The 41,426-nt window shown below is 56.5% G+C and carries 37 protein-coding genes; 27 read left to right on the top strand and 10 right to left on the bottom strand.

The window, feature by feature from the left end; all coding sequences use genetic code 11:
- The 4 genes from F8N44_RS31565 to F8N44_RS02430 form a co-directional block, all read left to right on the top strand.
- Positions 1-587 (top strand): glycine--tRNA ligase subunit alpha (locus F8N44_RS31565; protein WP_224794719.1); only part of this gene is annotated, 587 nt, incomplete at its 5' end.
- Positions 584-2,638: a glycine--tRNA ligase subunit beta gene (gene glyS, locus F8N44_RS02440; RefSeq protein WP_150649159.1), complete on the top strand. Its 2,055-nt coding sequence runs from the start codon at positions 584-586 to the stop codon at positions 2,636-2,638. The genes F8N44_RS31565 and glyS, both read left to right, overlap by 4 nt.
- 4 nt (positions 2,639-2,642) lie before the next feature.
- Positions 2,643-3,182 carry a D-glycero-beta-D-manno-heptose 1,7-bisphosphate 7-phosphatase gene (gene gmhB / locus F8N44_RS02435; protein WP_191630841.1) on the top strand — a complete coding sequence of 180 codons (540 nt, stop codon included), beginning with the start codon at positions 2,643-2,645 and terminating at the stop codon, positions 3,180-3,182.
- A gap of 83 nt (positions 3,183-3,265) precedes the next feature.
- On the top strand, positions 3,266-4,045 hold the full coding sequence (locus F8N44_RS02430) for a lysophospholipid acyltransferase family protein (RefSeq protein ID WP_150649157.1): 780 nt from the start codon (positions 3,266-3,268) through the stop codon (positions 4,043-4,045).
- 168 nt (positions 4,046-4,213) lie between these two features.
- Here F8N44_RS02430 and F8N44_RS02425 read toward each other — a convergent pair whose 3' ends face one another.
- Positions 4,214-5,746, bottom strand: coding sequence for a sensor histidine kinase (locus F8N44_RS02425; protein ID WP_150649222.1), 1,533 nt, complete (start codon positions 5,744-5,746; stop codon positions 4,214-4,216).
- Positions 5,747-5,915: 169 nt separating this feature from the next.
- Here F8N44_RS02425 and F8N44_RS02420 point away from each other — a divergent pair, with 169 nt between their 5' ends.
- The gene (locus F8N44_RS02420; RefSeq protein ID WP_150649156.1) at positions 5,916-6,650 is read left to right on the top strand and encodes a response regulator transcription factor; all 735 of its coding nucleotides are present in this window, start codon (positions 5,916-5,918) and stop codon (positions 6,648-6,650) included.
- Positions 6,651-6,699: 49 nt separating this feature from the next.
- On the opposite strand, the gene F8N44_RS02415 is transcribed toward F8N44_RS02420, so the two are convergent.
- From F8N44_RS02415 to dnaA, 5 genes are all read right to left on the bottom strand, one after another.
- Positions 6,700-7,218: an Hcp family type VI secretion system effector gene (locus tag F8N44_RS02415; RefSeq protein ID WP_150649155.1), complete on the bottom strand. Its 519-nt coding sequence runs from the start codon at positions 7,216-7,218 to the stop codon at positions 6,700-6,702.
- A gap of 235 nt (positions 7,219-7,453) precedes the next feature.
- Positions 7,454-9,871, bottom strand: a complete 2,418-nt coding sequence (gyrB, locus tag F8N44_RS02410; protein WP_007911885.1) for a DNA topoisomerase (ATP-hydrolyzing) subunit B — start codon at positions 9,869-9,871, stop codon at positions 7,454-7,456.
- Positions 9,872-9,876: 5 nt separating this feature from the next.
- Positions 9,877-10,980, bottom strand: coding sequence for a DNA replication/repair protein RecF (recF, locus tag F8N44_RS02405; RefSeq protein ID WP_150649154.1), 1,104 nt, complete (start codon positions 10,978-10,980; stop codon positions 9,877-9,879).
- A 14-nt stretch (positions 10,981-10,994) separates the two neighbouring features.
- Positions 10,995-12,098 (bottom strand): DNA polymerase III subunit beta, encoded by a 1,104-nt coding sequence (dnaN, locus tag F8N44_RS02400; protein WP_150649153.1) that lies wholly within the window; start codon positions 12,096-12,098, stop codon positions 10,995-10,997.
- Between the two features lie 39 nt (positions 12,099-12,137).
- Positions 12,138-13,664: a chromosomal replication initiator protein DnaA gene (gene dnaA / locus F8N44_RS02395; RefSeq protein WP_150649152.1), complete on the bottom strand. Its 1,527-nt coding sequence runs from the start codon at positions 13,662-13,664 to the stop codon at positions 12,138-12,140.
- Between the two features lie 566 nt (positions 13,665-14,230).
- On the opposite strand from dnaA, the gene rpmH reads away from it, so the two are divergent.
- The 5 genes from rpmH (at position 14,231) to mnmE (ending at position 18,158) form a co-directional block, all read left to right on the top strand.
- Complete coding sequence (rpmH, locus tag F8N44_RS02390) at positions 14,231-14,365, top strand: 50S ribosomal protein L34 (RefSeq protein ID WP_003213577.1); 135 nt, start codon at positions 14,231-14,233, stop codon at positions 14,363-14,365.
- A 16-nt stretch (positions 14,366-14,381) separates the two neighbouring features.
- The gene (gene rnpA / locus F8N44_RS02385; protein WP_042704971.1) at positions 14,382-14,783 is read left to right on the top strand and encodes a ribonuclease P protein component; all 402 of its coding nucleotides are present in this window, start codon (positions 14,382-14,384) and stop codon (positions 14,781-14,783) included.
- On the top strand, positions 14,776-15,021 hold the full coding sequence (gene yidD / locus F8N44_RS02380; RefSeq protein ID WP_077430980.1) for a membrane protein insertion efficiency factor YidD: 246 nt from the start codon (positions 14,776-14,778) through the stop codon (positions 15,019-15,021). Before rnpA ends, yidD begins: the two co-directional genes overlap by 8 nt.
- A 2-nt stretch (positions 15,022-15,023) precedes the next feature.
- Positions 15,024-16,706 carry a membrane protein insertase YidC gene (yidC, locus tag F8N44_RS02375; RefSeq protein WP_095119693.1) on the top strand — a complete coding sequence of 561 codons (1,683 nt, stop codon included), beginning with the start codon at positions 15,024-15,026 and terminating at the stop codon, positions 16,704-16,706.
- Positions 16,707-16,787: 81 nt separating this feature from the next.
- The gene (gene mnmE, locus F8N44_RS02370) at positions 16,788-18,158 is read left to right on the top strand and encodes a tRNA uridine-5-carboxymethylaminomethyl(34) synthesis GTPase MnmE (RefSeq protein ID WP_150649151.1); all 1,371 of its coding nucleotides are present in this window, start codon (positions 16,788-16,790) and stop codon (positions 18,156-18,158) included.
- A 43-nt stretch (positions 18,159-18,201) separates the two neighbouring features.
- On the opposite strand, the gene F8N44_RS02365 is transcribed toward mnmE, so the two are convergent.
- The 3 genes from F8N44_RS02365 to F8N44_RS02355 form a co-directional block, all read right to left on the bottom strand.
- Positions 18,202-20,637, bottom strand: coding sequence for a TonB-dependent siderophore receptor (locus F8N44_RS02365; RefSeq protein ID WP_150649150.1), 2,436 nt, complete (start codon positions 20,635-20,637; stop codon positions 18,202-18,204).
- Positions 20,638-20,757: 120 nt separating this feature from the next.
- On the bottom strand, positions 20,758-21,705 hold the full coding sequence (locus F8N44_RS02360; protein WP_150649149.1) for a FecR domain-containing protein: 948 nt from the start codon (positions 21,703-21,705) through the stop codon (positions 20,758-20,760).
- Positions 21,705-22,211 (bottom strand): sigma-70 family RNA polymerase sigma factor, encoded by a 507-nt coding sequence (locus F8N44_RS02355; protein WP_150649148.1) that lies wholly within the window; start codon positions 22,209-22,211, stop codon positions 21,705-21,707. Before F8N44_RS02355 ends, F8N44_RS02360 begins: the two co-directional genes overlap by 1 nt.
- Positions 22,212-22,782: 571 nt before the next feature.
- Here F8N44_RS02355 and mnmG point away from each other — a divergent pair.
- From mnmG to F8N44_RS32135, 17 genes are all read left to right on the top strand, one after another.
- Positions 22,783-24,681, top strand: a complete 1,899-nt coding sequence (gene mnmG / locus F8N44_RS02350) for a tRNA uridine-5-carboxymethylaminomethyl(34) synthesis enzyme MnmG (protein WP_110718203.1) — start codon at positions 22,783-22,785, stop codon at positions 24,679-24,681.
- Positions 24,678-25,322, top strand: a complete 645-nt coding sequence (gene rsmG, locus F8N44_RS02345; protein WP_150649147.1) for a 16S rRNA (guanine(527)-N(7))-methyltransferase RsmG — start codon at positions 24,678-24,680, stop codon at positions 25,320-25,322. The genes mnmG and rsmG overlap by 4 nt, the downstream gene beginning before the upstream one ends.
- An 18-nt stretch (positions 25,323-25,340) precedes the next feature.
- Complete coding sequence (locus F8N44_RS02340) at positions 25,341-26,138, top strand: ParA family protein (protein ID WP_008084406.1); 798 nt, start codon at positions 25,341-25,343, stop codon at positions 26,136-26,138.
- Positions 26,139-26,147: 9 nt separating this feature from the next.
- Positions 26,148-27,020: a ParB/RepB/Spo0J family partition protein gene (locus F8N44_RS02335; protein ID WP_034152184.1), complete on the top strand. Its 873-nt coding sequence runs from the start codon at positions 26,148-26,150 to the stop codon at positions 27,018-27,020.
- 148 nt (positions 27,021-27,168) lie between these two features.
- The gene (locus F8N44_RS02330; protein WP_003229783.1) at positions 27,169-27,576 is read left to right on the top strand and encodes a F0F1 ATP synthase subunit I; all 408 of its coding nucleotides are present in this window, start codon (positions 27,169-27,171) and stop codon (positions 27,574-27,576) included.
- 16 nt (positions 27,577-27,592) lie between these two features.
- Positions 27,593-28,462, top strand: a complete 870-nt coding sequence (gene atpB / locus F8N44_RS02325) for a F0F1 ATP synthase subunit A (protein WP_007911917.1) — start codon at positions 27,593-27,595, stop codon at positions 28,460-28,462.
- A gap of 133 nt (positions 28,463-28,595) precedes the next feature.
- Positions 28,596-28,853 (top strand): F0F1 ATP synthase subunit C, encoded by a 258-nt coding sequence (atpE, locus tag F8N44_RS02320; protein WP_003097235.1) that lies wholly within the window; start codon positions 28,596-28,598, stop codon positions 28,851-28,853.
- Positions 28,854-28,912: 59 nt separating this feature from the next.
- On the top strand, positions 28,913-29,383 hold the full coding sequence (locus F8N44_RS02315; protein WP_003229781.1) for a F0F1 ATP synthase subunit B: 471 nt from the start codon (positions 28,913-28,915) through the stop codon (positions 29,381-29,383).
- A 12-nt stretch (positions 29,384-29,395) separates the two neighbouring features.
- On the top strand, positions 29,396-29,932 hold the full coding sequence (locus F8N44_RS02310) for a F0F1 ATP synthase subunit delta (protein WP_007911956.1): 537 nt from the start codon (positions 29,396-29,398) through the stop codon (positions 29,930-29,932).
- A gap of 21 nt (positions 29,933-29,953) precedes the next feature.
- A complete protein-coding gene (gene atpA / locus F8N44_RS02305; protein ID WP_016984064.1) occupies positions 29,954-31,498 on the top strand; it encodes a F0F1 ATP synthase subunit alpha in 1,545 nt (514 codons plus the stop codon).
- A 50-nt stretch (positions 31,499-31,548) separates the two neighbouring features.
- Positions 31,549-32,409 carry a F0F1 ATP synthase subunit gamma gene (atpG, locus tag F8N44_RS02300; protein WP_007911960.1) on the top strand — a complete coding sequence of 287 codons (861 nt, stop codon included), beginning with the start codon at positions 31,549-31,551 and terminating at the stop codon, positions 32,407-32,409.
- A 27-nt stretch (positions 32,410-32,436) separates the two neighbouring features.
- Complete coding sequence (gene atpD, locus F8N44_RS02295) at positions 32,437-33,816, top strand: F0F1 ATP synthase subunit beta (RefSeq protein WP_007911961.1); 1,380 nt, start codon at positions 32,437-32,439, stop codon at positions 33,814-33,816.
- A gap of 45 nt (positions 33,817-33,861) precedes the next feature.
- On the top strand, positions 33,862-34,287 hold the full coding sequence (locus F8N44_RS02290) for a F0F1 ATP synthase subunit epsilon (protein WP_007954164.1): 426 nt from the start codon (positions 33,862-33,864) through the stop codon (positions 34,285-34,287).
- Positions 34,288-34,403: 116 nt separating this feature from the next.
- Positions 34,404-35,771 carry a bifunctional UDP-N-acetylglucosamine diphosphorylase/glucosamine-1-phosphate N-acetyltransferase GlmU gene (gene glmU / locus F8N44_RS02285; RefSeq protein ID WP_150649146.1) on the top strand — a complete coding sequence of 456 codons (1,368 nt, stop codon included), beginning with the start codon at positions 34,404-34,406 and terminating at the stop codon, positions 35,769-35,771.
- A 231-nt stretch (positions 35,772-36,002) separates the two neighbouring features.
- The gene (locus F8N44_RS02275; RefSeq protein ID WP_007911964.1) at positions 36,003-36,779 is read left to right on the top strand and encodes a DeoR/GlpR family DNA-binding transcription regulator; all 777 of its coding nucleotides are present in this window, start codon (positions 36,003-36,005) and stop codon (positions 36,777-36,779) included.
- 2 nt (positions 36,780-36,781) lie between these two features.
- A complete protein-coding gene (gene glmS / locus F8N44_RS02270) occupies positions 36,782-38,614 on the top strand; it encodes a glutamine--fructose-6-phosphate transaminase (isomerizing) (RefSeq protein WP_150649145.1) in 1,833 nt (610 codons plus the stop codon).
- A 234-nt stretch (positions 38,615-38,848) separates the two neighbouring features.
- A complete protein-coding gene (locus F8N44_RS32135; RefSeq protein WP_150649144.1) occupies positions 38,849-39,991 on the top strand; it encodes a TniQ family protein in 1,143 nt (380 codons plus the stop codon).
- A gap of 510 nt (positions 39,992-40,501) precedes the next feature.
- On the opposite strand, the gene F8N44_RS02260 is transcribed toward F8N44_RS32135, so the two are convergent.
- A partial coding sequence (locus tag F8N44_RS02260; protein ID WP_191630840.1) for a hypothetical protein occupies positions 40,502-41,426 on the bottom strand: 925 nt, incomplete at its 5' end.

The following is a 41,426-nucleotide window of genomic DNA, read 5'->3' as shown; positions in this document are numbered from 1 at the left end:
GGGAATCGCCGACCCTCGGCGCTTGGGGTCTGGGCTGGGAAGTCTGGCTGAACGGCATGGAAGTGACTCAGTTCACTTACTTCCAGCAGGCGGGCGGCATCGAGTGCTACCCGGTGACCGGCGAGATCACTTACGGTCTCGAGCGTCTGGCCATGTATCTGCAAGGCGTGGATTCGGTCTACGACCTGGTCTGGGCTGACGGCCCGATGGGCAAAGTCACCTACGGCGACGTGTTCCACCAGAACGAAGTGGAGCAGTCGACTTACAACTTCGAACACGCCAACGTCGACAAACTGTTCGAACTGTTCGACTTCTATGAAAGCGAAGCCAAGCGCCTGATCGAACTCGACCAGCCGCTGCCGTTGCCGAGCTACGAAATGGTGTTGAAGGCTTCGCACACCTTCAACCTGCTGGATGCGCGCCGGGCGATCTCGGTGACCGCGCGTCAGCAATACATTCTGCGCGTACGCACCCTGGCGCGTTCCGTTGCGCAAGCCTACCTGCTGGCACGCGCCAAGCTGGGCTTCCCGATGGCGACCCCGGACCTGCGTGACGAAGTACTGGCCAAGCTGGAGGCTGCACAATGAGTGCGCAAGATTTTCTGGTTGAACTGGGCACCGAAGAACTGCCACCGAAAGCCCTGAACACCTTGGCTGAAGCGTTCCTCGCCGGTATCGACAAGGGCCTGCAAGCCGCTGGCCTGAACTACGAGACTAAAACCGTCTACGCTGCGCCGCGTCGTTTGGCCGTGCTGATCACCGCGCTGGCCACTCAACAGCCGGATCGCAGCATCAACCTCGACGGCCCGCCACGTCAGGCGGCGTTCGACGCTGAAGGCAATCCGACGCAAGCAGCCTTGGGTTTTGCCAAGAAGTGCGGCGTCGATCTGAGCGAAATCGATCAGAGCGGCCCGAAACTGCGTTACAGCCAAAGCATCGCCGGCAAGCCGACCGCGAGCCTGCTGCCGACCATCGTCGAAGATTCGCTGAACGACCTGCCGATTCCGAAACGCATGCGTTGGGGAGCGCGCAAAGAAGAGTTCGTGCGTCCGACCCAATGGCTGGTGATGCTGCTCGGTGACCAGGTCATCGACTGCACCATCCTCGCGCAGAAGGCTGGCCGTGATTCCCGTGGCCACCGTTTCCATCACCCGCAAAGCGTGCGCATCGGTTCGCCGTCGAGCTACCTCGCCGACCTGCGTGCCGCTTACGTGCTGGCCGACGCCAACGAGCGTCGCGAGATCATCAGCAAGCGCACCGAAGAGCTGGCCACCCGTCAGGAAGGCACGGCAATCGTTCCGCCGGCACTGCTCGACGAAGTGACCGCGCTGGTTGAATGGCCGGTGCCGCTGGTGTGCTCGTTCGAGGAACGCTTCCTCGACGTGCCGCAAGAAGCGCTGATCACCACCATGCAGGACAACCAGAAGTACTTCTGCCTGCTGGATGCCGACGGCAAGTTGCTGCCACGTTTCATCACAGTGGCCAACATCGAAAGCAAAGACCCGCAGCAGATCATCGCCGGTAACGAGAAAGTGGTTCGCCCACGTCTGACCGACGCCGAGTTCTTCTTCAAGCAAGACAAGAAACAGAAACTCGAAGCTTTCAACGATCGCCTGAAGAACGTGGTGTTCCAGGAAAAACTCGGCAGCGTCTACGACAAGGCCGAGCGCGTTTCCAAGCTGGCCGCGTACATCGCCGCTCGCATCGGCGGCAACGCTTCGTGGGCTGCCCGCGCTGGCCTGCTGTCGAAGTGCGACCTGGCCACCGAGATGGTCGGCGAGTTCCCGGAGATGCAAGGCGTCGCCGGTTACTACTACGCCCTCAATGATGGCGAGCCGGAAGACGTCGCGCTGGCGCTCAACGAGCAGTACATGCCACGCGGTGCCGGTGCAGAACTGCCAGCGACCCTGACCGGTGCAGCCGTTGCCATCGCCGACAAGCTCGACACCCTGGTCGGTATCTTCGGTATCGGCATGCTGCCAACCGGCAGCAAAGACCCGTATGCGCTGCGCCGTGCGGCACTCGGCGTGCTGCGGATCCTCATCGAGAAAAAACTCGATCTGGATCTGAACGACGCCGTGGCTTTCGCGGTGAATGCGTTCGGTGCCAAGGTCAAGGCTGCCGGCCTCAACGAGTCCGTGCTGGAATTCATCTTCGACCGCCTGCGTGCGCGTTACGAAGACGAAGGCGTCGAAGTGGCCACTTACCTGTCGGTACGTGCCCTGAAACCGGGTTCGGCGCTGGACTTCGACCAGCGTGTGCAAGCGGTGCAGGCCTTCCGCAAACTGCCGGAAGCGGCAGCACTGGCGGCGGTGAACAAGCGTGTATCGAACCTGTTGAGCAAACTCGAAGGCGCGGTACCGACCGAGGTGCAAGCCAAGTACTTCGACAACGCCAACGAGTTCTCGCTGTACTCGGCGATCCAGCAAGCGGATCAAGCGGTGCAGCCGATGGCTGCGGCGCGCCAGTACAACGAATCGCTGGCACGCCTGGCGGCATTGCGTGAGCCGGTGGATGCGTTCTTCGACGCGGTGATGGTCAATGCCGACGACGCCAATGTGCGGGCCAACCGTTACGCGCTGCTAGCGCGTCTGCGTGGTCTGTTTCTCGGTGTTGCCGACATTTCGCTGCTAGGTTGAGGGATTGCTGTTGAAACTGCTGATTCTCGATCGGGACGGAGTGATCAATTACGACTCCGACGCTTACATCAAGTCAGTGGCGGAGTGGATTCCGTTGCCCGGCTCGATCGAAGCGATTGCGCAGTTGAGCAAGGCCGGCTGGACGGTGGCGGTGGCCACCAACCAGTCGGGCATTGCTCGCGGCTATTACGACCTCGCCACCCTGGATGCCATGCACGCGCGGTTGCGCGAGCTGGTGGCGGAGCAGGGCGGTGAAGTCGGGCTGATCGTGTATTGCCCGCACGGGCCGGACGAAGGCTGCGATTGCCGCAAGCCGAAACCGGGGATGTTGAAAACCATCGCGGCGCATTACGACGTGGCGTTGACGAATGTCTGGTTCGTCGGCGACAGCCTTGGTGACCTGGAGGCCGCCAAAGCCGTCGATTCACAGCCAGTTTTGGTAAAGACCGGAAAAGGCGCAAACACTCAGGGCAAAACCCTGCCGGTTGGCACTCTGATTTTTGACGATCTGGCGGCGATTGCCGCAGAACTTATCCACAACTAGAGTACTTCTGAAGTTCCTGACCAGGGATTGATCGGGAGTGCGCTTGAACACTCGGGCATTGCCCCGTCACGGTAAACGTCACTATGTCGATACTGCGGGCCATCAGGATTTTTCTCTTTTACCTGCTGCTGGGCACCACCTCCCTGCTGTGGTGCAGTTTGAGTTTTTTCATCGCGCCGTTTTTGCCATTCAAGGCGCGTTATCGTTTTATCAACGTGTACTGGTGCCGTTGCGCCTTGTGGCTGACCAAGGTATTTCTCGGTATCCGTTACGAAATCAAAGGTGCGGAAAACGTGCCTGACCGGCCCTGCGTGATTCAGTCGAACCACCAGAGCACTTGGGAGACTTTCTTTCTCTCTGCCTATTTCTCGCCGTTGAGCCAGGTGCTCAAGCGCGAATTGCTCTACGTGCCGTTTTTCGGCTGGGCCATGGCCATGCTGCGGCCGATCGCGATTGATCGCGACAACCCGAAAGCGGCCCTGAAACAAGTCGCTGCCAAAGGTGACGAGCTGCTCAAAGACAACGTTTGGGTGCTGATTTTCCCGGAAGGTACACGCGTTCCTTACGGCACTGTCGGCAAGTTCTCCCGCAGTGGTAGTGCTTTAGCGGTGAATGCGGCGCTTCCGGTGCTGCCGATTGCACACAATGCCGGCAAGTTCTGGCCGAAAATCGGTTGGGGCAAGAAGTCCGGGGTCATCACTGTGATCATCGGCGAACCGATGTATGCCGAAGGAACGGGCCCGCGCGCCATCGCCGAACTGAACGACCGGGTACAAGCCTGGAACGAGAAGACTCAGCGGGAAATGGGTTCGCTGCCACCCATCCCGCAGGCACCGGCGGCAAGCGATCAGATCGCTGTCTGAGATTTTGTGGATAACCTGTGTACGGTTTTGTTGAAAACGCTTGAATATTGAAATTAAGTGATTGATTTACTTATATATTTCTCAAGCTCATAAAACACCGTAAAAGGTGCATAAGTTTTTTTCGGAAGTAAAAAAACCGGCTGATATAGCCGGTTTTTTTGTGCCTGATCATTCGGGGATCAACGGTAACTCAAGCAGGAACGTGGTGCCTTGATCGACCGTGCTGCGGCATTCGATTCTGCCGCCATGGTGATCGACCACCGCTTTGACCATCGACAAGCCGAGGCCCACCCCGTCGATGCCCTGCGCGGAGGAAAAACGTCGGTATTGACTGAACAGCTCGGGCAATTCATTGGCGGCGATACCCTTGCCTTGATCCGACAGTTCGCATCGTAACCATTCTTCCTGACAGCTCACACGCAGCTGAATAGTAGTATCTGGCGGACTGTACTTGATGGCGTTTTCCAGCAAATTGAATAGTGCACGGGTCAGCAAGCCCTGGTCAGCCGAAATCAGCCGCTCTTGGGATTCATCATCCATGGTGTTGAGCAGTTCGATACGTTTCTGCTGGGCGATGGGCAGCGCCTGGTCCAGCACGTCCATCACCAACATCGCGAACAGGCTTGGCTGGAATTGATACGCCTCGGATTCGGCCCTCGCCAGTAAAACGAAACCATCGGTGAGATCCAGGGCCCGGCGCACTTGGCGTTCGATTTGTTCGAACAGCGGCGTATCGGTGCCAGCCTGATGTCGGTGCACGTCGAGCAAAGCAAGAATTGCCGAATGCGGGGCACGCAGATCGTGCGAGAGGAATCGCAGCAAAACTCCGCGTTGCTCCTCGGCCGCGCGTTCCGCGCTGAGGTCGGTCAGGCTGAGCAGCCATCCGATCGGGGTGTCGCCATCGACCGGCAGCAGCGCGGCACGCTCGAGCCGCAGGCTGCGTTCCTTGCTATCGCGAAACTCCAACAGCGGCAGGGCAGACAATGTCGGTCGCGCCTCTGTGGATAATTCCGGATAACCCAGGCGCGCCAGCTGATCAAGCACGTCATCCCCCACCAGAACATGATCAAACAGTGCACGGGCCTTGCGGTTACCCAGCAGGATCTGCCCTTTGGGATCACTGATCAGCGTGGCGACGGGCAGGTATTCCAGGCCATCGGCAATGAACCGTCGGGTATCGCGGGTACGGCTCATGGCCTGCTCAAGCGCCATGATCTGACCCTGCAAGCGATCAGCACCGGTGAATTGCGAGCGACGACGTTCGGGAAAAACCTTCGGTTCACTGTCCAGTCGTGCCAGCTCCCAGCCGAAGTACGTCAGCACCACGCTCAGGCGCCGCCAGTTCCAGATCAGATAACCGAACAACATCCCCAACACCGCTGGCGTCGGTGACCACCAGCGGTGAATTTCCGCTAAACCTGCACTGACCACCAGCGCGCACGCCATGCCGATCAATGTGACCCAGAGCGCCCAGCGCGGACGCCATAACAGCAAGCCAAGACTGCCGGCCACCAAGGCGACCGACAACAAGGCGCCCATGGTAGGAGGCGCATCGTGCAAGTTGACCTGCGCGCGATAAGACAGCAGCGCAGTCAGCGGCAACAGCACTAGACTTATCCACAACCATTCGCGCACCAACCGACGAAACAGTCGCTGCACCTGGCTCGGTTCACGGCTTTCACGCCGACGCTGATTGTTCATAGGGAAAAAGGGCAGGGCAGTGTGAATGGTTTCATAGGCCACAGGTCTGAGACGTAGACCCGAAGAATCATAGCGGACGTCGACCAACGGCGGGCCGCTTACTTTCAAGGTGATGACCAAGCGACTATGGTTGACGCCCAACTGCCCCAGCAACAAGGAACCATCGCGTATGCGCGTTGCGATACTGGACGACGAACCCGCTGAACTGCGCCGGGTCGAGCAAACCCTGCAGCAAATGGCCGATGCCGGCGAGCAGCCGTGGTCACTGCATAGCTTCGAACGCGGTGAAGACCTGCTGCGGCAATTACGCCGGGAAACCTTCGACCTGCTGATCCTCGACTGGCAACTCCCAGACCTCACTGGACTGGCGCTGCTGCGTTGGACTCGCGAGCATATGGAAGCACCACCGGCGGCAATCATGCTGACCAGTCGCGATGGCGAAAGCGATATCGTCCAGGCATTGAATGCCGGGGCTGATGATTACGTCAGCAAGCCATTTCGGCCGAATGAGCTAAAGGCGCGGGTTACCGCAGTACTGCGTCGACACAGCCAGCAACGGGCGGCTGCGACGGAAGTGCTGAGCTTCAATGATTTGACGTTTGATGACGCTGAACTGACCGTCACTCGCGAGGGCAAACCCATTGTCATGACCGAGCGAGAGTATCGATTGGCCCGTTGCCTGTTCAGCAATCTCGGGCGGCCATTGTCGCGGGATTATCTGTACGAGCGGTTCTGGCCGCATGAGGAGATGGCGTCATCGCGACCGTTGGATACGCATGTCTATAGGTTGAGGAATAAGCTGGGGCTGACGGCGGATCGGGGTTGGCAGTTGCTGACGATTTATGGGTATGGGTATCGGTTGGAGTGTGTGACCGCGATGTCTGGTGATACAACGGATCATTAGCTGAATCGACCAGTCACACTGGTCGATCTTCCAGCCAACTCAGGGGATGTCACGCCACGATCGGCGCACGCCAGTCATCTGAACCTGTCGTGCCACAAATTTCGTGGGTCCAGATGATTTTACGATAAGTGAAATATACATCTTCTAACTGCGTGAAATGCGCCATATCCAGATCTTGGCAGTTCGGCATTCTGGAGTGCACCTCTACTATTACGGCATCCACCAGTTCAATACTGAAATAGTGTTCTTGTGTACCTACAGCGGAAGTTCGATACCAGGCAATATGGCAGTTATCCAAGACTTCCCCACTGGTCAACGCATTGAAGATCAGAGGAGATGCTTTATCGAAAACCTTGGTAATGACAAGAGGCTTATGGACCCGCTGACCCGTTGGCTGGCCAGATTGAGGGTCGCGTGGAATGATGACCTGATGGCTGAAGGCTTGAACCAATATCTGGTCATCATGCCCTTCTTGGTAAGTATTACCGACTGAATCCGCTGTAAAAGCTCCAGCGCTGATCAAGTTTTGTCGATTACCACTAATCGTTAAATAGGCTGGTGTTGGCATAACAAAATCCCCCATTTTATTCTAGATATTCATTACGCTTCACCCTTGTCGTAAGACAATTGCGAAGCGCATGTAAGATAAATAGAACCGGTGTAAATATATGTAGGAATAATCTCGTCAGCGCGAAGGGATAGTCTTCTTATTTGAGAGTTTCATTCAACACAAAATGGTCGGGAATTAAAAAGCCAGCGCATTGCGCTGGCTTTTTTTCATGCGTTTGCGATAGGACAGAGGATCAGAAATCCAGGTTCGAAACCGCCAGCGCATTGCTCTCGATGAAGTCACGGCGAGGTTCGACCGCATCACCCATCAGGGTGTTGAAGATCTGGTCCGCGCCAATGGCGTCTTCGATGGTGACTTTCAGCATGCGGCGCACGCTTGGGTCCATGGTGGTTTCCCACAGCTGATCCGGGTTCATTTCGCCCAGACCTTTGTATCGCTGGATGGTGTGACGCTTGGTGCTTTCAGCCATCAGCCAGTCCAAAGCTTCCTTGAACTCGGTGACCGCTTTCTTGCGCTCGCCACGCTGGATGTACGCGCCTTCGTCGAGCAGGGTGCTCAGTTGAGCGCCGAGGGTGACGACGGTTTTGTAGTCGTTGCTGCCGAAGAAGTCGCGGTTGAAGGTGACATAGTTCGACAGGCCGTGGGAGATCAGTTCGACCTCTGGCAGCCACACGCCACGCTCACGGTCTTCACGCAGGCTGGCCTTGTAGACCAGACCGGATTTTTCCACGGTGCGCAGACGCGCTTCGTACTGGGCCAGCCACTCTTGCATTGCTGCGTGGTCGCCGAGCTTTTCCAGGCTCACGGCCGGCAGGTAGATGAAGTGCTCGGTCAGCTCCTGCGGGTACAGGCGCGACAGACGCTTGAGGGTCTTCATCACCATGCGGAAGTCGTTCACCAGACGCTCGAGCGCCTCACCGGAAATGCCCGGGGCTTCTTCGTTCAGGTGCAGGCTCGCGTCTTCCAGGGCCGACTGCGTCATGTACTCTTCCATGGCGTCGTCGTCTTTGATGTATTGCTCTTGCTTGCCTTTCTTGACCTTGTACAGCGGCGGCTGGGCGATGTAGATATAGCCGCGCTCGATCAGCTCCGGCAACTGACGGAAGAAGAAGGTCAGCAGCAGGGTACGGATGTGCGAACCGTCGACGTCAGCATCGGTCATGATGATGATGTTGTGATAACGCAGCTTGTCGATGTTGTATTCGTCGCGACCGATACCGCAGCCCAGTGCGGTGATCAAGGTGCCCACTTCCTGAGAAGAGATCATCTTGTCGAAACGGGCTTTCTCGACGTTGAGGATCTTGCCCTTCAACGGGAGGATGGCCTGGGTCTTGCGGTTACGTCCCTGCTTGGCAGAGCCGCCCGCGGAGTCACCTTCCACCAGGTACAGTTCGGACAGCGCCGGGTCTTTTTCCTGGCAGTCAGCGAGCTTGCCCGGCAGGCCGGCGATGTCCAGCGCGCCTTTGCGGCGGGTCATCTCACGGGCTTTACGCGCCGCTTCACGGGCACGCGCCGCGTCGATCATCTTGCCGACGACCAGCTTGGCTTCGTTCGGGTTTTCCAGGAGGAAGTCGGAGAAGTACTTGCCCATTTCCTGTTCGACCGCGGTCTTCACTTCGGAGGAGACCAGCTTGTCTTTGGTCTGCGAGCTGAACTTCGGATCCGGCACTTTCACCGAGATGATCGCAGTCAGGCCTTCACGGGCATCGTCACCGGTAGTGGCGACTTTGTGCTTCTTCGCCAGACCTTCCTGCTCGATGTAGTTGTTCAGGTTACGCGTCAGTGCCGAACGGAAGCCAACCAGGTGGGTTCCGCCGTCGCGCTGCGGAATGTTGTTGGTGAAGCACAACAGGTTCTCGTTGAAGCTGTCGTTCCACTGCAGAGCGATTTCCACGCCGATGCCGTCTTCACGCTGGATGTTGAAGTGGAACACCTGGTTGACCGCAGTCTTGTTGGTGTTCAGGTATTCAACGAACGCACGCAGGCCGCCTTCGTACTTGAACAGTTCTTCCTTGCCGCTGCGCTCATCCTTGAGGACGATGCCGACGCCGGAGTTGAGGAAGGACAGTTCACGAATGCGCTTGGCCAGGATGTCCCAGCTGAAGTGAATGTTCTTGAAGGTTTCGCTGGAAGCCTTGAAGTGGATCTGGGTACCGGTGGTTTCGCTGTCGCCAACGATGGCCATCGGTGCCTGAGGTACGCCGTGGACGTAGGTCTGTTCCCAGATCTTGCCGCTGCGGCGAACGGTCAGTACCAGTTCTTCGGACAGCGCGTTCACTACCGACACACCTACACCGTGCAGACCGCCGGATACTTTGTAGGAGTTGTCGTCGAACTTACCGCCAGCGTGGAGGACGGTCATGATGACCTCGGCGGCGGAAACGCCTTCCTCTTTGTGCACGTCTACCGGGATGCCACGGCCGTTGTCTTTAACGGTGATGGACTCATCCGGGTGGATGATGATGCTGATGTCGTCGCAGTGGCCGGCGAGGGCTTCGTCGATCGAGTTGTCGACCACCTCGAACACCATGTGGTGCAGACCGCTGCCATCGTCGGTGTCACCAATGTACATACCGGGACGTTTGCGTACGGCATCCAGGCCTTTCAGCACTTTAATGCTCGTTGAGTCGTACGTATTTTCTTCGCTCAATGCCTTCACTCCCGATGGTCGTGGGTCTGGGTGATACGGCCCTGTTCCACGTGGAACAGAGCGACTGGCGTTTCCGTCTGCCAGCCTTCCCTCAATAATTCGTGATCTACACAGGTAATGAACACCTGGCAGCGTAAGTCTTCCAGCAAGCGGCACAGCGCGCGACGGTGGCTCTCGTCCAGTTCGGACGGCAAGTCATCCACCAGATAAATACACTGACCGCGTCGGGCCTGGCTGACCAGATGCCCCTGGGCAATCCGCAATGCACAGACCACTAACTTCTGCTGACCCCGGGACAAAATGTCCGCGGCATTGTGTGCGCCCAATCTAAGACGCAAATCAGCTCGTTGCGGCCCGGCCTGGGTATGACCCATTTGCTGGTCCCGTTGCACGGAACCGGCCAGTACGGCGCTCAATTCCCGGTCTTTGTCCCAGCCTCGGTAATAGCTGAGCGTCAAACCTTCGAGCTCAACCAGTTCGCTCAAGGTTTGTTCAAAGACTGGTTTCAAGGCTTTGATGTAAGCGCGGCGGTATTCATCGATTTCAGCGCTGGCCTGGCACAGTTCTCTGTCCCAAACCGCTTGCGAAACGGCGTCAAGTGTACCATGTCGCAGCCAGGAGTTTCTCTGGCGCAAGGCCTTCTGCAAACGCTGCCAAGTGGTCATGAATCGTGGTTCGACGTGGAACACGCCCCAGTCGAGAAACTGCCGGCGAATCTTCGGCGCGCCTTCGAGCAGGCGGAAGCTGTCGGGGTTGATCAACTGCAGTGGCAGGATCTCCGCCAGTTGCGCTGCGCTGCGGGCGTTCTGTCCGTCGATACGGATCTGAAACTCTCCCTGACGATCACGCGATATCCCCAGCGCACTGTGGCCACCCTCGGCCAATTCAACCTGACCGAACACGGTACAGGCGAGCTGCTCATACTGGATGACCGGCAACAGCCGCGTGCTACGAAACGAACGGGCAAGCCCCAGAAGATGAATGGCTTCCAGAACACTGGTTTTGCCGCTGCCGTTGGCGCCGTAAAGGATGTTGATGCGGGGAGAGGGGGAGAAGGTCACCGGGTGCAGATTGCGCACCGCGGTGACCGAAACACGACTTAAGGACATCCAGAGTCAGCTGATTACAGACGCATCGGCATGACAACGTAAGCCGAATCGTCGTTGTCGGACTCCTGCACCAGCGCACTGCTGTTGGAGTCGGACAGGATCAGGCGAACCTGCTCGGTGGTCATCACGCCCAGCACGTCAAGCAAGTAGCTTACGTTGAAGCCGATTTCCAGCGAACCGCCGTTGTATTCAACGCCCACTTCTTCTTCCGCTTCTTCCTGCTCCGGGTTGTTGGCCTGGATCTTCAACTGACCGCTGGCCAGTTGCAGACGGATACCACGGTACTTCTCGTTGGACAGAATCGCGGTACGGCTGAACGCTTCACGCAGCGCCTGACGATCACCGAGTACGAGTTTGTCACCACCTTTCGGCAGTACGCGTTCGTAATCCGGGAATTTACCGTCGACCAGTTTCGAGGTGAAGGTGAATTCGCCGGTGGTGGCGCGGATGTGATGTTGACCCAACACGATGCTGACATTGCCGTCCGGCTCGGTGAGCAGACGCGCCAGTTCGAGAATACCTTTGCGCGGCACGATCACCTGATGGCGATCCGGCTGGCCGATATCGGCTTTCATCGAGCACATGGCCAGACGGTGACCGTCGGTGGCCACGGCGCGGATGATGTCTTCGGACACTTCCAGCAGCATGCCGTTGAGGTAGTAACGCACGTCCTGCTGGGCCATGGCGAAGCTGGTGCGTTCGATCAGACGACGCAGTTTGCTTTGCTCAAGGCTGCAAGTCAGCGAGCCAGGACCTTCTTCAACGGTCGGGAAATCGTTGGCTGGCAGAGTCGACAGGGTGAAACGGCTACGGCCGGCTTTCACCACCAGCTTCTGCTCGTCGACCTTGATGTCGATCAGCGCATCGTTGGGCAGGCTTTTGCAGATATCCATCAGCTTGCGCGCCGGCACGGTGATGGAACCTGTTTCAGCCGGCTCCTCGAGTTGCACACGACCGACCAGCTCGACTTCCAGATCGGTACCGGTCAGCGACAGTTGCTGGCCTTCGACTACCAACAGCACGTTGGACAGTACCGGCAAGGTCTGTCGACGCTCGACGACGCCTGCGACCAGTTGCAGGGGTTTCAACAGGGCTTCGCGTTGAATGGTGAAATGCATGGTCTAGTCCCTTGCCTTAATAAGCTGCGCTGGTGTTCATCAAGTGGTCAGTGTACGCAGCAGGTTCTTGTAGTCCTCGCGGATGTCCGCGTCGGATTCCTTAAGTTCGTTGATCTTGCGGCAGGCGTGCAACACGGTGGTGTGATCGCGGCCGCCAAACACATCGCCGATTTCCGGCAGGCTGTGGTTGGTCAGTTCCTTGGACAACGCCATGGCTACCTGACGCGGACGAGCGACCGAGCGCGAACGACGCTTGGACAGCAAGTCGGAAATCTTTATCTTGTAGTACTCGGCGACAGTGCGCTGAATGTTATCCACAGAGACCAATTTATCCTGCAACGCCAACAGGTCTTTCAGGGATTCGCGAATCAACTCGATGGTGATATCGCGGCCCATGAAGTGCGAGTGAGCGATCACACGCTTCAGCGCGCCTTCCAGCTCACGGACGTTGGAACGAATACGCTGGGCAATGAAGAACGCTGCATCGTGCGGTAACTCGACTTTGGCCTGGTCGGCCTTCTTCATCAAGATCGCCACGCGGGTTTCCAGTTCCGGCGGCTCGACGGCAACCGTCAGGCCCCAGCCGAAGCGGGATTTGAGGCGCTCTTCAAGGCCTTCGATTTCTTTCGGGTAGCGGTCACTGGTGAGAATGACCTGCTGGCCACCTTCAAGCAGAGCGTTGAAGGTGTGGAAAAACTCTTCCTGCGAACGTTCTTTACGGGCGAAGAACTGAATATCGTCGATCAGCAAGGCATCCACCGAACGATAGAAACGCTTGAACTCGTTGATTGCGTTCAGTTGCAGCGCCTTGACCATGTCGGCCACGAAACGCTCGGAATGCAAGTACACGACCTTGGCATTCGGGTTCTTCTTTAATAGATGGTTACCGACCGCGTGCATCAAGTGGGTTTTACCCAGGCCGACACCACCATAAAGGAACAGTGGGTTGTAGCCGTGCTTGGGATTGTCCGCCACTTGCCAGGCTGCCGCACGGGCGAGCTGGTTGGATTTACCTTCGACGAAGTTTTCGAAGGTAAAGGTGCGGTTCAGGTAACTGGTGTGCTTGAGCGCACCTTCTACCTGCACGGTGCGCTGTTCGGCGCGAACCGGGGCCTGTTGCGAGGCCGCACCGGACATCGGGTCGAAACTGTCGCGAGACGGCTCATCGCTGACTTCGGGGCTTTTTTGCGTCGAGCGCTTGGCTGCCGGTGCTGGCGCTTGCGTAGGTGCCGGCGCGTTCACAGGCGCGGCATTTGCCTGGGCCTGGGAAACCTGCGCGGCGGCCAGCGGTGCATTCGGTGCCGCACGCGGTGCCGAACTGCGTTTGCTGCCTATTAACAAGGAAAGCGCCGGCGCCATGCCGTTGCCATGCTCATCCAGCAGTTCAAGGACGCGGCCCAGGTACTTTTCGTTGACCCAGTCCAGCACAAAGCGGTTCGGTGCGTAGACGCGCAACTCGTCGCCTTCGGCTTCGACCTGTAGTGGACGGATCCAGGTGTTGAATTGTTGGGCAGGCAGCTCCTCGCGCAAAAGCTCCACGCACTGCTGCCAAAGTTCCACTGACACGGATATCCCCTAAGTTGAAAGCCGGTGAGGCAAAAACAAGCGGCCATTGTAGCGGCGAGCCGTCCACTTATCCACATGCAGGTTGCCCGGTGACCATGATTTATCAATGCGTTAAATCAGAAAAAGGCGACCAACGGTGTGTGAATAAGCTCTGTGGATAACCGCCTCTAAGGGCACTGGACAACTGGGGGTTGAACTCGGTGGATAACCCGCCTGTGGATAACAGCCCATTCCACGCACAGGTTATCCGACAGCGCAGCACAGGCTGAACACGGTTTTCCACTGTAGTTGTCATTCTCTGTACAGCAGGTAACACATGGGCTGCTGTTACTTATCCACAGAAGAAGGCGTGCCTAGCTTTTATAAGCTTTACAGAAAAGCTTTAAATAATTCCCTTCTTTATTTTTATGTTTGGCAGACAAGCTTTCAGGCAGAGAGAGCCCCGAGATCTATTTATAAGGAAACGTTGGTTGGAAATTGACCTGAAGGCTTGCTTTCTCTAGAATCCCCGGTCTCTTAAAACGGGGGCCATTCCGGCCCGTTGTGGACGAACCAGGTAACACGACATGAAACGTACTTTCCAACCAAGCACTATCAAACGCGCCCGTACCCACGGTTTCCGTGCTCGCATGGCTACCAAGAACGGCCGTGCTGTCCTGTCGCGTCGCCGCGCCAAAGGTCGTGCGCGTCTGGCAGTTTGATAATCCGGTACTGGAGGTGAGTCAGGACTTCAGTCGGGAAAAGCGTCTGCTTACCCCCCGGCATTTCAAGGCAGTCTTTGACTCCCCTACCGGCAAGGTTCCGGGGAAAAATCTCCTGCTCCTTGCACGCAACAACGATCTTGATCACCCCCGTCTCGGGCTGGTTATCGGGAAAAAGAGCGTAAAGCTCTCCGTTGAGCGCAATCGCCTCAAACGTTTGATGCGCGAATCATTCCGTCTGCACCAGGATTCACTGGTCGGCTGGGATATCGTTATCGTCGCGCGCAAAGGTCTGGGCGATGTAGAAAACCCCGAATTGATTCAGCATTTCGGCAAACTCTGGAAGCGTCTTGCACGCAGCAAGCCCGTTCCAGAAGTCAAAACCGAAACTGTAGGGGTAGACAGTCCAGATGCGTAAACTGGCCCTCGTTCCGATCCAGTTTTATCGCTATGCCATTAGTCCTTTAATGGCCAACCACTGTCGTTTCTACCCCAGTTGTTCCTGCTACGCGTTAGAAGCCATCGAAAATCATGGCCTTCTGCGCGGTGGCTGGCTGGCCTTTCGTCGTTTAGGTCGCTGTCATCCGTGGAATCCCGGTGGTTATGACCCGGTTCCACCTATCCCTACCTCCCGTTCTTCTTCGATGGCCGAGTAATCATGGATATCAAACGCACGATCCTGATCGTCGCCCTGGCAATCGTGTCCTACGTTATGGTTCTTAAATGGAACCAGGACTATGGCCAGGCTGCCCTGCCGACTCAGAATGTTGCTTCCAGTACGACTACATCCGGTTTGCCGGACACCGCCACTGGCAATAATGCTGCCGCCAGTGACGATATTCCGCGCGCCGCTAGCGATACCAGCGCACCTGCCGAAACTCCGGTAGCCGCCAGCAAGGATCTGATCCAGATCAAAACCGATGTGCTCGATCTCGCGATCGATCCACAGGGTGGCGATGTTGCTCAACTGACCTTGCCTTTGTATCCACGTCGTCAGGATCGTCCTGATGTGCCGTTCCAGCTGTTCGATAACGGTGGCGAACGTGTTTATCTGGCACAAAGCGGTCTGATCGGCACCAATGGCCCGGATGCAAATCCAGCCGGTCGTCCGGTTTACTCCTCGGAGAAGAAGACTTATCAACTGGCTGACGGTCAGGACCAACTGGTCGTAGACCTGAAGTTCAGCAAGGATGGCGTCAATTACATCAAGCGTTTCACTTTGAAACGCGGCCTGTATGACGTAGCCGTTTCCTACATTGTGGATAACCAGAGCGCTCAGCCCTGGAACGGCGCAATGTTCGCTCAGTTGAAGCGCGATGCAAGCGCTGATCCTTCGTCCACAACCGCTACTGGCACCGCGACTTACCTGGGCGCAGCCCTGTGGACAAGTTCGGAGCCGTACAAGAAAGTGTCCATGAAGGACATGGACAAGGCACAGCTGAAAGAAACCGTCACCGGTGGTTGGGTAGCCTGGCTGCAACACTACTTCGTGACTGCGTGGATTCCGGCCAAGGGCGAAAACAACATCGTCCAGACCCGTAAAGACAGCAAAGGCAACTACATCATCGGTTACACCGGTCCTACACTGACCGCTGCTCCGGGTGCCAAAGTTGAAACCAGCGCTGTGCTGTACGCCGGTCCGAAAAGCCAGGCTGTATTGAAAGAGTTGTCCCCAGGTCTGGAACTGACCGTCGACTACGGCATTCTGTGGTTCATTGCCCAGCCAATCTTCTGGCTGCTGCAACATATCCACGCCATTGTCGGTAACTGGGGCTGGTCGATCATCTTCCTGACAATGCTGATCAAGGGTATTTTCTTCCCTCTGTCGGCTGCCAGCTACAAATCGATGGCGCGTATGCGTGCTGTCGCGCCGAAACTGGCTGCTCTGAAAGAGCAACATGGCGATGACCGGCAGAAAATGTCGCAAGCCATGATGGAGCTGTACAAGAAAGAGAAGATCAATCCGCTGGGCGGCTGCTTGCCGATCCTCGTACAGATGCCGGTTTTCCTTTCGCTGTACTGGGTTCTGCTGGAAAGCGTGGAAATGCGCCAGGCGCCGTTCATGCTGTGGATCACTGACCTGTCGATCAAGGATCCGTTCTTCATTCTGCCGATCATCATGGGCGCAACCATGTTCATCCAGCAGCAGCTGAACCCGACTCCGCCGGATCCGATGCAGGCGAAGGTCATGAAAATGATGCCAATCATCTTCACCTTCTTCTTCCTGTGGTTCCCGGCAGGTCTGGTGCTGTACTGGGTTGTGAACAACTGCCTGTCGATTGCACAACAGTGGTACATCACGCGTAAGATCGAAGCGGCGACGAAAAAAGCCGAGGCGTAACTTGCACTGTGGATAACACCACTCAAAACGCCCCCTAGTGGGGCGTTTTGCTATCTGCCACTTTTGTCTGGATTCCGGTTTATGAGCACACCGCGTGAAACCATCGCCGCTGTCGCCACCGCTCAAGGTCGTGGCGGTGTGGGCATCGTCCGTATTTCCGGGCCGCTGGCCAGCGTTGCCGCGAAAGCTATTAGCGGCCGTGAACTGAAACCGCGTTACGCCCATTACGGGCCGTTTTTCAGTGACGACCAGCAAGTGCTCGATGAAGGTCTGGCACTGTATTTCCCGGGACCGAACTCGTTCACTGGCGAAGACGTGCTGGAATTGCAGGGTCACGGCGGCCCGATCGTTCTGGACATGTTGCTCAAACGTTGTCTGGAATTGGGTTGCCGTTTGGCCCGTCCGGGAGAGTTCAGTGAACGTGCTTTCCTCAATGACAAACTCGACCTGGCCCAGGCCGAGGCGATTGCCGATTTGATCGAAGCCAGTTCGGCACAGGCTGCACGCAATGCGCTGCGTTCTTTGCAGGGGGCGTTTTCCCAGCGTGTGCATAACTTGACCGAACAACTGATAGGTCTGCGCATCTACGTCGAAGCCGCCATCGACTTTCCCGAAGAGGAAATCGACTTCCTCGCCGATGGCCATGTGCTGAGCATGCTCGACAAAGTCCGTGATGAGTTATCCACAGTACTGCGTGAAGCCGGGCAGGGCGCGTTGTTGCGCGATGGCATGACCGTGGTGATTGCCGGTCGTCCGAATGCCGGCAAGTCCAGCCTGTTGAATGCGTTAGCCGGCCGGGAAGCGGCGATCGTCACCGAGATTGCCGGCACCACCCGCGATATTCTGCGTGAACATATCCACATCGATGGCATGCCGTTGCACGTTGTCGATACTGCAGGTCTGCGTGATACCGATGATCATGTGGAAAAGATCGGCGTTGAACGGGCGTTGAAAGCCATTGGCGAGGCAGATCGAGTGTTGCTGGTGGTCGATGCGACCGCTCCGGAAGCACTGGATCCGTTTGCCCTGTGGCCTGAATTCCTCGAAACCCGCCCGGATCCGGCGAAAGTTACCCTGATTCGCAACAAAGCGGATCTGACCGGCGAAGCGATTGTCCTGGAAACCAGTGAAGACGGCCATGTCACGATCAGTCTCAGCGCCAAGTCGGCCGGTGAAGGTCTGGATCTGCTGCGCGACCATCTCAAGGCGTGTATGGGTTACGAGCAAACCTCGGAAAGTAGCTTCAGCGCACGTCGTCGACATCTGGAGGCATTACGTCATGCCAGTGCTGCGTTGGAACACGGCCGAGCCCAGCTGACATTGGCTGGCGCTGGGGAGTTGCTCGCCGAAGATTTGCGTCAGGCCCAGCATTCTCTCGGCGAAATCACCGGAGCCTTCAGCTCTGATGATCTGCTGGGACGAATATTTTCCAGTTTCTGTATCGGCAAATGACAAAAAGGGGCTGTGGACAATTTATCCACAGCCCCTTTTTCATTTACCAGTTGTAGGAAACCGTACCGAGCAAGGTGCGGTCTTCACCCCAATAGCAGCGGCCAGCATCGTTGCAACCCGACACATATTCTTTGTCGAACAGGTTCTTCGCATTCAGGTCGATGCTCCAGTGGGTATCGATCTGATAACCGATGGCCGCATCCACCAAGGTGACATCGCCGGCATCCAGCTTCCCGTATAGAGAAGGCGAGGTGTAAGCGAAGGCACTGTCGAAGTAACGCACACCACCGCCGACGTACAGACCTTTCAAGTCGCCATCGAGGAATCGATATTTCGCCCAGACCGAAGCCTGATTACGCGGCACGCCGGTCATTTGATGGCCTTTGACCAATGACGTCGCGGCATCCTTGGTGATTCGCGCGTCGGTGTAGGTATAAGCCGCAGTGACGTTGAGGTTCTGGGTCAGGTTGCTGTTGAGTTCCAGTTCCACACCTTTGGAACGGCTTTCACCCACTTGGCGATAGCTCGACGTGGTGGCGTCGAAGTAGGTGTCGTCTTTTTTACGCAGGTCATACACCGATGCAGTGAAGGCGGTGTCCCAACCGATCGGTTCGTACTTCAGGCCCACTTCGTATTGGCTGCTGGTGATCGGATCGAGCGGTGCGCCGGCATTGGAAATCTGCTGCACCGGCACGAACGAGGTGGAATAGCTGACATACGGCGTCATGCCGTTGTCGAACTGGTACATCACGCCGCCCTGATAGGTGAATTTCTTATCCTCGGAGCTGATGTCGCTCGACTGGGCCACCTTGTCGCGGAAGTCGCTGTCGACCCAATCCTGCCGGCCACCGAGCAGGAATAACCAATGGTCATATTTGCTTTGGATCTGTGCATAAACGCCTCTCATCTGCTGCTCAAGCAAGGTGTTTTGCACTGCGATCGGGGTGGTTGGATCACGCAGGTAAACCGGATTGTAGATATCGATCGGCCCGACGATGCCGGCATTCCAGTCCTGATTGAACGAAGTGCGGTCGTAGCTGGCACCGAACAACACAGTGTTTTCCAGACCGCCGACCTGAAATTTGCCCTCCAGTTGGTTATCCAGCGAGTACACCATCGACTTGTTGAAGCGATCGTACGCGGTCATGTTCAGACGCGTACCGAATCCAGCGTTGTTGAGGTTGCCTGGCCAGGTTTCGTGGCGGGTGATGCGCGACTGCATGTAGCGGGAGTTCTGCCGGAACTGCCAATCGTCGTTGAACGAGTGACTGAATTCGTAGCCGGTGCTCCAGGTTTCCCGCTCGAAGGTGTTCCAGTCCGGATCGCCGAGCATGGTGCCTTTGGATAACTTGCCGTTGGGGTTGGTCAGCAAAGTCCCGGCGGCCGGTAGGCCAAGTTCCATGTTGGTGTGATCCTTCTGGTAGTTGGCCAGCAGGGTCAGCGTGTTGAAATCATCGAAATTCAGGGTCAGCGAAGGGGCGATGTAGATGCGATCATCTGGTACGTGGTCGGTCTGAGTGTCGGATTTTCTCCCAAGCATCACCACCCGTCCGAGCACGTTGCCGCTGTCATTGAGCGGGCCGGAGACATCAACGCCAATCTGCCGGCGATTGTTCGAGCCATAACCCAACTGCACTTCACCTTGCGGTGCAGCGGTCGGTCGTTTGCTCACCAGATTGACCAGCCCGCCCGGAGCGTTTTCCCCATACAGTAGAGAAGACGGGCCACGGAAAATCTCGACGCGCTCCAGTCCGTAGGGCTCGGTGCTGGTGTCGTAGCGATTGCCTTGTACGCGTAATCCATCGCGCAACAGACCGTAGCCATAATCGGTGGCGTTGAAACCGCGAATATAGAAGAGGTCTCCGGCCAGACTGTCGCCAGCGGCAAACGGTGGCGCAAAGATCCCCGGCACGTAGCCTAGCACCTCGGTGAGTGTCTGAGATTTCTGATCTTTCATGCGTTGTGCGGTGACGACTGACACGGAACGTGGCGTTTCCGATAACGGCGTACTGGTTTTCGTACCGATTCGACTGTTCTGCGCCTTGTATCCGACGTCCGCCGCGTAATCCAGATTCATCGGGTTGGCCAACTGACCATTGATGTTGGTCGGGGCCAGCTCCAGCGAATCATCGTTCGGCAGCGCCTGCAGAATGTAACTGCCCGGCGCCTGCGGTGCGGCTTGCAAACCCGAGCCTTGCAGCAGTTGGGCGAAACCCTGGTCGACGGTGAAGTTGCCGTTCAACCCGGCGCTACGCAAGCGGCTGGTCTGTTGCGGCGAGAACGACAGAATCACGTTGGCGGCCGAGGCGAACTGGCTCAGTGCATTGTCCAGCGGGCCCGCTGCAATCGCATAACGCTGGGTGACCGATGCAGCGACGGCGTTATGGCTAATCACCAGACCGGACGCGGCGCTGGTCATCAGTAGGCTGTAAGTAATGCAGTGGTAGGAAAAACGCTGACGGAACGTGGGAAGACGCATGTGTGGATAAGCCCTGAAGGTGGCGAAGAGCCGCGTTTATCGCGATTACCTGTAGGGCCGGGTCAGGGCAAAAAAAGATAACCCTGTTTTCGATTTATTTTCCCCAAGGCGAAATTTCGATCAAGTGTTGTGGCTGATCGAGACCCAGTATCGAGTGAAATAGCGCACGTTGATCGGCAGCGACGCCTGAAGATTCGCCAGGACAGCGTCGGTTGAATTGAGGCGGAATGTCCCGGAAACCCGCAGCTCCCGGGCACGCCCGTCGCAATGCAAAATCCCGCTGCGATAACGGCCCAATTCTTCAATAACATCACCCAAGCGTGCATCGAGGACGATCAATTGGCCGTTGATCCACGCCACTTCCGAGGTTCTGAAGGGATGAATGAGCCCTATGTGCTGACGATCAAAATCAGCGCCTTCGCCTGCCTGCAAGATTTTTGCGGCCGTTGAAGTATCACCGGGCTGAACACTGACCCGGTCTTCCAGCACTCCAACACGGGTTGATCTCGATAACTGGTGAACGGAGAAACGAGTGCCGAGTGCTTGAATCCGGCCATCCCGGGTTTCGACGAAAAAGGGCCGTTGATCACCCAGCTTTCCGGTTTGAATGAGAATCTCGCCGGAGCGCAGGTAAATCAGCCGCTGTGCCGGGTCGAAAGACACATCAATGGCAGTGTCGGTATTGAGTTGAATCTGGCTGCCATCCGCCAATGTGATATTGCGACGCTGGCCAACGCCGGTTTTATAGTCGGCCCAGACATTTCCCAAGGAAGTGTGTTGCTGAACATTCCATCCTACAAACCCCGTCCCCGCTGCGAGCATCAACAATTTCAGCACTTGGCGACGTTGCTGACCGGTATTTAGCGCACGACGTTTCAGATCCTGCGGCAGGGTGCCTAGGTGGCGCTGCAATTGTTCCATCTGGTTCCACGCCGCCAGATGCGCCGGGTCGCTATCTATCCACATCTGCCAGGCCTTTTGTTCAGCGAGCGTTGGTGGATCCGCCTGAAACTGCACATACCAGCTGGCGGCTGCTTCGAAGATCTGGCGATTGGGAGTGATGGCCATCAACGTTGCGCCATGATCAGGGCACATTCAGTCAGGGCGCGGATCATGTGCTTCTTTACGGTGGTCAGTGAAACCTTTAACTGCAGGGCGATCTGTTGATAAGTCAGGCCATCGATCTGCGACAGCATGAAGATCTGTTGGCTTCTCGCGCCGAGCCCGGCCAAGGCTTTATCCACAGCGACCAGGGTTTCGATGATCAGCGCCTTGTCTTCTTCGCTGATGGCGGTCGCTTCTGGTCGAGCCGCCAAGCTCTGCAAGTAGGCGACTTCGATGGCCTGTCTTCTATAGCGATCAATGACGAGGCCGCGTGCAATGGTGGCCAGATAATCCCGTGGTTCACGAATCTGTGCGGCATTACGTGCCGCCAAAATCCGCACGAAGGTGTCATGCGCGACATCGGCGGCATCGCAGGCGTCATGCAATTTTCCCTTGAGCCACCCGTATAGCCACGAATGGTGTTGCACGTAGATTTGCTCGATCGCAGCGTTATGGGTGGGTGGGGACATGGGAGAAACTGACGAGTTAATGATAATGGCTATTATTAGCCTCTGTTACGTTCTCTCACAATAGCCCTTTCAAATTCCTCTATCGGCTTCCTGATCGTCACCGATCTTTCGATGGCGCTTTTTTTTGCACCCAGAAAAAACCATTTGGTCGATTTTCTGTGGATTAAGCCCTGTGAATAACTGCCACTGAGGTCGGTTGATAACAGGGCTTCAAAGCTGGATATAAACCCCTCTGTGGATAACCACCCCTTTCATCCACAGGCTTACAGCGGTTATCCAAGGGCCTCGTTGGCACATGAACACAGGGTTTCAAATCTCTGTACATATTGAATATAAAGGCCTGTAGCAATCTATCCACAGATAGGTGGCTCAGTAAGAATAAACATAAAAACAAAGGTTTTATAAATTTCTCTCTTTTTTATTCTTTTAACCTTGAGTTCTCCACAGCTGGTTAAATTTTGTGCAAAGGGTTCTTTAGGAAGGGCGAAGTCCCTATACTTGTCGACCAGGTCCAGAAACCTGATCTCAAACTATTCCTGAATTACCTACTTAAGCAGGCACGAGGTGCGTGGTGGATTTCCCTTCCCGTTTTGAAGTGATCGTCATCGGCGGCGGTCATGCCGGTACCGAGGCAGCACTGGCCTCAGCACGTATGGGGGCAAAAACCCTGTTGCTGACGCATAACGTGGAAACCCTCGGCGCCATGAGTTGCAACCCGGCCATCGGTGGCATTGGCAAAAGCCATCTGGTCAAGGAAATCGATGCCCTCGGCGGCGCGATGGCCATGGCTACCGATAAAGGCGGCATCCAGTTTCGCGTGTTGAACAGCCGTAAAGGCCCGGCCGTGCGTGCAACCCGCGCTCAGGCCGACCGCATTCTTTACAAAGCTGCTGTCCGCGAAATTCTGGAAAACCAGCCGAACCTGTGGATATTTCAACAAGCCGCTGACGACCTGATCGTCGAGCAGGAACAAGTCCGTGGTGTGGTCACGCAAATGGGTCTGCGCTTCTTCGCCGATTCCGTGGTGTTGACCACCGGTACGTTCCTTGGCGGACTTATCCACATCGGTTTGCAGAATTTTTCCGGCGGTCGTGCCGGTGATCCGCCGTCAATTGCCCTGGCTCACCGTCTGCGTGAATTGCCATTGCGTGTTGGTCGCCTGAAAACCGGTACACCGCCGCGTATCGACGGCAAGTCTGTGGATTTCTCGGTGATGACCGAGCAACCGGGCGATACGCCGATTCCGGTGATGTCGTTCATGGGCAACAAAGAACAGCATCCACGCCAGGTCAGCTGCTGGATTACTCACACCAACGCCCGCACCCACGAAATCATTGCCGCGAACCTCGACCGTTCGCCGATGTATTCCGCTGCCGGTGAAATCGAAGGCATCGGCCCGCGTTACTGCCCGTCGATCGAAGACAAGATTCACCGCTTTGCCGACAAGGAAAGCCATCAGGTGTTTATCGAACCGGAAGGTTTGACTACCCATGAGCTGTACCCGAACGGGATATCCACAAGCTTGCCGTTCGACGTGCAATTGCAGATCGTGCAATCGATCCGCGGCATGGAAAACGCGCACATCGTGCGTCCGGGTTATGCGATCGAGTACGACTACTTCGATCCGCGCGACCTGAAGTACAGCCTCGAAACCAAAGTCATCGGCGGTCTGTTCTTCGCCGGGCAAATCAACGGCACCACCGGTTACGAAGAAGCTGGCGCCCAAGGTTTGCTCGCTGGTGCCAACGCCGCATTGCGCGCCAAGGGCAAAGAAGCCTGGTGTCCGCGTCGCGATGAAGCGTACATCGGTGTGTTGGTCGACGACCTGATCACCCTCGGTACCCAAGAGCCGTACCGCATGTTCACTTCCCGTGCCGAGTACCGCCTGATTCTGCGCGAGGACAACGCCGACCTGCGTCTGACCGAAAAAGGTCGCGAACTCGGCCTGGTCGATGATGCGCGTTGGGCGGCCTTCTGCAAGAAACGCGAAAGCATCGAACTCGAAGAGCAGCGCCTGAAAAGCACTTGGGTTCGCCCGAATACGCAGCAGGGCGATGCGATTGCCGAAAAATTCGGCACGCCGCTGACTCACGAATACAACTTGCTCAACCTCTTGAGCCGTCCGGAAATCGACTACGCTGGTCTGGTCGAGGTGACCGGCAACGGCGCCGAAGATCCACAGGTCGCCGAACAGGTTGAAATCAAGACCAAATACGCCGGTTACATTGATCGTCAACAGGACGAAATCGCCCGTCTGCGCGCCAGTGAAGACACGAAATTGCCTGTGGATATCGATTACACCAACATTTCCGGTCTCTCCAAGGAGATCCAGAGCAAGCTCGGTGCCACGCGTCCAGAGACGCTGGGCCAGGCTTCGCGGATCCCGGGCGTGACCCCGGCAGCGATTTCGCTGTTGATGATTCATTTGAAAAAACGCGGCGCGGGCCGTCAGTTGGAGCAAAGCGCTTGAGTTCTAAGGTCACTTCGCAACATGCCGAAGAGTTATCCACAGGAGCCCGCGAGCTCGGTGTCAACCTCACTGAAACCCAGCACCAATTGCTGCTGGGTTATCTGGCCCTGTTGATCAAATGGAACCAGGCCTACAACCTGACTGCCGTGCGTGATCCGGACGAAATGGTGTCGCGGCACTTGCTCGATAGTCTGAGCGTGATGTCGTTCATTGAAAACGGTCGCTGGCTCGACGTTGGCAGCGGCGGCGGCATGCCGGGAATCCCGTTGGCGATTTTGTATCCTGACTCGCAAGTGACCTGTCTGGACAGCAACGGCAAGAAAACCCGCTTCCTGACCCAGGTCAAACTCGAACTCAAACTGGATAACCTGCAAGTTATCCACAGTCGTGTCGAAGCGTTCCAACCTGCGCAACCGTTCAACGGGATCATTTCCCGAGCGTTCAGCAGCATGGAAAACTTCACCAACTGGACTCGCCACCTCGGCGATGCCGATACACGCTGGCTGGCAATGAAGGGCGTTCATCCGGCCGATGAGCTGGTAGCATTGCCGGCAGACTTCAAACTCGATAGCGAACACGCCCTGGCCGTACCCGGTTGCCAAGGCCAACGCCATCTGCTGATACTGCGCCGCACGGCATGATTGGGAACACAAGCAAGAATGGCTAAGGTATTCGCGATAGCGAACCAGAAGGGTGGTGTGGGCAAGACCACCACCTGCATCAACCTCGCAGCATCCCTGGTCGCGACCAAGCGCCGGGTGCTGTTGATCGATCTCGATCCACAGGGCAACGCCACCATGGGTAGCGGTGTGGATAAACACGGCCTGGAGAATTCGGTCTATGACCTGCTGATCGGCGAATGCGATCTGGCCCAGGCCATGCACTATTCCGAGCACGGCGGTTATCAGCTGCTGCCCGCCAACCGCGATCTGACGGCGGCCGAAGTGGTCCTGCTGGAAATGCAGATGAAGGAAAGCCGTCTGCGCAGCGCGCTGGCGCCGATCCGTGAAAATTACGATTACATTCTGATTGACTGCCCGCCGTCGCTCTCGATGCTTACGCTGAACGCATTGGTCGCCGCCGATGGGGTAATTATTCCCATGCAGTGCGAGTACTTTGCGCTCGAAGGCTTGAGCGACCTTGTGGATAACATCAAGCGCATCGCTGAATTGCTCAATCCGAACCTGAAAGTCGAAGGCCTGCTGCGGACCATGTACGACCCGCGCCTGAGCCTGATGAACGACGTTTCGGCGCAGCTCAAGGAACACTTCGGCGATCAGCTGTACGACACGGTGATCCCGCGCAACATCCGTCTGGCCGAAGCGCCGAGCTACGGCATGCCGGCGCTGGCGTACGACAAACAATCGCGTGGCGCCCTGGCTTATCTGGCCCTGGCCGGCGAGATGGTTCGCCGTCAGCGCAAAAATTCACGCATCGCCGCCGCTCAGGCAACTTAAGGAATCCCCATGGCCGTCAAGAAACGAGGTCTCGGACGTGGACTGGATGCACTGCTGAGTGGTCCGACCGTCAGCGCGCTGGAAGAACAAGCGGCGCAAGCTGACACCCGTGAGCTGCAGCACTTGCCGTTGGATCTGCTGCAGCGCGGTAAATACCAGCCGCGCCGCGACATGGATCCGCAGGCGCTGGAAGAACTGGCAGCGTCGATCAAGGCGCAAGGCGTGATGCAGCCGATCGTGGTGCGCCCGATTGGCGGGGGCCGCTTCGAGATCATCGCCGGTGAACGTCGCTGGCGCGCGAGTCAACAAGCCGGGCAGGAAACCATCCCGGCGATGGTCCGCGATGTGCCGGATGAAACCGCAATCGCCATTGCGCTGATCGAGAACATCCAGCGCGAAGACCTCAATCCGATCGAAGAAGCGGTGGCCCTGCAGCGTTTGCAGCAGGAATTCCAGCTCACTCAGCAACAAGTTGCCGAGGCTGTGGGTAAGTCCCGCGTCACTGTGGCTAACCTGTTGCGGCTTATTGCGCTGCCGGAAGTCATCAAGACCATGCTGTCCCATGGCGACCTGGAAATGGGCCATGCCCGTGCTTTGCTCGGTCTGCCGGACAATCAACAGGTTGAAGGGGCGCGACATGTTGTCGCACGCGGTCTGACCGTGCGCCAAACTGAAGCACTGGTTCGCCAGTGGTTGAGTGGTAAACCGGAGCCTGTGGAAGCCACCAAACCCGACCCGGATATCGCCCGTCTCGAACAGCGTCTGGCCGAGCGCCTAGGCTCTGCGGTGCAGATTCGCCACGGCAAGAAGGGAAAGGGTCAGTTGGTGATCGGTTACAACTCCCTCGATGAGCTTCAAGGTGTGCTCGCACACATCCGCTGAAACATTTCCTCATGTAGCGCGCAGTCGGAAATCACTACCTGACAGTTGAATAGGGGCAGAACCGCCCCTATACTCTGCGCGCATTTTGTCGGCACAAATTATGCCAAGTTATTGAATTCTGGCAGCCGACCATTGGAGAGCAAACGTGATGGAAACCCGCAAGCCAAACCGCCTGCCGTTCCATCGCCTGGCGGTTTTTCCGGTGTTGATGGCTCAATTTGTCATTTTGCTCATTGCCGCTTTGGCGCTCTGGCAATGGCATGGAGTCGTTGCCGGATACTCGGGACTTTGCGGAGGCCTGATAGCCTTGCTGCCCAATGTTTATTTCGCTCACAAGGCATTTCGGTTTTCCGGCGCCCGAGCAGCCCAGTCCATCGTCCGGTCATTTTATGCCGGCGAGGCAGGCAAACTGATTTTGACAGCAGTGCTCTTTGCGCTGGTGTTTGCAGGTGTGAAGCCACTGGCGCCGATAGCTGTATTCGGCGCGTTCGTGCTGACTCAGTCGGTCAGCTGGTTCGCTCCCCTGCTGATGAGAACAAGACTTTCGAGACCTTAGGGCGTTTGAGGCAACCATGGCAGAAACAACCGCTTCGGGCTATATCCAGCACCACTTGCAGAACCTGACCTTCGGTCAGCTACCTAACGGCGGCTGGGGCTTTGCCCATACCGCAGCAGAAGCCAAAGAAATGGGCTTCTGGGCTTTCCACGTCGATACTCTCGGCTGGTCGGTCGCGTTGGGTCTGATCTTCGTACTTCTTTTCCGCATGGCGGCAAAGAAAGCGACTTCGGGTCAGCCGGGTGCTTTGCAGAACTTCGTTGAAGTATTGGTCGAATTCGTCGATGGCAGCGTGAAAGACAGCTTCCATGGCCGTAGCCCGGTGATTGCACCGCTGGCACTGACCATCTTCGTCTGGGTGTTCCTGATGAACGCCGTCGACCTGGTACCGGTCGACTGGATTCCTCAGCTGGCCATCCTGATCTCCGGTGACCACCACATCCCGTTCCGCGCCGTGTCGACCACCGACCCGAACGCGACCCTGGGCATGGCGTTCTCGGTTTTCGCACTGATCATTTTCTACAGCATCAAGGTCAAGGGCTTCGGCGGCTTCATCGGCGAACTGACCCTGCACCCGTTCGGCAGCAAGAACATCTTCGTTCAAGCCCTGCTGATCCCGGTGAACTTCCTGCTGGAATTCGTGACCCTGATCGCCAAGCCGATCTCTCTGGCTCTGCGTCTGTTCGGCAACATGTATGCCGGCGAGCTGGTGTTCATTCTGATCGCTGTGATGTTCGGCAGCGGCCTGCTCTGGCTGAGCGGCCTGGGCGTTGTTCTGCAGTGGGCGTGGGCTGTGTTCCACATCCTGATCATCACGCTGCAGGCGTTCATCTTCATGATGCTGACCATCGTCTACCTGTCGATGGCGCACGAAGAAAACCATTAAGGCCAGTCTCGACTAGTCTGATGTCCTTCCCGGTCAAACGGGAAGGGGCTCTTCACAGGGCACCTGAAACGATTTGTTTTACCGCTTTAATCTAAAAAACCTAAACCATACGACGTAAAAGTCGGGAGGAAAGATGGAAACTGTAGTTGGTCTAACCGCTATCGCTGTTGCACTGTTGATCGGCCTGGGCGCACTGGGTACCGCAATTGGTTTCGGCCTGCTGGGCGGCAAGTTCCTGGAAGGCGCAGCGCGTCAGCCAGAAATGGTTCCAATGCTGCAAGTTAAAATGTTCATCGTTGCCGGTCTGCTCGACGCCGTAACCATGATCGGTGTTGGTATCGCTCTGTTCTTCACCTTTGCGAACCCGTTCGTTGGTCAGATCGCTGGCTAATTACCCGGATTCTTCCGAGTAATTTGATGTGATGGACAACGTAACTGCGAGGTGTTGGCGTGAACATTAATGCGACCCTGATTGGCCAGTCCGTTGCGTTCCTGATTTTTGTACTGTTCTGCATGAAGTATGTATGGCCTCCGGTCATCGCTGCTCTGCACGAACGTCAAAAGAAGATCGCTGATGGTCTGGACGCTGCCAGCCGTGCAGCTCGCGACCTGGAGTTGGCCCAAGAAAAAGCGGGTCAGCAACTGCGCGAAGCGAAAGCTCAGGCAGCTGAAATCATCGAGCAAGCCAAGAAACGCGGTAACCAGATTGTCGAAGAGGCCGTTGAAAAGGCCCGTGTCGACGCTGACCGTGTGAAGGTTCAGGCTCAAGCCGAGATCGAACAGGAACTGAACAGTGTCAAAGACAAGCTGCGCGCCCAAGTGGGTTTGCTGGCTGTCGGCGGCGCCGAGAAGATCCTGGGTGCCACAATCGATCAAAACGCGCACGCAGAGCTGGTTAACCAACTGGCTGCTGAAATCTAAGCGAGGGCGATCATGGCAGAACTGACCACGTTGGCCCGACCTTACGCTAAGGCGGCCTTCGAGCACGCTCAGGCCCACCAGCAACTGGCCAATTGGTCAGCCATGCTCGGCCTGGCTGCAGCGGTGTCGCAAGACGACACCATGCAGCGCGTGCTCAAGGCCCCGCGACTGACGAGCGCAGAAAAGGCCGCCACGTTTATTGACGTGTGCGGCGACAAGTTTGATGCCAAGGCACAGAACTTCATCAATGTCGTTGCCGAAAACGACCGTCTCCCGCTTCTGCCGGAGATTGCCGCTCTTTTCGACCTGTACAAGGCCGAACAAGAGAAGTCGGTAGACGTTGAAGTGACCAGTGCTTTTGCATTGAACCAAGAACAGCAAGACAAACTCGCCAAGGTTCTCAGTGCACGACTCAACCGGGAAGTGCGCCTGCAAGTTGCGGAGGATGCTGCCCTTATAGGTGGTGTCGTAATCCGCGCCGGCGACCTGGTTATCGATGGCTCGATTCGCGGCAAAATCGCGAAACTTGCCGAAGCATTGAAATCTTGAGTTTGAAGGGGCAGCAGAGCAATGCAGCAACTCAATCCTTCCGAAATAAGTGAAATTATCAAGGGCCGCATCGACAAGCTCGATGTGACCTCCCAAGCCCGTAACGAAGGCACTGTCGTCAGCGTATCTGACGGCATCGTGCGGATTCACGGTCTGGCCGACGTTATGTACGGCGAGATGATCGAGTTTCCGGGCGGCGTCTACGGTATGGCCCTCAACCTGGAGCAAGACTCCGTAGGTGCCGTTGTACTGGGCGCTTACCAGTCTCTGGCTGAAGGCATGAGCGCCAAGTGCACCGGCCGCATCCTCGAAGTTCCGGTTGGTAAGGAACTGCTGGGTCGCGTAGTCGACGCACTGGGTAACCCTGTTGACGGCAAAGGTCCACTGGGCAACACCGAGACCGACGCGGTCGAGAAAGTTGCACCGGGCGTGATCTGGCGTAAGTCGGTAGACCAGCCTGTACAGACTGGCTACAAGGCTGTCGATGCCATGATCCCTGTCGGCCGTGGCCAGCGTGAGCTGATCATCGGTGACCGTCAGATCGGTAAAACCGCTCTGGCGATCGACGCGATCATCAACCAGAAAGACAGCGGCATTTTCTGCGTCTACGTAGCCATCGGTCAGAAACAATCGACCATCGCCAACGTGGTTCGCAAGCTGGAAGAAAACGGCGCCCTGGCCAACACGATCATCGTGGCTGCCAGTGCTTCGGAATCTCCTGCGCTGCAATTCCTGGCACCGTACTCCGGTTGCACCATGGGTGAATTCTTCCGCGACCGCGGTGAAGACGCGCTGATCGTTTATGACGATCTGTCCAAGCAAGCAGTGGCTTACCGCCAGATTTCCCTGCTGCTGCGCCGTCCACCAGGCCGTGAAGCTTACCCAGGCGACGTGTTCTATCTCCACTCCCGTCTGCTGGAGCGCGCATCCCGCGTTTCGGAAGAATACGTAGAGAAGTTCACCAACGGCGCAGTGACCGGCAAAACCGGTTCCCTGACCGCACTGCCGATCATCGAAACCCAGGCTGGCGACGTTTCCGCGTTCGTTCCGACCAACGTGATTTCCATCACCGACGGTCAGATCTTCCTGGAATCGGCCATGTTCAACTCGGGCATCCGCCCTGCAGTGAACGCCGGTGTTTCGGTATCCCGTGTGGGTGGTGCCGCTCAGACCAAGATCATCAAGAAGCTCTCCGGTGGTATCCGTACCGCTCTGGCTCAGTACCGTGAACTGGCGGCATTCGCCCAGTTCGCTTCTGACCTGGACGAAGCGACCCGTAAGCAACTTGAGCATGGTCAGCGCGTTACCGAGCTGATGAAGCAGAAGCAATACGCACCAATGTCGATCGCTGACATGGCGCTGTCGCTGTATGCCGCTGAGCGTGGGTTCCTGACTGACATTGAAATCGCCAAGATCGGCAGCTTCGAACAAGCGCTGATTGCTTTCTTCAACCGCGATCACGCCGATTTGATGGCCAAGATCAACGTTAAAGGTGACTTCAATGACGAAATCGACGCTGGCATGAAAGCCGGTATCGAGAAGTTCAAGGCCACCCAAACCTGGTAAGCCGCAGCGGGAGCCGCGAGGCTCCCGCTTGCTAACCTGATAGGTGTTACATGGCAGGCGCAAAAGAGATTCGCAGTAAGATTGCGAGCATCAAAAGCACGCAAAAGATTACCAGCGCCATGGAAAAAGTGGCGGTCAGCAAAATGCGCAAGGCACAAATGCGCATGGCTGCTAGCCGTCCTTATGCGGAACGTATCCGCCAGGTAATTGGGCATCTGGCCAACGCCAACCCGGAATACCGCCACCCGTTCATGATCGACCGCGAAATCAAGCGCGTTGGTTATGTTGTGGTGAGCAGTGACCGTGGTCTGTGCGGCGGCTTGAACACCAACCTGTTCAAGGCCCTGGTCAAGGACATGGCGGTAAACCGCGAAAACGGCGTCGAGATTGATCTGTGTGTCGTTGGTAGCAAGGGTGCGGCCTTTTTCCGCAACTTCGGCGGTAACGTCGTTGCAGCTATCAGCCACCTGGGTGAAGAGCCGTCGATCAATGATCTGATCGGCAGCGTCAAGGTGATGCTGGATGCCTACCTGGACGGCCGTATTGACCGCCTGTCCGTGGTGTCCAACAAGTTCATCAACACCATGACGCAACAGCCTACCGTGGAGCAGTTGATTCCACTGGTGGCGACCCCGGATCAGGATCTCAAGCACCACTGGGACTATCTCTACGAACCGGATGCCAAAGAGCTGCTTGACGGCTTGATGGTCCGCTACGTTGAGTCGCAGGTCTACCAGGCGGTGGTCGAGAACAACGCGGCTGAACAAGCTGCGCGGATGATCGCGATGAAGAACGCTACCGACAACGCCGGTGATTTGATCAGCGATTTGCAGCTGATCTACAACAAGGCGCGTCAGGCTGCGATCACCCAAGAGATCTCGGAAATCGTCGGCGGCGCTGCCGCGGTTTAACGGTTCAAATATTCAGAGGATCCAGCTATGAGTAGCGGACGTATCGTTCAAATCATCGGCGCCGTTATCGACGTGGAATTTCCACGCGACAGCGTACCGAGCATCTACAACGCGCTGAAAGTAGTGAGCGCGGCTGAAACCACCCTGGAAGTTCAGCAGCAGCTGGGCGACGGCGTGGTTCGCACCATTGCGATGGGTTCCACCGAAGGCTTGAAGCGCGGTCTGGAAGTTACCGACTCTGGCGCAGCCATCTCCGTACCGGTCGGTAAAGCGACCCTGGGCCGGATCATGGACGTCCTCGGTAACCCGATCGACGAAGCTGGCCCGATCGACACCGAAGAGCGTTGGGGCATTCACCGTCCAGCGCCTTCGTTCGCTGAGCAAGCAGGCGGCAACGACCTGCTGGAAACCGGCATCAAGGTTATCGACCTGGTTTGCCCGTTTGCCAAAGGCGGTAAAGTCGGTCTGTTCGGTGGTGCCGGTGTAGGCAAAACCGTAAACATGATGGAACTGATCCGTAACATCGCCATCGAGCACAGCGGTTATTCCGTGTTCGCCGGTGTGGGTGAGCGTACTCGTGAGGGTAACGACTTCTACCACGAGATGAAGGACTCCAACGTTCTGGACAAAGTGGCACTGGTTTACGGTCAGATGAACGAGCCGCCGGGTAACCGTCTGCGCGTAGCACTGACCGGCCTGACCATGGCCGAGAAGTTCCGTGACGAAGGTAACGACGTTCTGCTGTTCGTCGACAACATCTATCGTTACACCCTGGCCGGTACTGAAGTATCCGCACTGCTGGGCCGTATGCCTTCGGCAGTAGGTTACCAGCCGACCCTGGCTGAAGAGATGGGCGTTCTGCAAGAACGTATCACTTCGACCAAGGAAGGTTCGATCACCTCGATCCAAGCGGTATACGTACCTGCGGATGACTTGACCGACCCGTCGCCAGCGACCACCTTCGCCCACTTGGACGCCACCGTCGTTCTGTCCCGTGACATCGCCTCCCTGGGTATCTACCCAGCGGTAGATCCACTGGATTCGACTTCGCGCCAGCTGGACCCGAACGTAATCGGCCAGGACCACTACGACACCGCTCGCGGCGTTCAGTACGTTCTGCAACGTTACAAAGAGCTGAAGGACATCATCGCGATCCTGGGTATGGACGAGCTGTCGGAAGCCGACAAGCAGTTGGTAAACCGTGCTCGTAAGATCCAGCGCTTCTTGTCGCAGCCGTTCTTCGTGGCTGAAGTCTTCACCGGTGCTTCGGGTAAATACGTTTCCCTGAAAGACACCATTGCTGGCTTCAAAGGCATCCTCAACGGTGACTACGACCACCTGCCAGAACAAGCGTTCTACATGGTTGGCGGCATCGAAGAAGCGATCGAGAAAGCCAAGAAACTGTAATCCCGGCGCCCGGCAACGGGCGCTCATTTAGGTTGAGGCAATCAGATGGCTATGACAGTCCATTGCGATATCGTCAGCGCGGAAGGGGAAATCTTTTCCGGCCTGGTCGAGATGGTGATTGCGCACGGTGCACTGGGTGATCTTGGTATCGCTCTGGGTCACGCGCCGCTGATCACTAATCTGAAGCCAGGTCCGATCCGCCTGATCAAGCAAGGCGGGGAAGCCGAGGTGTTCTACATCTCCGGTGGTTTCCTCGAGGTTCAGCCGAACATGGTCAAGGTGCTTGCCGATACCGTGCAACGCGCCGCCGACCTGGATGAAGCTCAAGCCCAGGCAGCTCTCAAGGCTGCCGAAGCTGCTCTGCACGAGAAGAGCGCAGATTTCGACTACGGAGCTGCGTCCGCACGTCTGGCCGAGGCTGCAGCACAGCTGCGCACCGTCCAGCAGATCCGCAAGAAGTTTGGCGGTTAATCCGTCAGCCGCTTGTTGTGCGATTGATAAAAAAGGGTAGCCTCGGCTACCCTTTTTTCTTTTCCGAATTCAACCCCCGGTCGCAGTTGCTGACCACCCAGGATTGGTAGCCAGTCATGTCTCTTGAAATCGTTATCCTCGCGGCCGGTCAAGGCACCCGTATGCGTTCGGCACTGCCGAAAGTACTGCATCCGATTGCCGGCAATTCCATGCTGGGACATGTTATCCACAGCGCCCGGCAACTCGATCCACAGCGCATCCATGTCGTGATCGGCCATGGCGCCGATGTGGTGCGGGAACGTCTGGCCGCTGATGATCTGAATTTCGTCCTGCAAGACAAGCAACTGGGCACCGGTCACGCCACCGCTCAAGCGGTGCCGTTCATTACTGCCGACACCGTGTTGATCCTCTACGGTGACGTGCCGCTGATCGAAGTCGAAACTCTGCAGCGTCTGCTCAAGCACGTCGTGCCCGGGCAGATGGGTTTGCTCACCGTTGAACTGGACGACCCGACCGGTTACGGCCGTATCGTGCGTGATGCCGACGGCAAGGTCGCAGCCATCGTTGAACACAAAGATGCCAGCGAAGCGCAACGCGCAATTACTGAAGGTAATACCGGCATTCTCGCCGTCCCGGCCAATCGTCTGGCCGACTGGATGAGTCGCCTGTCGAACAACAATGCCCAAGGCGAGTACTACCTGACCGACGTGATCGAGATGGCGGTGAGTGATGGCCTGGTTGTCGCCACCGAGCAACCGCACGACCCGATGGAAGTGCAGGGCGCCAACGATCGCAAGCAACTGTCCGAGCTGGAGCGCCACTACCAGTTGCGCGCTGGCCGTCGTTTGATGGCTCAAGGCGTGACTCTGCGTGACCCGGCGCGTTTCGATGTGCGAGGCGAAGTCACCGTGGGCCGTGACGTGCTGATCGACATCAACGTGATCCTCGAAGGCAACGTGGTCATCGAAGATGATGTGGTGATCGGCCCGAACTGTGTGATCAAGGACAGCACCCTGCGCAAAGGTGTGGTGATCAAGGCCAACTCGCACATTGAAGGTGCCGTTCTGGGCGAGGGCAGTGATGCCGGACCATTTGCGCGTCTGCGTCCAGGCACCGTGCTCGAAGCGCGTGCGCATGTGGGTAACTTTGTTGAATTGAAAAATGCCCGCATGGGCGAAGGCGCCAAGGCCGGTCATCTGACTTATCTGGGTGATGCCGAAATCGGTGCGCGTACCAACATTGGCGCCGGCACCATCACCTGCAACTACGATGGCGCCAACAAGTGGAAAACCGTGCTGGGTGCTGACGTGTTCATCGGTTCCAATAATTCGCTGGTCGCGCCTGTGGATATCTCCGACGGTGCAACCACGGCGGCCGGGTCGACCATTACGCAGAATGTGGATAACGCACAGTTGGCCGTGGGCCGAGCGCGGCAGAGGAATATCGACGGCTGGAAGCGGCCGGAGAAGATCAAGAAGAGCTGAGTTATCCACAGCGGTTTTTAGCGACGAAAATCCAATGTGGGAGCGAGCTTGCTCGCGAATGCGATAGATCATTCAACATTGATGTTGACTGACACGATGCCTTCGCGAGCAAGCTCGCTCCCACATTTTTTGTTTGTGTCGTTTTCAAAAAAGTCTGACTTGCGCTTGACGATTTAGAGCCGATAGGTTTTGATTGCTTCCGTTATCTTTCGAAACGAAACTTAAGTCGCCATGTCGAAACGCAACACGCCGCAACGCCGCCACAACATCCTCGCCTTGCTCAACGAGCAGGGCGAAGTCAGTGTGGATGAACTGGCCAAGCGCTTCGAAACCTCCGAAGTTACGATTCGCAAGGATCTCGCTGCGCTTGAAAGCCATGGCCTGTTGCTGCGCCGTTACGGCGGTGCTATCACCATGCCGCAGGAACTGGTCGCGGAAACCGCGCAGAGCGTTTCCAAGTACAAACAGGCCATCGCCCGCGCGGCGGTGAAACGCATCCGCGAGCACGCGCGCATCATCATCGACAGCGGCAGTACCACCGCTGCAATGATCCCGGAACTTGGCCAACAGCCAGGCCTGGTGGTGATGACCAACTCCCTGCACGTCGCCAACGCCTTGAGCGAACTCGAGCACGAACCGGTGCTGTTGATGACCGGCGGCACCTGGGACCCGCATTCGGAATCCTTTCAGGGCCAGGTTGCCGAGCAAGTACTACGCTCTTACGACTTCGACCAGTTGTTCATTGGCGCCGACGGTATCGATCTGGTGCGCGGCACGACGACTTTCAATGAATTGCTGGGACTGAGCCGGGTCATGGCCGAGGTGGCGCGAGAAGTCATCGTCATGGTCGAGGCCGACAAGATCGGTCGCAAGATTCCCAATCTGGAACTGCCGTGGAGCAGCGTCCATACCCTCATTACCGATGATCGCCTGCCTATCGAAGCGCGCGATCAGATACAGGCCCGCGGTATCACCGTGATTTGCGCGGCTGTCAGTCAGGAGAAATAAGCATGTGTGGAATTGTCGGCGCAGTTGCTGAACGTAATATCACCGCCATCCTGCTCGAAGGCCTCAAGCGCCTTGAATACCGCGGCTACGACAGCGCCGGTGTCGCGGTCTTCACCAACGACGAAACCCTCGAGCGCATGCGTCGCCCGGGTAAAGTCAGCGAACTTGAAGCGGCGCTGGCCGAACGCCCGCTGGTGGGTCGTCTGGGCATTGCCCACACCCGTTGGGCTACTCACGGCGCACCGTGCGAACGCAACGCCCACCCGCATTTCTCCGGCGACATCGCGGTGGTGCACAACGGCATCATCGAAAACCACGAAGCCCTGCGTGAACAGCTGAAAGCGCTGGGTTATGTGTTTACTTCGGACACCGATACCGAAGTTATCGCCCATCTGCTCAATCACAAGCTCAAGGATCAGCCTGACCTGAGCGTCGCTCTCAAGGCGACGGTCAAGGAATTGCACGGTGCTTATGGTCTGGCAGTGATCAATGCCAAGCAGCCGGATCGTCTGGTGGCCGCGCGCAGTGGCAGTCCGTTGGTGATCGGGCTGGGTCTGGGCGAGAACTTCCTCGCCTCCGATCAGTTGGCGCTGCGTCAGGTCACCGACCGCTTCATGTACCTGGAAGAAGGCGATATCGGCGAAATTCGCCGCGATACCGTGCAGATCTGGGACGTCAACGGCATCGCTGTCGAGCGCCAGACCGTGCAGTACAGCGACGGTGCCGAAGCCGCCGACAAAGGTGAATACCGCCACTACATGCTCAAGGAAATCCACGAGCAACCAGCCGTTGTGCAGCGCACCCTCGAAGGTCGCCTGAGCAATGATCAGGTGCTGGTACAAGCGTTCGGCCCACAAGCGGCCGAATTGTTCGCCAGAGTGCGCAACGTACAGATCGTCGCCTGCGGCACCAGTTATCACGCCGGTATGGTCGCGCGTTACTGGCTTGAAGAATTGGCCGGCATTCCGTGCCAGGTCGAAGTCGCCAGCGAATTCCGCTACCGCAAAGTCGTGGTACAGCCGGACACCCTGTTCGTGACGATCTCGCAGTCCGGCGAAACCGCCGACACCCTGGCGGCGCTGCGCAATGCCAAGGAACTGGGCTTCCTCGCCAGCCTGGCCATCTGCAACGTCGGCATCAGCTCGCTGGTGCGCGAATCTGACCTGACTCTGCTGACCCAGGCTGGCCGCGAAATTGGCGTCGCCTCAACCAAAGCCTTCACTACGCAATTGGTCGGCCTATTGCTGCTGACCCTGTCGCTGGGCCAAGTGCGCGGCACGTTAGCCGAGGGCGTTGAAGCGCGTCTAGTCGAGGAACTGCGTCGCCTGCCAACTCGTCTTGGCGAAGCACTGGCCATGGACAGCACCGTGGAGAAGATCGCCGAACTGTTCGCGGAGAAGAACCACACTCTGTTCCTTGGCCGTGGCGCGCAATTCCCGGTGGCGATGGAAGGTGCGCTGAAACTCAAGGAAATCTCTTATATCCACGCCGAAGCCTACCCGGCCGGCGAACTGAAACACGGCCCGCTGGCGCTGGTGGATAACGACATGCCGGTAGTTACCGTTGCGCCAAACAACGAACTGCTGGAAAAGCTCAAATCCAACCTGCAGGAAGTCCGCGCCCGTGGCGGCGAACTGATCGTGTTCGCCGACGAGAAAGCCGGGATGACCAATGGCGAAGGCACCCACGTGGTGCAGATGCCGCACATCCACGACATCCTCTCGCCGATCCTCTACACGGTTCCGCTGCAGTTGCTGTCGTACTACGTGGCGGTGCTCAAGGGCACGGACGTCGATCAGCCGCGTAATCTGGCGAAGTCGGTGACGGTGGAATAAGTTATCCACAGCTGACCTACGCACTGAAGCTACGAAATAAAGTCTGTCGGAACTAAATAAAGTCTGTCGCTGGCGCCTCCGACTCTCCGGTGGAGTAACCAGTGACGCTTTCTCCGGTGGTGTTAAAGATTAAAACCGGTCGCAGCGCTCAGGGAGCCGTTTCACGGCATCCCTCATGCAACGGCTTTTTTGGTTTGCTGCCTACTCGGCCGCAGCCAACCTCAGGTCCTTCTGATGCTTTTGCAGATCCAGCCCGATGAGTCCCTCATCTCGTTTGTGATACGAGCAATTCATATCAATCAGTATTCGCCAAAGCGCTCGCTACTCGATGATCTGACTCCTCGTAGCTCCTTCGACACTGAGCAGTTGCGCAAGATTGCTGGACTTATCGGCTGGCCAGGCTGCTATGGGTTCAACCGCTTGGTTCACAACCACACGATGTTGCCAGCGAAGCATGTTATCAAGGGCGACCAGGACATCTCCTATTCTGGACCGCTGTACGCTTCGAAGGCGTCCTGCCTAAACATGCACAGCTCTGCCTACTGCCCGGACTGCGTCAGAGAGGATCTGGAGACCCGGGGGTTTTCCTATTGGAGGCGCTACACCTACCCTGATGTGACGGTTTGCCACAAACACAACACGGTCCTTCTGGAGCGTTGCCACTTCTGCGACAGGCCCTTTTCCTATAGGGGGCACAGCCTGGATGTGATGTGGAGAGGGTGTAAAGGCAGGCAACTCTGTGAAGCTCCTTCAACTCCAAATTCGGATGCGCTGGCGCTTCGACGTGCTGTGACATTCCATCGGCTATGTTCGACGCAGAAGGTCATTTCGTATCAGGCCGCTGCTCGCGCTCTGCATGAGAAGGCGGAAACCGTTTTACCGACTAGGACCGGAGACGTTGCACTTCAAATTCAGGAGCTCCAGAAGAAGTTGGGCCGCGTACTCCAGCCACCGGAGGGTGCGCCAATTGCTCTCTCACCTGACATAGCCTCATGGGAGATTGAGGGAATCTTGGAGGCGATTATCCTCGTCTACGAGTCCTGTGATGATTTCCTGGTCGATTCGGCCTCGTATGATCACCAAATGCGAACTGTAGATTCGCTTTGGAATACCTATCAGGCCGCAGGACCGTTCTATCCACATTTTGTGGAGGAGGACTACCTTAGTGGGATTGGACACTGGTCTTGTCCTAATCCGAATCCTCATTCTGCGTCCGCCATCACCCGGGATGGCTTTCACACTCTACGGACGAAGGTATATCCATGCTGCAATTCTGCCCCGATCAATGGTAGCGCGAGGCGCATGAAGCCCGAACAGGTGGTGCCCTTACCAGGCATACCCAGAATCAACACGGGCACAAGCTCGACTCGCTCCTGATCCGCATGTTGTAGATGTTGTATCTTCAAACGATTAGATCATCGGCGGTGTCTGGGTGGGTGGCGGAGCTGGTCTATGGTTATCGGCTCAGCGTTAAAGACAACTGTCCTAGGACAGCCCGCAGAATACGGACAAAATCGTACATTAAGCCAATGTAACTCTGCGCACGGAAACCCCTGCTAAATGCCCGTCAGCAGCCAAATACACTGGTGGCTTACTGACAACGAAGGACTGACGATGGTGGATTTTCGGAAAAGCGGCGAACCGCCGAACAGCAGCGCCGGGTGGAGCGTGTCTTGGACGCGCAAGAGCAGTTTTGGACCTGTATGAGCAGCCCACTGAACTCCCCTTATTGGCAGATTGCTGCCGCTCTCGAGTGACCGCTTTCGGCCAAAAGCAGACTGTTGCGCATGGTGGTCGCGTTCTTACTACTGCTAATCGTATTGTCATGGCGATGGTTGCCGATACTCTAAAGATCGAGATTCGGCCATATTAAGCATTCAACAGAGTTTAGATTACGATAATGGAGCTTGACTGAGGAGACTCAGCCTCTTCATCAATAGAATAAAGGGGGAACTGATCGGGCATCACCAGAGGCGACGGTCTATACAGAATTTTTTCGCCTACAACTTCTTGGTAGTAGTAATTGTTCGCTGGAGATATATAGTCTACAAATAATTCGAGAGTTGAAATTAATTCAAGTATATCTTTGTGCCACCCCGACTTGATCATGTCGAGTATTTTTTGGTGACCAGAATCCTCGATATCCTCAAGGTGGCCGAAATGTCCATCGACTAAACCCTTGATACTACGAACTGCGCGCCGATAATCTTTCGTAAAGCAATTAGATTTTGAAAAGTGCAGGATCCAACGCTCTACAGCCTCGCTTCGATTTAGACTTATTTCACCTTTGATCGAATCATCTCCATGCTTGTTCTTGTCAGATACACCAATGCCAAATGTGCAATACTTGTCTTTCATTGGTTTATCTTTGTAGTACGAGGGCAGGAATAAGGATTCGCCGTGATTCCCTTCAACTTCTCCAACAAATCCGATCGTCTCTTCATCATTTGAAATCAATATAAACAAATCGGAATTCTTTAAAGTTTCATCCAGACTCAATCCGGGGGTTTTAGTTTTTGGATAAGCCTTCACCCCCCGAGGTAGAAGCATCAAAACTCTTGTTTTGTTATAGTTTCTTTGGGCAAAATGAAACTCAGAATCAGTGCCTACCTTAAATATGTTCATTTTGGTTATGTTAAATTCTTTAATTTCATACTCGCTCAATACGCTCGCACATAACTCTTTGAAGTATGAGATTCCAGTTTTTGTTTTAAGGAAGTCAACCATGACATATTCGAATGCATGGTTTAAGACCGTATTTTCCATTTTTCCGAAGAAGCCACTTTCTCTAAGTGCGCCCTTATAGTCTTGT

This window comes from Pseudomonas fluorescens (assembly GCF_902497745.1).
Lineage (GTDB): Bacteria > Pseudomonadota > Gammaproteobacteria > Pseudomonadales > Pseudomonadaceae > Aquipseudomonas > Aquipseudomonas fluorescens_BM.
This window is presented reverse-complemented; position numbering and strand designations above follow the sequence as displayed.

What these genes read in the sequence shown, in the direction of transcription:
- F8N44_RS02355 (WP_150649148.1), bottom strand. Translation starts at nt 22,211, where the DNA reads ATGTCCCCACCCACCCATAACGCTGCGATCGAGCAAATCTACGTGCAA.
- F8N44_RS02310 (WP_007911956.1), top strand. Translation starts at nt 29,396, where the DNA reads ATGGCAGAACTGACCACGTTGGCCCGACCTTACGCTAAGGCGGCCTTC.
- glmS (WP_150649145.1), top strand. Translation starts at nt 36,782, where the DNA reads ATGTGTGGAATTGTCGGCGCAGTTGCTGAACGTAATATCACCGCCATC.
- yidD (WP_077430980.1), top strand. Translation starts at nt 14,776, where the DNA reads ATGCGTAAACTGGCCCTCGTTCCGATCCAGTTTTATCGCTATGCCATT.
- F8N44_RS02290 (WP_007954164.1), top strand. Translation starts at nt 33,862, where the DNA reads ATGGCTATGACAGTCCATTGCGATATCGTCAGCGCGGAAGGGGAAATC.
- atpB (WP_007911917.1), top strand. Translation starts at nt 27,593, where the DNA reads ATGGCAGAAACAACCGCTTCGGGCTATATCCAGCACCACTTGCAGAAC.
- F8N44_RS02430 (WP_150649157.1), top strand. Translation starts at nt 3,266, where the DNA reads ATGTCGATACTGCGGGCCATCAGGATTTTTCTCTTTTACCTGCTGCTG.
- F8N44_RS02340 (WP_008084406.1), top strand. Translation starts at nt 25,341, where the DNA reads ATGGCTAAGGTATTCGCGATAGCGAACCAGAAGGGTGGTGTGGGCAAG.
- atpE (WP_003097235.1), top strand. Translation starts at nt 28,596, where the DNA reads ATGGAAACTGTAGTTGGTCTAACCGCTATCGCTGTTGCACTGTTGATC.
- F8N44_RS02365 (WP_150649150.1), bottom strand. Translation starts at nt 20,637, where the DNA reads ATGCGTCTTCCCACGTTCCGTCAGCGTTTTTCCTACCACTGCATTACT.
- glmU (WP_150649146.1), top strand. Translation starts at nt 34,404, where the DNA reads ATGTCTCTTGAAATCGTTATCCTCGCGGCCGGTCAAGGCACCCGTATG.
- glyS (WP_150649159.1), top strand. Translation starts at nt 584, where the DNA reads ATGAGTGCGCAAGATTTTCTGGTTGAACTGGGCACCGAAGAACTGCCA.
- recF (WP_150649154.1), bottom strand. Translation starts at nt 10,980, where the DNA reads ATGTCCTTAAGTCGTGTTTCGGTCACCGCGGTGCGCAATCTGCACCCG.
- yidC (WP_095119693.1), top strand. Translation starts at nt 15,024, where the DNA reads ATGGATATCAAACGCACGATCCTGATCGTCGCCCTGGCAATCGTGTCC.
- F8N44_RS02275 (WP_007911964.1), top strand. Translation starts at nt 36,003, where the DNA reads ATGTCGAAACGCAACACGCCGCAACGCCGCCACAACATCCTCGCCTTG.
- mnmE (WP_150649151.1), top strand. Translation starts at nt 16,788, where the DNA reads ATGAGCACACCGCGTGAAACCATCGCCGCTGTCGCCACCGCTCAAGGT.
- F8N44_RS02420 (WP_150649156.1), top strand. Translation starts at nt 5,916, where the DNA reads ATGCGCGTTGCGATACTGGACGACGAACCCGCTGAACTGCGCCGGGTC.
- atpG (WP_007911960.1), top strand. Translation starts at nt 31,549, where the DNA reads ATGGCAGGCGCAAAAGAGATTCGCAGTAAGATTGCGAGCATCAAAAGC.
- F8N44_RS02415 (WP_150649155.1), bottom strand. Translation starts at nt 7,218, where the DNA reads ATGCCAACACCAGCCTATTTAACGATTAGTGGTAATCGACAAAACTTG.
- F8N44_RS02360 (WP_150649149.1), bottom strand. Translation starts at nt 21,705, where the DNA reads ATGGCCATCACTCCCAATCGCCAGATCTTCGAAGCAGCCGCCAGCTGG.
- F8N44_RS02330 (WP_003229783.1), top strand. Translation starts at nt 27,169, where the DNA reads ATGGAAACCCGCAAGCCAAACCGCCTGCCGTTCCATCGCCTGGCGGTT.
- F8N44_RS32135 (WP_150649144.1), top strand. Translation starts at nt 38,849, where the DNA reads ATGCTTTTGCAGATCCAGCCCGATGAGTCCCTCATCTCGTTTGTGATA.
- rpmH (WP_003213577.1), top strand. Translation starts at nt 14,231, where the DNA reads ATGAAACGTACTTTCCAACCAAGCACTATCAAACGCGCCCGTACCCAC.
- dnaN (WP_150649153.1), bottom strand. Translation starts at nt 12,098, where the DNA reads ATGCATTTCACCATTCAACGCGAAGCCCTGTTGAAACCCCTGCAACTG.
- F8N44_RS02425 (WP_150649222.1), bottom strand. Translation starts at nt 5,746, where the DNA reads ATGAACAATCAGCGTCGGCGTGAAAGCCGTGAACCGAGCCAGGTGCAG.
- atpD (WP_007911961.1), top strand. Translation starts at nt 32,437, where the DNA reads ATGAGTAGCGGACGTATCGTTCAAATCATCGGCGCCGTTATCGACGTG.
- F8N44_RS02335 (WP_034152184.1), top strand. Translation starts at nt 26,148, where the DNA reads ATGGCCGTCAAGAAACGAGGTCTCGGACGTGGACTGGATGCACTGCTG.
- atpA (WP_016984064.1), top strand. Translation starts at nt 29,954, where the DNA reads ATGCAGCAACTCAATCCTTCCGAAATAAGTGAAATTATCAAGGGCCGC.